Genomic DNA, 53,729 nt, shown 5'->3' with positions numbered 1-53,729 from the left:
ATGCGGTGGCGAACCTGATCAACGGCGTGCCGCTCTGGGCGATGATGGAAACCGCGATGGGCATGCTCAACGCCGCCGAGATTGCTGCCCATCCGCGGCTCGAAGGCATGGTGATGGGCACGAATGACCTCGCCAAAGAACTGCAAAGCCGCTTCCGCGCCGACCGGTTGCCGCTCGTCACCGGGCTCGGGCTCTGCCTGCTCGCCGCGAAAACCTATGGCCGGATCATCGTCGACGGCGTCTACAACGCCTTCAAGGACGAGGCGGGGCTGAAGGTCGAATGCGATCAGGGCCGTGACATGGGCTTTGACGGCAAGACCCTGATCCACCCCGCGCAGCTCGAGATTGCCAATGCGGCCTTTGCCCCCTCGGAGGCCGAAATCGACCTCGCCCGCCGCCAGATCGCCGCCTTTGAGGAGGCGCAGGCACAGGGCCTCGGCGTTGCGGTTGTGGATGGTAAGATCGTTGAAAACCTGCATATCGTGACCGCGCGGCAAGTCCTCGCGAAGGCGGAGGCGATTGTCGCGCTCGCCAACTGAGGGACACGGCCATGACGATTCTCATTTTGGGCATCCTGCTCTGGGTGCTGCCGCACATGTTCAAGCGCCTCGCGCCACGAAAGCATCTGATGCTGATGCCGCAAGTGAAGGGGATGGTTGCGGGTTTCGTGCTGGTGGGGGTCGTTTTGATGGTGATCGGCTACCGGCTGGCGCCGGTGGTGCCGGTTTATGACCCGCTCCCCGGCATGGGCCATGCCAACAACCTGATCATGCTGATTTCGCTTTATCTTTTTGGCGTGAGCGGATCGCGCTCGGTGCTGATCGGCAAGCTGCGCCATCCGATGCTCACCGGCATGGTGCTCTGGTCGGCGGCCCACCTGCTGGTGAACGGCGATCTCTCGTCGCTCGTGCTCTTCGGCAGTCTCGGGCTCTGGGCCGTGGCGGAAATGGTGCTGATCAACCGCGCTGGCCCCTGGAAACGCCCCAAACCCGGCAAATGGACAGGCGATCTGAAAAACCTTATCGGCACCGGGCTCGTTTACGGACTGATCGCCTGGGTGCATATCCTTCTGGGCCACAGCCCCTTCATGGGGAATTACTGATGCTGGCCTATCGTCTTTTGACCGAGGACGACACCTCGGCCTTCTGCCACAAGGTCTCGCTCGCGCTCGCGAAGGGCTGGGCGCTGCATGGCAGCCCGAGCTACGCCTTTGACGCCGCGCGCGGCGTGATGCGCTGCGCCCAGGCCGTGGTGAAGGAAGTGGAGGGCGACTATCACCCCGATCTGAAACTGGGAGAGCTTTAAAACATGGCGACGAAGACGAATCCGGGCCGGTTTTTCGAGGATTACGCGGTGGGGCAGGTGATCGAGCACGCCGTGCCGCGCACCATCGCCGAGGGGGAGCGCGCACTTTACCACGCGCTCTATCCGGCCCGGCATGCGCTCTATTCGAGCGATGTCTTCGCTGCCGAATGCGGGCTTGACGGCTCGCCGCTCGATGACCTTGCGGCCTTCCATGTCGTCTTTGGCAAGACCGTGCCCGATGTCTCGCTCAATGCCGTCGCCAACCTCGGCTATGCCGAGGGGCGCTGGCTCCTGCCCGTCTATCCGGGCGACACTTTGCGCTCCGTCTCCGAAGTGATCGGGGTGAAGGAGAACTCGAACGGCAAGTCGGGCAATGTCTATGTGCGCACGCAGGGCCTCAACCAGAACGGAGAGATCGTGCTCGACTATGTGCGCTGGGTGATGGTGCGCAAACGCGACGCCGCAAGCCCCGCGCCCGCGCCGGTGCTCCCCGAACTGCGCAAGGTGGTGCCGGTCGAGGATCTGGTGATCCCCGAGGGGCTGACGTTCGAGGATTACGATTTCACGCTGGCGGGCGAGCCGCATCGGCTCTCGGATTACGAGATTGGCGAGAAGATCGACCATGTCGATGGCGTGACGATCGAGGAGGCCGAGCACATGCTCGCCACCCGGCTGTGGCAGAACACCGCCAAGGTGCATTTCGACGCCACCTTCCGCGAGGATGGCAAGCGGCTGATCTATGGCGGCCATGTGATCTCGATGGCGCGGGCGCTTTCGTTCAACGGGCTGGCCAATGCGCAGATGATCGTCGCGCTCAATGGCGGTGCGCATGCCAACCCCTGTTTTGCGGGGGATACGGTCAAGGCCTGGTCCGAGGTGCTCGACAAGGCTGAAACGGACGCGCCGGGCGTGGGCGCGATCCGGCTGCGGCTCGTCGCGACCAAGCAGGGCGCGACGCCTTTCGCGCTCAAAGGCGACGATGGCAAATACCTCCCCGAGGTGCTGCTCGATCTCGATTACTGGGCGCTGATGCCGCTCTGAATCGCGGGCGACTCGGGCGCTTTGCGGGGCGGCGCACAGGCGCCGCCCTTTGCTTTGCGCGATGCGGACAGGGATTTGAATGTTTGCGCTCAACCTCCGCGCCCGCCGCGAGGCTTTGTGATCACAAAACCGCCTTTCACCGATTTTTTTGCATTTGCGAAAGGATTTTTTGATCTGGACAGGTGACTTGGGCGCCGGATCGGCCTAAGGAAAATACATAATTCCGGCCAACCCGCCCGCGCCTCCTTCACGGGTCCAGTCGCAGGCGGCCCAGCACAGAGGGTTCTCCAATGGCTGAAACGAAACGGGTCGAGCGACCCCTTTCCCCCTTCATGATCGGCCCCTATTACCGCGTTCAAATGACATCGATGAGCTCGATCATGACGCGCGCCACCGGCAACGCGCTGATTGCGGGTTTCCTGCTGGGCGCCTGGTGGCTCATCGCCGCGGTTTCGAGCCCCGGCCATTTCGCTTTCGTCAACTGGATCGTCACCTCCTGGATCGGCTGGCTGATTTTTGCCGGCATGGCCTGGTCGATGTGGTATCACTATCTGACCGGCCTGCGGCACCTGTGGTGGGACAGCGGGCGCGGCCTCGACATCGAGACCGCCGAGAAGCTCGGCTGGGGCGCGTTCTACGGCGCCACCGGGCTGACTCTGTTCACGCTCATCGTTCTCTGGATCGTCTGAGGAGGTTCCCATGCGCTATCTGACCGATCGCAAACGCGCCGTCGGCAAGGGGGCTTCGGGCTCCGGCACCGAGCATTTCTGGTGGATGACGATGTCTTCCGTCGCGCTGGCCTTTCTCGTGCCCGTCTTCGTCTTCGTCTTCGGCTCCGCCATCGGCGGCACGCAGGCAGAGGTGATCGCCCATTTCTCGCGCCCGTTCCCGGCGATCCTGACCGGGCTCGTCACGCTGGTGGGCATGCGTCACTTCGCCAAGGGGGCGCAGGTGATGCTGGAGGATTACACCGCCGGCACTGTGCGCAAGGCGCTGGTGATCACCGTTTATTCGCTGTCCTACCTGGTCACGGCGATGGTGCTTTATGCGCTGGGCAAGATGGTGTTCATGAGCACCGCCGCGCAGATGCTGAACCAATAAGAGGCAGGACAGATGGCTTCCTACACTTACGAGACGCATAACTACGACGTCGTGGTGGTCGGTGCCGGTGGCGCTGGCCTGCGGGCCACGCTGGGCATGGCCGAACAGGGGCTGCGCACCGCCTGCGTGACCAAGGTCTTCCCGACCCGCTCGCATACCGTTGCCGCGCAGGGCGGCATCGCCGCCTCGCTTGGCAACATGGGCCCGGACAGCTGGCAGTGGCACATGTATGACACGGTGAAAGGCTCGGATTGGCTGGGCGACACCGATGCGATGGAATATCTCGCCCGTTCCGCCCCGGCGGCGGTTTACGAGCTTGAGCATTACGGCGTGCCGTTCTCGCGCACCGAAGAGGGCAAGATCTACCAGCGCCCGTTCGGCGGCCATACCACCGAATTTGGCGAAGGCCCGCCGGTGCAACGCACCTGCGCCGCAGCGGACCGCACCGGTCACGCGATCCTGCACACGCTTTACGGCCAATCGCTCAAGAACAACGCGGAATTCTTCATCGAATATTTCGCGCTTGATCTGATCATGTCGGAAGATGGCGTCTGTCAAGGCGTGGTCTGCTGGAAGCTCGATGACGGCACGATGCATGTCTTCAACGCGAAAATGGTCGTGCTGGCGACGGGCGGCTATGGGCGCGCCTATTTCTCCGCCACTTCGGCACACACCTGCACCGGCGACGGGGGTGGCATGGTGGCGCGCGCGGGCCTGCCGCTGCAGGACATGGAATTCGTGCAGTTCCACCCGACCGGGATCTATGGCTCGGGTTGCCTGATCACCGAGGGCGCGCGCGGAGAGGGCGGCTACCTCACCAACGCCGAGGGCGAGCGCTTCATGGAACGCTATGCGCCCCATTACAAGGATCTCGCGCCGCGCGATTATGTTTCGCGCTGCATGACGCTCGAGATCCGCGAGGGCCGCGGCGTGGGCGAGCACAAGGATCACATCCACCTCAACCTCAGCCACCTGCCGAAGGAAGCTCTGGCCGAGCGGCTGCCGGGGATCTCGGAATCGGCAAAGATCTTTGCCGGCGTCGATGTCACCAAGGAGCCGATCCCGGTGCTGCCGACCGTGCACTACAACATGGGCGGCATCCCGACGAATTACTGGGGCGAGGCGCTCAACCCGACCGCAGAGAACCCGACGGGGATCGTACCGGGCCTGATGGCCGTGGGCGAGGCGGGGTGCGCCTCGGTGCACGGGGCGAACCGGCTCGGCTCCAACTCGCTGATCGATCTTGTCGTGTTCGGCCGCGCTGCCGCCATCCGTGCGGGCGAGGTGGTCGACCCGAAAGCCCGCCCGGCGGCCTACAATCAGGCCTCGGTCGACAAGTGCTTTGACCGGTTCGACGGCCTGCGCCATGCCAAGGGGCGCATCCCCACGGCCGAGTTGCGCCTTGAGATGCAGCGCACCATGCAGGCCGATGCGGCGGTGTTCCGCACCGACAAGACGCTGGCGGAAGGCAAGGCGAAGATGACCGAGATCGCCGCGAAAGTGGCCGACCTCAAGGTCACGGACCGCTCGCTGATCTGGAACAGCGACCTGATGGAAACGCTCGAACTCACCAACCTGATGCCGAATGCGCTGGCCACCATCGTCGGCGCCGAGGCGCGCAAGGAGAGCCGCGGCGCCCATGCCTCGGAAGATCACACCACGCGCGACGACGCCAGCTGGCGCAAGCATTCGGTGCTGCGTGTCGAGGGCAACACGGTCGATCTGAGCTATCGTCCGGTGATCACCGAACCGCTGACCACCGAAGCCGAAGGCGGCATCTCGCTTGGCCTGATCGCGCCCAAGGCGCGCACCTTCTGATGGCGCGGGCCGGTGCATATGCGCTTTGCGCGGCGGGGCCTCTCTCCGCTTGCGCGGGCCTGCCCGGCCGCCCTCTGTCCTGCCAATGCGGCCGCCTGCCGACGCGGCCGTGTCTCGCCCGAACCGACTGGAAGGGATAAACCATGGTTCAGTTCACGCTTCCCAAGAATTCGAAGATCCGCGTCGGCAAGACCTGGCCGCGGCCCGAGGGCGCGAAGAACGTCCGCAAGTTCATGATCTACCGCTGGGATCCGGACACCGGCGAAAACCCGCGGGTGGACACCTATTTCCTCGACATGGACCGCTGCGGCCCGATGGTTCTTGATGCGCTTTTGAAGATCAAGAACGAGATCGACCCGACGCTGACCTTCCGGCGCTCCTGCCGCGAGGGGATCTGCGGCTCCTGCGCGATGAACATCGACGGCATCAACACGCTCGCCTGCATCTACGGGCTCGATGAGGTGAGAGGCGATGTCCGCATCTACCCGCTGCCGCATATGCCGGTGGTGAAGGATCTGGTGCCCGATCTGACGCATTTCTACGCCCAGCACGCCTCGATCATGCCGTTCCTGCAAACCAAGACGAACCGGCCCGAGAAGGAATGGCGCCAGTCGATCGAGGATCGCAAGAAACTCGACGGGCTTTATGAATGCGTGATGTGCGCGTCTTGCTCCACCTCCTGCCCGAGCTACTGGTGGAACTCGGATCGCTACCTCGGCCCGGCGGCGCTGCTCCATGCCTATCGCTGGATCATCGACAGCCGCGATGAGGCGACGGGCGAACGGCTCGATGCGCTCGAAGACCCGTTCAAGCTCTATCGTTGCCACACGATCATGAACTGCACCAAGACCTGCCCGAAAGGGCTGAACCCGGCGAAAGCCATTGCCGAGATCAAGAAACTGATGGTCAGCCGTCACGTCTGAGCGCGCTTGCCGCGTGCAAAGGCCCCGGCAGTGCCGGGGCCTTTTGTCATGGCGCATAGGTTTGCAAAAAGCTTGTGTTACCGTTAATGCCGCAGCGCAGAAATTGCATACCGCATTTGCAGCATTAGCAGGGGTGATGCGACCGAATGTCGCTTATAAGGCTCTCCGGGAGGCTTGCGTAACTAGGAGAGTTTCATGTCGAAGATCGTTACCTTCCGGAAGAAATCCGAACAGGACAAAGCAGCCGAAGCGCTGGCGGCCCTCGAAGCGGCTTGGGCCTATTACACGCCCCTGCGCGGCCCGGCGGCTGCGGTCGAAGAAACCGAGATCGAACAAATGTTCGAATACTACGCCGCCTGAGCCGGTTTGGCGCTCGCGCCTGCTTTCGGGTCTCTAGCCGATCAGATGGCGTAGCCCCTGCGTAACATCGGTGCGTACCGCCAGCCTCAACCCCGGCTCGTCCCCCGCGCGCAACGCGGCGAGAATGAGCCGGTGATGACGGGGCGGCTCGACCCGCGGCACGCGCTCATACAGGTCGCGCATCGTCGGCCCCAGTTGCAGCCAGACCGTCTCCAGCACCGCCAGCATCGCAGGAGCTTGCGCGCGCAGGTAAAGCGTGCGGTGAAACTCCAGATTGGTGCGGATATAGGCCACCGAATCGCGTTTCGCCACCGCTTCGGCATTGGCGGTGTTGATGGCCGAGAGCCGGTCGATCAGCGCAAGATGGGCTCGTGGCAATGCGCGGGAAGCAAGCTCCGGCTCGATCAGCGCGCGCAGGGCCGCAAGCTCCTCAATGCGCTCGTTGGTGAGCTCAGGCGTCGCCACCCGGCCGGAAGAGGACAGCGTCAGCGCTCCCTCCGCCACAAGCCGCCGCAAGGCCTCGCGCACCGGGGTCATCGAAAGGCCGAACTGCTTGCCCAGGCCCCGCAGCGTCAGCGCCTGACCGGGGCCGAGCTCGCCGACCAGGATCTGCTGGCGCAGCGCGCGGTAAAGCCGGTCATGCGCGGCCGTGTCGGCCGGGCGCGGGGCGGGTCGGGGCCTGGTGTCGCTCATGCGCCTTTGTGATCACAAAGCATTCCGCCGTCAATGCGGCACAGCCGCGCCCTCGCGCAGGCGCAGCCGGATTGCCTGCAGCTCCGCCCCATGCCGCTTCAGCCAGGCCCGGTGCGGCGCATGATCGGGCATCAGCCGCGCCACCACCGCCCAGAACGCGGGGGAATGGTTCATCTCCGCCAGATGCGCCACCTCATGAGCGGCGACGTAATCGAGCACTTCGGGAGGGGCCATGATCAGCCGCCAGGAGAAGCTGAGCGAGCCATCCGCCGCGCAGGAGCCCCAGCGCGAGCGGGTGTCGCGCAGGGTGATGCGCCGAAACGGTTTTCCGAGCGCGCGGGCGTGCCGCTCGCAGGCCGCCTGCAGGCGCAGCCGTGCGCAATGCTTGAGGAAGGTCTCGAGCCGGGCGCCGAGCCGCTCCTCGCCCGGGGGCACCAACAGCCGGTCGCCCTCGACCCGCGGCGCGCGTGTTGCCGCCGCCTCGATGCGCAACAGGCGTCCCTCGAAGGGCAGGCTGTCGCCGAAGCCGGGGCAGTGGCGCTGCGGCAGTTTTTCAAGCGCGGCTTGAAGCCAGGCGCTTTGGGACCGGGCAAAGGCGAGCGCATCGGCGAGCCGCGCGCGCGCTGGCAACGTCAGCGTCACGCTGCCGTCGATACGGCTGACCCGGAGCGAGAATCGTCGCGCCCGGGCGGAGCGGCGCAGATGCAGCGCGACGCCGGAGAGTTCGGGCAGCAGGATCGGACTTTCGCTCATTCTCGTTACGCTTCGCTCGATGGGCGCGAAAAGGCTTTGACACCCTGCAATGGTTATGGCAATCGGCTGCGACTCTGTGCCTAAGAGCTTGCCAGGAGATTTCCATGCCGAAAGAGGAATGGGGCGTCAAGCGCCTCTGCCCGCATTGCGCGAGCCGGTTTTACGATCTGACGAAAGATCCGATGACCTGCCCGGTGTGCGGCAACAGCTTCACGCTCGAAAGCCTGAGCGCGGCGGGTCGCGGCCGTGTGATGGTGGCCGACAAGGTGGCGCCGCGCGAGGCCGAAATCGACGTTGATGATCTGGCCGACGACGATCTGGACGAAGACGGCGGCGACGTGGACCTTGACGACGATCTGCTCGAGGATGACGAAGACGACAATGTCTCGCTCGACGACATCGCAGATGTCGCGGGCAGCGAAGACGAGGGCTGATCCGCGACCTCGCGGAGAGACCGGGACATGGTCCGGGCGTGAACTGTGTTCGCGCCCGGTTAAGGTGTAGAGGAAGGGCGCCTCCACGCCCTTATGGCCGAGGTTCCGCCCGCCCTCTGGTTTGGGCTGCAGCCGCCGCGGGCCGTGCCGCCCGCGCCCGAAAGGGTCCGGCAGGGTGCCCCAAGCAGGTTCCGAACCTGCTGTTTTTAGGAAATTGTCAGAGGATCTCGCCGCCGTCGATGACGAGCGCAAGCCCCGTCACGAAGGAGGAGCGCTCCGAGGCGAGATAGACGATGCCTTCGGCGATCTCCGCGGTGCTGGCCCAGCGCCCCATCGGGATCGTTTCCGCCACATAGGCTTCGAGCGCTGCCCGCCCGCCCATCTGCCGCTCGAACCCGGCATTGAAAGGCGTATCGACAAAGCCGGGGCAGAGCGCGTTGAAGCGGATGTTCTCGCGCGCGTAATCGGCCGCCATCTGCCGCACCATCGCCACCGCAGCATGCTTGGTCGTCGCATAGGAGATCATGCCGCGGTCATACTGACAGCCCGAGTTCGAGGCGGTGACGATCACCGAGCCGCCGCCCTGCGCGCGCATCGGCACCACCACCGCCTGCGCCAGCACGAAATGCGCCCGCACGTTGAGCGCCCAGGCAAGGTCCATCTGCGCGGCGCTCACCTCTTCGAGCTTGCCGGGGATCTGGATCCCGGCATGGGAGTGAAGCACGTCGATCCGGCCATGCCGGGCCAACACATCCGTCACCGCTTCCGCGATCGCCACATCATCGCGCGCATCGAGCGCAACCCCCTCGGCTGCGCCCCCCGCCGCGGTGATCGCTTCTGCGGTCGCGGCGGCAAGCTCCGCGCTCAGATCGGTGACAATGACCGTCGCCCCCTCGCGCGCCATCGCCAGCGCGCCCGCGCGGCCGATCCCCGAGCCCGCCGCCGTCACCAGCGCAACGCGCCCCTGCAAGCACCCCGTCATAGTCTGTCTCCTATTGGTCTTTGGGCGTCCCGCCGCGGCGCAGGGTGAGCTGCGCGATCACCAGCATCAAAAGCGAAGCCGCCATCACCATCGTGCCGATGGCATTGATTTCAGGTGTCACTCCGCGCCGGATCGACGAGAAGATGTAGATCGGCAGCGTCGTCTCCGACCCTGCGACGAAAAAGGCGATGATGAAATCATCGAAACTGAAGGTGAAGCTGAGCAGGAACCCAGCAAGGATCGCCGGCGCCAGCAGTGGCAACGTCACCTGCCGGAAGGTGGCGAGCGGCCCCGCGCCGAGATCTGACGATGCCTCGATCAACGCCCGGTCCATCCCTTCGATCCGCGCGCGCACGAGGATGATCACAAGCGACATGGTGAAGAGCCCATGCGCGGCGACCAGCGAGCCCGCCCCCATCGAGAGTTGCCAGCCGGTTGCGGCCGCGAGCCAGGGATTGAGGGCATTGAAGACAGTGACGAGAGCGATCAGCGTGGCGATGCCGATCACGATGCCCGGGATCATCACGGCGATGTAGATCAGCGCATCGAAGAGCGCGCGCCACCGCCCCTTCATGCCCGAAAGCGCCAGCGCCGCGAGCGTGCCGAAGACGCTGGCGAGCACGGCGGAGGTGAGCGCGATCCCGGCCGATGTCTTTAGCGCGTCGATCACGAAGGGGTTGGAAAGCGCGCGGCCATACCATTGGGTCGAAAACCCCTGCATCTGGCTTGCGTTGCGCCCGGCCGAAAAGCTGAAAAGCGCGATGATGCCAATCGGCAGATAGAGGAAGGCATAGACGGCGAGGGCGTAAAGTCTCATCGCGCCCTCACATCAGGCCGACATCGTCGCGCGCGGCGCCGATGCGTTTGAGAAAGCGCATGTAAAGCGTGACGGTGACGAGCATGACGGCCACGAGCGTCACCGACATCGCCGAGCCGAAAGCCCAGTTGCGCGATTGCAGGAACAGATCGACGAGCGCATTGCCGACAAAGAACACCTTGCCGCCGCCGAGCATCTGCGGGATCAGATATTCCCCCATGAGCAGGATGAAGACGAGCATCGAGCCGGTGGCCACGCCCGGCAGCGAGAGCGGCAGGGTGATTTGCAGAAAGCTGCGCCAGGGCGGTGCGCCAAGGTCGCCCGCGGCCTCAAGAAGCCGTTTGTCGAGCTTTTCAAGGCTCACATAGATCGGAAAGACCATCAGCGGCAGATAACCGTAGACAATGCCCACAAGCACGGCAAAGGGTGTGTTGATGAGGCGGATGTCGCCCATTCCGAGTTCCGCCAGCAGATGCGGGATGCCGCGCCCCCCGAGCAAAAAGATCCACGCGTAGCTGCGAATGAGGATCGAGGTCCAGAACGGCACGATCACGAGCACGAGCAGAAGCGTACGCCAGCGCTCGCGCACCCGCACGGCGAGGAAATAGGCGAGCGGATAGGCGATCAGAAGCGCCGCCAGCGTGCCCGCGGGGGCGAGCAGGAGGGTGTTCTGAAACGCCGTCCAGCGCGCGCCGAGATTGGCATATTGCGCGAAGGTGAAGGCCGGGGCGTAACCGCCCGCAGCCCCCCTTTCGCCAAAGGAATAGACGAGGACGACAACGAGCGGCAAGACCAGAAGGCCCGCATACCAGAGCCCTGCCGGGCCGAGCAGAAGCGCGCGCGCCGCGCGTTGCGAGATCGCCATCGCCCCCTCCTTACGCCGATTTGAAGCGTGCCATCAGCTCGGCGCGGTTCGGATCGGTGAGCGTTGCCGCCGCGCCGAATTCGAGCGCGTCGAGCAAGTCGGCTGCCGGATGCAGGATCGGATCGTTCAGAAGCTCCTCGGGCAGAAGCGCATTGACGCGCGCATCTGCCACCGGGAAGCCATGCGCCAGCGCCTCGCGCGCATTCACCTGCGGGTCGATCAGGAAGTTGATCAGCGCATAGGCGGCCTCGCGATGCGGCGCATTCTTCGGCACGGCATAGTAATCCGACCAGATCTCGCCGCCCTCCTTGCCCAGCGCGAACTGGATCTCGGGCATGTCGCGGTTCATCTGTTTGCCCTCGCCGGTCCAGCACATGGTAAGCCAGGCATCGCCATTGCGCATCGGCGGTTGATAGTCGGACGTGATGGCGAAGAGATGCGGCTTCACCTCGATCAGCAGTTTCTCGGCATCGGCAAGCTCCTTCGGGTCGATCGAGTTGAAGGAATAACCGAAGTATTTCAGCGCATTACCGATGGTGGTGAGCTGATAATCATGCACGATGGTGCGACCAGAGAAATCGCCCATCGTGACATCGAAAAACTCTTTCCAGCTGGTGAAGGGGGCCTTCGCCTTGCTCGAGTCCCACGACATTCCCGTGGTGCCCCAGTTTTTCGGCACGGCATAGAGCTTGCCGCCCACTGTGCCCGCATCGGCAAAGCGCGCCTCGAAAGCAGAGGCGTCGTAATTGGGCAGTTTCGACAGGTCGAGCGGTTCGATCAGATCGGCCTCGACATAGGTAGTGATGGTGTAGTTCGTCGGCACGAACACATCCCAGCCCGATCCGCCCGCCTGCAGCTTGGCGAGCATTTCCTCGTTCGAGCCGAAAACATTGACCTGCACCGCAGCGCCCGTCTGCTCGCGGAAGATCTCGAAGTTTTCCGGGTCGTGGTAGTTCGGCCAGGTGGCGAGGATGACACGGTCGCCGATGTCACCGGCCAAAGCGCGGCCGGGGTGCAGCATCGGCATGGCCCCGCCCAGAACGGCCATTGCCGTGCCGAGCCCGGTCACACCCAGAAAGTGGCGGCGCGTGACCGAGCCTTTCTGGTAGCGGCGCAATTCTTCCATGAACTTCTGCCGGGTGATCGGCGTCTCGTCGTTTTTCATGTGTCGGATCCCTTGTTGGAGAGGTCAGTCCTGGCCCAGGACCAGGCCGGAACCCGGATCCCAGAGGATGTGGAGGCGCGCCCCCACACCTGCGCCCGGCAGTGCTCTTTCGGCCTGTCTGGGCAGCATCACCTGCACAGCTCCGAGAACCGGATGCGCGAGCAGGTATTCGATATGTTCACCAAAGAAGGTCATATGCGTGACTGTGGCCGCAAGCGCGGGCACGCCCGGCTCGGGCGCAAGCGCCAGCCGCAGCGCCTCCGGGCGGACTGCCACCTCGACCGCCGCACCCGGAGTGGGAACGAATGGCGCGGTGACCTCGACGGCGAGTCCGCCCGACAGCTCGACCTGCGCGCGCCCCTCGCTCGCCGTACGCACCCGCGCGGGGAGGATATTGGCGCGGCCAACGAAATCGGCGACGTAGCGATTTGCAGGCAGGTCATAGAGTTCGCGTGGCGTGCCGATCTGCATGATCCGGCCCTTGCCCATGATGCAGATCCGGTCCGACATCGAGAGCGCCTCCTGCTGGTCATGAGTGACCAGAATGAAGGTGATGCCAAGGCTGCGCTGCAGGGAGAGCAGCTCCATCTGCATCTCCGCGCGCAGTTTTGCATCGAGGGCGGCCATCGGCTCGTCCAGAAGCAGGATCTTCGGCTCGTTGACGATGGCGCGGGCGAGTGCCACGCGCTGCTGCTGGCCACCCGACATCTGCCAGATCCGCCGCGGCCCGAACTCTCCGAGCCGAACGGTGTCGAGCGCCTTGGCCACGCGCGTCGCGATCTCGGCCTTCGCCATCTTCGGGCGGCGCTGGCGCAACCCGTAGGCGACGTTTTCGGCCACGGTCATATGCGGAAAAAGCGCGTAATGCTGGAACACCATATTGACCGGGCGGCGATAGGCGGGCTCGGCGGCGAGTTCCCGCCCGTCGATCAGGATCGTGCCTTCCGTGGGCGTCTCGAAGCCCGCAAGCATCCGCAGCGCCGTGGTCTTGCCGCAGCCCGAGGGGCCGAGGAAGGAGAGAAACTCTCCCTTCTCGATCCGCAGGTTCAGCCTGTCGGCAGCCAGAACCTCGCCGTAGCGCTTGCTCGTGTTGACGAATTCGGCAATGGCCGCGCCAGCGCTGACGGTGTGATGACCCGTCGCATATGTCATTCGATCGTCTTTCCCTGTCGGTCAGCCCTTTGGCGGGCTATCCCTTGCTTTGGGAAAAATCGTAAGCAACACTGTCCTTCCTGTATATATCACAAAAAGCATACCGGCAGAGAGGGGAAGGGATGGAACGGGAATGGATCGCCTGCACCGCGCGCGTGGTCGAGGCGCTCGGCAGCGCCGATTTCGCGCCTGCGCTGGTGGCCGCGCTGCGCTGCGTCACGCCCTTCGAGCACAGCGTAACCTTTGCTTATTACAGGGATTTTCGTCCTATCGCGCTGCATGACGAGTTCCCTGACTGGAAGCGACAGGTGATGGTGGCGGATTATCAGGCCGGGCCCTATCTGCTCGATCCGTTCTATCTCAACTCGATGGCGCCCTTGACACCACGGCTGGTGCGGTTGCGCGATCTGGCGCCGGATCGCTTCTATCAGGGCGAATACTTCCGCAATTATTACATCCGGACCGAACTCGCCGAAGAGATCGGCTTTCTGGTCGATGTGGGGGGCGGGGTGAGCGTGGTGATTTCGGCCATGCGCGAGAGCCGGGTTTTTTCCGCGCGCGAATTCAAGGCGTTGCAGGAGGTTTTCCCGTTCGTCGCGGCGGCGGCGCGGCGCAACTGGGAGGGGCTCGCGACTCGCTTTGCCGCCGAGGCCGTGCCGTCGCAGGGGCCGCGTCTGGCCGAACTGATCGAACGCGCCTTCCAGAATGTCGGGCGCAACTTGCTCACGCCACGCGAGCGCGAGATCGTCGAATTCGCGCTCAAGGGCTACTCGGCCGAGGCGACCAGCCAGGCGCTCGACATCTCCCCCGGAACCGTCCGTATCCACAAGCGCAATATCTACAGCAAGTTGCGGATCAGCTCGCAGGGGGAGCTGTTTTCTCATTTCATCGAGGCGCTCGCCGATCTGGAGTGACGGCGATCCATGCCTTGCCTCAGCCCTCCGGGCGTTCCGGGCCGGGTTCAGCCGCGATGGACGTTGAGCGGGCCCCAGCTCTGGCTCACCGGCATGATCTCGACCGCGTTGATGTTGACATGCCCGGGCAGCGCCGCAACCCAAAAGACGGTTTCGGCAATATCCTCGGGCTGAAGCGGATCGGCGCCAGCATAAAGGCGATCATAGGCCGCCTGATCGCCACCGGTGCGTACCAGCGTGAATTCGCTTTCCGAAAGCCCCGGCTCGATCGAGGTTACCCGCACCCCCTTGCCCACGAGATCCGCGCGCAGCCCGAGCGAGAACTGCCGCACGAAGGCTTTGGTGCCGCCATAGACATTGCCGCCCGGATAGGGCCAGCTCGCCGCGATCGAGGCGAGGTTGACGATCAGCCCGCGGCGCGCGATCAGCCGGTCGAGCAGGATCCGGGTGATGGTGACAAGCCCGGTGATATTGGTGTCGATCATCACCTTCCAGTCGTCGAGATCGCAGTCCTGCGCGGGGGCCGTGCCGCGGGCAAGGCCGGCATTGTTGATCAGCGCGTCGATCCCGGCGAAGCCTTCGGGCAGGCTTTCAAGCGCCGCGCGCGTTGCGGCTTCATCGCGGATGTCGAAGCATAAAGGACAGGCCACTTCGGGGCCACCCAGCGCGCGCACCAGCGCCTCGAGCCGTTCCTGCCGGCGGCCGGTGACGATCACGCGCCAGCCCTCGGCCACGAAGCGGCGCGCGATGGCATCGCCAAAGCCCGCGGTGGCGCCGGTGATCAGGGCGATCTTGCTCATTCTCTCTCTCCGTTGTCTGGGCCGAGGCGCTTTGTATAGAACACCCGGTCATAACCGTCTTCGTGCCCGCGGCCGGTCTCGCTGAAACCGAGATGCGGGTAAAGGGTGAGGTTCGCGGTCATGCGCTGGTTGGTGCAGAGATCAAGCCGGGCCAGGCCAAGTTCCCGCGCCTGATCCTCGGCAAAGGCGACAAGCGCGCGGCCGATGCCGTGGCCCGCGGCCTCGGGCATCACCGCGAGCGCATCAAGATAAAGATGATCGGCACGGGGCAGGAGCACGACATAGCCCAGAAAGGCGCCGCTCTCGCTCACCGCCACATGGGCTTCCCGGGCCGCGACATGGGCGGCGAAATCGGCCTTCATCGGTGCCGGATCGCGGCCGATTGCGGCGCTGTACTGGCCAAAGGCAAGGCGCGCGCAATCGGCAATCGCCGCCACATCCTCGGGTTGCGCGCTCCGGATCCTCATTGCGTCCTGCGCCTCACATCCGGCCTTTCCAGGGCACGATTCGCCGCTCCAGTGCCCGCATCGCCAGATCGAAGATCCAGGCGATCGCGCCGATCAGGATGATCCCGACCAGCACCGTCGAGGTTTGCAGGAACTGGCTCGCCGAAAGCACCATATAGCCCAGCCCCTGGGTCGAGGCCACCATCTCGGCGGCGACAAGCGTGGTCCAGCCAAAGCCGACTCCGATCCGCAGCGAGGTCAGGATCTCGGGCGTGGCCGCGCGCAGCACCACCTCGCGCAGCACCTGCCCGCGCGTCGCGCCCAGCGAATAAGCGGCGTGGATCTGCTCGATGGCGACCGAGCGCACGCCGGCGCGCGCGCCGAGCGTGACCGGAGCGAGGACGGCAAGGAAGATCAGGAGCACTTTCGAAGTCTCGCCGATGCCGAACCAGATGATCATCAAGGGCAAGTAGGCGAGCGGCGGGATCGGGCGATAAAACTCGAGGAACGGGTCGAAGAGGCCGCGCATCACCGGGTTCATCCCCATCGCGAGGCCGAGCGGAATGCCGATCACGCAGGCGAGCGCGAAGGCGGCAAAGACCCGGCCCGCGGAAACGAGCACATGCAGCCACAAAGGCGCGCCGGTATAGCCGTTGCCGAGAATGGCGATGAATTTTTCCACCACCTGCACGGGCGAGGGCAGAAAGAGCGGCGCGACAAGCCCCGCCATCGTCACCACCTGCCACAGGATCAGCACGATCAGCACCGCGGCGACCGAAATGCCCACGGTGCGGCCTTCGCCCGGCACGCCATAGGTCTGCCCCGGCCGGGTCGGCGCGGCGCGCAGAAACCGTTTCAGGAAGGGAGTTTGCGGTGCGTTCCCGGGGCTTGCCGCGGTATCGGTCTCGGATTCGAAGCTCATGCCGCCTGCTCCTCGTCGGCAAAGATGATGCCCAGCACGGTCTCGCGCATGGCGATGAACTCGGGCGAGGCCTTCACCTCACGCGCGCTTTCTCCGGCGAGAAACCGGCGCGAGAAGGGCAGATCGAAGCGATGCGTGATCCGGCCCGGGCGGGGCGACATGACGATGAGCTTGGTGCCCATGAAGAGCGCCTCCTCGACCGAATGCGTGATCAGGAACACCGATTTGTTCTGCGATTGCCAGATCCGCAGGATCAGTTCCTGCGCGCGCTCGCGGGTGAGCGCATCAAGCGCACCGAGTGGTTCGTCCATCAAAAGGATGCGCGGATCGGCGGTGAGCGCGCGGCCGATGCCCACGCGTTGCTGCATGCCGCCCGAGAGCATGTAGACAGGTGAGGTCTCGAAATCCTCAAGCCCCAGCAGGCCAAGGAAGCGGCGCGCGACGGTGTAGCGCTCCGCCCGGCCCACGCCCTGCAGCTTCAGCCCGAAGGCGAGATTGTCGATCACATTGAGCCAGGGCATCAGCGCGTGTTTTTGAAACACCACCGCGCGGTCGCGCCCGGGCCCGGCAATCGGCGCACCATCAAGGCGGAGCTGGCCAAAGCTCGGCGCCAGAAATCCGGCGATCAGGTTCATCAGCGTGGATTTTCCGCAGCCCGAGGCGCCCAGAGCCACGACGAACTCGCCCTCGCCGATATCGAGATCGATATTGCGGAGCGCTTCGACGGCGTCGGTCCTGTCGCCGCCGGGATAGAAAACGGAGACGCGGCGGATTTCCAGCATGCTCGGCCTTTCGCGAGAGGGGGGCGGCGCGGAGGGCGCGCCGCCCGGGTCAGGTTACTCGGAGATCGCGGCTTCGACGGGCGCGAGCGTGATGAAGGGGCTGTAATCCTCGGCCACGCTGTCGATGCGACCCGCCGCCTTGAGGAATTCCGCCGTCGCCTTGACCGAGGCCGCGAGGCCGCCGCCAAGCCAGTCCGCCCCGGCCTGATCCTTGGCCGGCAGGAAAGTGTAGCCTGCGAGGATCGCCGGCACCTGCGCGGGATCGGCACCAGTTTCCTTGGCAATCGTCAGCACCGGCGCGCTTTCGGGCGTCCAGGCGGCCGGGTCGGCCAGATAGGCGGCATCGGCCGCGGTCGTCACCTTGACGAAGCCCGCCACCGCCTCGGGGTGTTCGGCGGCGAAATCCTTGTTCACCACCCAGCCGTCAAAGGTCGGATAGCCCCATTTTGCAGTCTCATCCGCGCCGACGATCCTTTTGCCGTTTTGCAAAAGTTGCGACTGCGCCGGATCCCAGATGAAGGCGGCGTCGATCGCATCCTGGCTCCAGGCCGCGGTGATCTGATCGGGCGGCATGTTGAGGATGGTGAGCTCGTTCTCGGCGATCCCGGCATGGGCCAGGGCGCCCACAAGCGAGAAATGCGCGGTCGAGCCCACCGGCACGGCCACCCGCTTGCCTTTGAGGTCCGCGAGCGTCTCGATCCCCGCACCGTCGCGGGCGATCAGGCTTTCGGCGGTGCCGATCACGCCCGAAAGCATGAAAAGCTGCGCCGGTACGCCCTGGCTCGCGCCAATGGCGAAAGGCGAGGAGCCGAGGGCCGCCAGCTTCACATCGCCCGAAGCCATCGCGGCAATCACTTCAGTGCCCGAGCCGAACTTGCGCCATTCGATCTCGTAGCCCATCGCCTTGTCATAGGCGCCGGTCGAGATCTCGGTCATCATCGGCAGCGGAATGCCGAAATGGCCGATGATCAGCTTTTCGGCATGGGCCAGGCCGGTGGCCGAAAGCAGGCCAAGAACCGAAACGCCGAGCCGCAGAGCGGTTTTCTTGATCATTGTGTCCTCTTGCTGTTGGGGGGCCTGTTGTCCGGCCTTGGGGAGGGGCGCCCGGCGATTGCCCGCCGGGCGCATTCGTTCAGTGAGTGGCCTTGGTCAGTGCAGCATCGAGCGTGTCGAGGATGCGCGTCATCTCCGAGGGGCCGACGATCAGCGCCGGGCTCAGGCAGAGCGTGTTGTTGAAGCCGTAAAACGACCGCGAGGTCTTGCCGATCAGCACGCCTTCGGCATCGCAAAGCCCGACGATCCGCTCGACGAGCGCCTCGGCGAGCGGCTCCTTGGTGGCGCGGTCTGCCACCAGTTCGAGCCCGCAGAAAAGCCCCTTGCCGCGCACATCGCCCACAATGGCGTGTTTCTCCATCAGGTCATGGAGCCCCTCCATCAGCACCACGCCCATCTTGCGGGTGTTCTCGAGCAGGCCCTCATCCTCGATGATGCGCATGTTCTCGAGCGCGGCGGCAGGCCCCGCGGTGCAGCCGCCGAAAGTGGAGATGTCGCGGAAATAGCTCATCGGATCGTCGGGATCGGTGCGGAACCTGTCGAACACCCCCTCGGTGGTGATCAGGCACGAAATCGCCGCATAGCCCGAGGCCACACCCTTTGCGCAGGTCACGAAATCGGGCTTGATGCCGTAGTTCTGATAGCCGAACCACGCGCCGGTACGCCCCATGCCGCAGACGACCTCGTCGATATGGAGAAGGATGTCGTATTTGCGGCAGATCTCCTGCACCCGCTCCCAGTAGCCCGCCGGCGGCGTGATCACGCCACCGCCCGCGGTGACGGGTTCAAGGCAGAGCGCGCCGACCGTATCGGGGCCCTCGCGCAGGATCACGTCTTCAATCGCATCGGCGGCGCGTTCGCCGTAGTTCTCCACATCCCATTGCTTGCGGTATTCAAGGCAATGCGGCACGGCAATGAAACCCGCCGGGAAGGGGCCGTATTGCTCCTGCCGCTGCTCCTGCCCGCAGGCGGCGAGCGCCCCCATCGAGGTGCCGTGATAGTCGCGCTCGCGGTAAAGGATCTTCCATTTGCGCCCGCCGTGATGCTTGTGCGCGATCTGGCGCACCATCTTGAAAGCCTTCTCATTCGCCTCCGAACCGGAGTTGGCATAGAAGACGCGGCTGAGCCCCGGCGTCTTCTCGGTGAGCCTTTGCGCGAATTGCGCCGCCGGAATCGTGCCCGCCGAGCCCGCGAAATAGTTGATCTTGACAAGCTGGTCGCGCACCGCATTGGCGATGCTCTCGCGCCCGTAGCCCACATTCACCGTCCAGACGCCGCCCGAGACCGCATCGAGATAGTCGCGCCCGGTCTGGTCCCAGACCGTCATGCCCTTGCCCTCGACAAGGATGCGCGGGTCGCGCTTGTCAAGCACGGCATGTTGAAAGAGGTGATGCCAGACATGCGCGCGGTCTGCCTCGACCGTGGCGGAAATGTCGTTGTAGCGGCCGTCCATCGTGATTGGTCCTTTCCCTTCGCGGCGCCCGTTGCACGGGATGGCCGAGGGAAGCATTGACGCCACCCTGACGCACAGGGCCAAAGTCGCGCAACCGATGGGGCCAGTTTGGCCTGTCCGTCCCGGTCTGGCACCATAATTGGGCCACCCCTTGGTGCGGGTGCCTGATCTTTGGGCGTGGCGCGGATAAGGCGTCGCTTCGGCTTGGGCGGGCTTGCGCCTTCTGGGGCCGGTTCCGACAAGGAAGCGGGAGAGCCCGATGCAAAACCTGCCTGTCACCATTGACCGCGAAAGCGCCGAACCGTTGCAGCGCCAGCTGCGCCGGGCGCTGATTGCCGCGATTCATGAGGGCAAGCTCCTGCCCGGACAGAAGATGGTCTCCTCGCGCCTCCTCGCGCAAAGGCTCGGCATCGCGCGCAACACCGCCACCGCGGTCTATGACGAACTGGTCGCGCGCGGCTATCTTGAGGCGCAGCCGCGCCGGGGGTGCTTTGTGGCCGCGCGCGGTGCCGGACGGATCCGCCCCGCCCTCAACCCGTCGGTGGTGGATTGGGAGAGCCGCATCGGGGCGCATCCCTCGCGCCTCAACCATATTCGCAAGCCGATGAACTGGCAGGAATTTCCCTATCCGTTCATCTTCGGGCAGGTGGATCCGCGGCTGTTTCCGCTCGCCGCCTGGCGGGCCTGTTCGCGCGATGCTCTGGGCCGGGCGTCCGCCGACTGGTGGGCGGCCGACCGCGCGGTGGAAGATGACCCGATGCTGATCGAGCAGATCCGCACCCGGATCCTGCCCGAGCGCGGCATCTTTGCCCGCCCCGAGGAGATCCTCGTCACGCTCGGCGCGCAGGAAGGGTTTTATCTGATGGCGCAGCTTTTGGCCGGGCCCGGACGGCGCGTGGGCTGCGAACTGCCGGGCTACCCGGATTCGCGCTTCATTCTGGAAATGTCCGGCGCTGCGATCACCCCCCTGCCGATCGACGCGCAGGGCGCGCGCATCGCGCCCGGCCTCGGCCTCGATCTCGCCGTGCTCACGCCCGGCGCGCATTGCCCCTCGATGCTGGTGATGCCCGATCCGCGCCGCGACGAGATCCTCGCCCGCGCCAGCCAGGACGATTTCCTGATCGTCGAGGATGATTACGAGGGCGAGGTTTCCTTCGCCCCCGATCTCTCGCTCAAGTCGCGCGATCGCGACGGGAGGGTGATCTATCTGGGGACCTTGTCGAAAGTACTCGCCCCCGGAGTGCGGCTCGGCTTTCTCGTCGCGCCCGAACCCTTGGTGACCGAGGCGCGCTGGCTGCGCCGGCTCGTGCATCGCTCGGCGCCCCTCAACAACCAGCGCACCGCGGCGATTTTCCTTGCCGAGGGGCATTACCGCACGCTTGTGCGCAAGCTCCGCGCCGCCCATGCCGAGCGCTGGTATCGCGCGATGGAGCATCTGCCCGCGCTGTTGCCGGGGTTTTCTCTGCCCGCGCCCTGCCATGGCGGCTCGAGCCTCTGGCTCGAATGCCCGGCCGGGGTGGACGGGCGCGCGCTGATCTCTGCCGCGCTTGCCGAAGGGGTGGTGATGGAAAGCGGGGATCCTTTCGTTGCCCCCGATCAGGCCGGGCGATATTTGCGGCTTGGCCTGTCGCTGATCGAGACGGGGGCCATCGTGCCGGGTCTGAAACGGCTGGGCGAGATTTCTGCCCGCTTGGCGGGGCAGGGCGGATCGGTGAAACTGGCCCCATAGAATGCGCCGCTCTGGCCCATCCGGCGCGCCGCCGCCCGGGATAGGGCCGGGGCAGGATCCGCGGAGTGCCGATGTTCGAGACCCAGACCCTGTTCGTGCTGCTCGCGGTGAGCTTTGCCGCGGTTTTGCGCGGCATTGCGGGCTTTGGCTTTGCCATTGCTGCGGTGCCAGTGCTCTCGCTCGTGATCCCGCCCGTCGAGGCGGTGACGCTTGCCGTGCTCTTGCAACTCGTGATCGGAGTGCAGGATCTGTGGCAGCTGCGCGGCCATGCCCATCGCCCCTCGCTCCTCCGGCTCTCGCTTGGCGCGCTGGCGGGCACGCCGCTCGGCATCTGGGCGCTCACCGCGCTCAGCCCAGATGCGGCGCGGGTGCTGATTGCGGCGCTCGTGCTCGCGGGATTGTTTCTGCTGCTGCGCTACAAGCCCCGGCACCCCCATCCGCATGGCGGGCTCGCGCTGCTCGCAGGGCTTGCCGCCGGGGCGTTTTCCGGCCTCGCGGCCATGCCCGGGCCGCCTGCGGTGGTCTATTACCTCGGCGCGGGGACGAGCCCGGCGCAGACACGGGCCTCGCTTTTGCTCTTCTTCTTCGTCACTGCGGTGATCGCCGCGCCGGGGCTGTGGCTCGCGGGCGCGATCGACGGCACCGCTCTCCGGCTCACTCTGATGGCCCTCGCCCCCATGCTGATTGGCACCTGGGCGGGAGGGCTAATCTTCAGGCGTCTCAACGATGCGCAATATCGCCGGATAGCGCTTTTCGTGATGGCGATCTCGGCGGGTCTCGCGGGCCTGCGCGGCATGGAAGGGTTTTTCTGAACGGGCGGGGCGCGCGTGTATTGCACGGCCCTGCGCCCCCGCCTTGCGCCGCAACAGGTTTTCTGCGGATCGGGGCAGGCCTCTTGGGCGACGCCCGGTCCGTCACCGGGCTGGCCGCCGCCGCAGACCGTCTCGCCTCCCAATGCGTCAGTTCCCCGCTCGCGATCTGTCTTGCCTTGGCGAAACCGGTCGTCGCCCGCCTGGCGTCATGAAACGGATATCTCTTAGTTGCATTTCGGTGATCCACACTGGCTAGGGTACGGAGATCTCGTCGGCACAGGTTCCATGCACGTTCCGGATATCCGCATTCTGCCCCTTCTCGGGCTCACGGCGCCGCGGCTGCGCCGGATCGTTGCCGTTCTGCTCCTGTTTGTCGGGCTCGCGGCCTTTCTGCCCGGCTTTGCCACCCTTCCCGTGACCGACCGGGACGAGGCGCGCTTCGTTCAGGCCAGCCGGCAGATGGTGGAAAGCGGCGATCCGATCGAGATCCGGTTTGGCGACACGCCGCGGCTGAAAAAACCCGCTGGGATCTACTGGCTGCAATCCGCGGCGGCGCTGGCAAGCGGGGCGGGGGCCGAAGCACCGCTCTGGGTCTATCGACTGCCCTCTCTGGCGGGCGCCGTGCTGGCGCTGTGGTTGACGGTGCTCGTGGGCACCCCGCTCGTCGGTCGGCGCGCGGCGCTGGGCGGCGCCGCCCTGCTGGCCGCAACGCTGTTGCTCGGCGCAGAGGCGCGGATCGCCAAAACCGACGCGGTGCTTTTGGCGACGATCCTTGCCGCGCAGGCGGTTCTCGCGCGGCTGCATATGCGCGTTCCGGGGGCGGTTCCGCCCGGCTCCGCGCTCGCCTTTGTCTTCTGGGGGGCGCTGGCGTTCGGTATTCTCGTCAAGGGTCCGATTGCCCCCGGGGTGGTGGGGGCGACTGCGCTCGCCGTCGCGCTGCTACGGCGCGAGGCGGGCTGGCTTGCACCGCTCCGCGCGCCTTTGCCCATCGCCCTCGGGGCCGCAATTGTCTTGCCCTGGTTCGTGGCGATCACGCTGCGTTCGGGCGCGGAGTTCTGGGCCGGGTCGGTCGGCACAGATCTTTTGCCCAAAATGGCCTCCGGGCAGGAGGGGAAGGGGGCGCCGCCGGGCAGCTATCTGGCGCTGCTCTGGGCGACCTTCTGGCCCGCTTCGGCGCTGCTGGTGCTGGCCTTGCCCGCGATCTGGCGCGCGAGGGCCACGAAGCCCGTGGTGTTTCTCGCCGCCTGGGTGCTGCCCTGGTGGGGTGTGCTTGAGGCGGTGCCGACAAAACTCCTGCATTATCCCCTGCCGCTCTATCCGGCGCTGGCGCTGGCCGCGGCGCATTTCGCCCCGGCCGGGATCGGGTCGGGGCGGGGCTGGCGGGGCGCTGCCATCGCAGCGCTTGTGCCGGGGCCGGCGCTGGGCGGGGCGGCGCTGGCGCTTGCTTGGCAGTCCGGCGCGCGCGCCACGGAGCTCTGGCCGCTCGCGCTGGGGCTCGCCGTTGCCACCGGGTGCGTTGCGGCCCTGGCCTTAGTGATCTGGCATGGTCTTTGGCGGCCTCTCGTTGCGCTGAGCGCTGCCGCGGGACTCGCACTCTGGAGCGGGCTTTTTGCGACGCTGCCGGCGCTGGACAGCCTCTGGCCGGGGCATCGCGCGGTCGAAACCGCCGTCCGGCTCGCCCATGCCGCGGGCTGTGACCGGCCCCGTCTCACCGGCTGGGGTTACAGCGAACCCTCGCTGCTCTGGCTCGGCGGGCGCGAGACGCGGCTGATCGCGGTGCATGCCCCGCTGCCCGCCGATCTCGTGGGCGGGGCCTGCCAGTTCGTGATCCGGTCCAGCACCGTGGATACCCCGATTCCCGCTGCTTGCGTGACAAAGGGTCGGTTTACGGGGTTTGCCCTCGGGGCGGGCAGATCCGTCACCCTTGACCTTCTTGATTGTGGAGTCCAGTGATGACCTCAGATCGTCCGATCCGGCACATGGCGCCGTTTGCGCTGCCGCGCCCGTCCCTGCCCCGCCAAAGCGCCCTCTCCCGGGGCAGTGCGATCGTGATCGGGATCTTTCTGGTGATGGTGTTGCTGGATCCTCCGGTGCGCGCGCTCTCCCAACAGCTTGATCCGGCACTGCGGGATCTGCTGCGCGGGCTGACCCGGCTTGGCAATGCGGGCTGGCCACTCGGAAGCGGGCTGGCCGCCCTTGCGGTCGTGCAACTGTTGTTGATACGCGAAACCGGGCGCCGGCAGGTGGCGCTGCGCCGGATGCGCGCCGCAGTGCTGTTCGTGCTTGGCGCTGTGGCGGGCAGCGGGGTGCTTTCGAGCCTCGCCAAGAACATCATCGGGCGCGCGCGCCCGACGCTGGAGGCGGCCGGGGAGTTCGATTTTGTCAGTTTCGCCTTTCAGGCCGGGCATGCGAGCTTTCCCTCCGGGCATGCGACCACGGCGATGGCGATGATGGTGGCGCTGGCACTGATCTTGCCGCGTCATGCGCTGGGCTTGCTGACAGCGGGGGGGCTGATTGCGTTGACGCGCGCCCTGATCGGGATGCACTGGATGTCGGACGTGCTGGTTGGCGCAGGTCTTGGCACCCTGTTCACGCTTGCCTTGAGCCATCAACTCTACGGTGCGCGCAATCGCGATCTTGTTTCGAGGCGGGTTGCGACGCTGTGCTTTGCCGCTTTGCGCGACCGGGTCCGGGAGACCTGGTTCAGGCTGTCTCTCCCCGAACGGCTCGGCATGCGCGCGGTACCGGTCTCGCGTCGGACCTGACACGCGCGCCGGGGGCCGGGAGTTGGGCCTCCGGGCTCGGGCTAAGCATCGGAGCGGGGCGTGAGCGCGAAGGCAAGCCCCGCGGCCAGCGCCACCGTGGCAAGCGGGTGATCGGCGATGAGCTTGGGAAGAGTGGTCAGCGCCGCTTCGCTGAGCGCGGAATGGAGAGCCGCGGCGCGCGCCGCTTCGGCACGTGCTCTGGCGCGGGCATCGAGGAGCGCGAGCAGACCCCAGGTGATCAACGCAGACAGAAGCGCGAGCCCGGCAAGCGTCAGGGCCGCGAATGCGGGGCCGATCAGCGGCACGAGCGCGAACCAGAGCGCGAACGCCGCCGCGGCATAAGCCGTGGCGGTGAAGGCGCCGATCAGCGCGAGGGCGACGATCTTGCCGCGTGCGGGCGCGACCGGGGGCGCAAGACCCCCGACCAGACCGAGCGCGATCTGCACCAGATCGCCCATCGGATCAGCGCTTGACCATGAGCGCGGCGAGAAAGCCCACGCCCGCAGCAATGCCGAGCGCCGCCATCGGATTGGCGCGCACGCGGTCCTCGACCGCACCTTCCGCCGTCGCGAGGCGCTCGCGCGCGATTTCCGCCGCGGCCGAGGAGCGTGCCGCGATCTCGGCGCGCAGATCCTGCGCCTGCTCGGCAAGCTGCGCCATCCGGCTTGCACCGTAATCGCCTGCGTTGCGGGTCAGCTCCGCCAGCTCGGCGCTCAACTTCTCGATCTGCTGTTCCAGCTTCGCCACCTCGGGGGACAGCTTGCCGTTGCTTTGCGGGATCGGATGGGCACTGGCCATGAGAACCTCCTGTTGCCTGGTTGCGTTTCGCGAGGAGAACGCGCCCGGGCCGGGAGGGTTCCGCCTCAATCCTGCCAGACATCCATATGGATGATCACATCCGCCTGAGGATGCGCCTCGATGATCGCGCGCTTGAGGCTTCGCGCGATCGCATGGGCGGCCTCGAGCGATTGCGCGCCGTCAAGCTCGATATGAAGTTGCACGAAGATCTTGGCGCCCGCGGTGCGGGTCCTGAGGTCGTGAAAACCGCGCACCCCGGGCCAGATCTCGGCAATCTCGGCGATGCTGCGGATCACCTCGGGAGCGGCGGCGCGGTCCATCAGCGCGTGCCAACTCGCCACAAAGATCTTCGCGGCGCCGCGCAGCATGATCAGCGCCGCGAGGATGGCGATCACGCTGTCGGCGCGGGCGAGATCGAACCGGGCCGACAGCCAAAGGGCCAGAATCGCGCCGCAGGTCGGGATCAGATCGCCCACGTAATGCAGCATGTCCGCGGAGACGACCTTGTTGCCGGTGCGCGCCGCAACCCGCTTTTGCCAGAACACCAGCGCCGCCGTCAGCAGCACCGAGACGATCATCACCGCGATCCCGGCGCCCTCATCGGCCAGATCGGGAGGGGTGGCGGCGATCAGCCGTTCGATGCCGGTCCAGAGGATCGCCGCGCCGGAGGCTGCCACGAACAGCGCCTGACCGAGCGAGACCAGATCCTCGACCGAGGTATGGCCGAAAGCGTGATCCTCGTCGGCGGGACGCGCGGCGTAAAGAATCGCGGCGAGCCCGGCACAGGAGATCAGCAGATCCATCGCCGAATCGGCGAGCGAGGCCGCGATCGACAGCGCGCCGGTCGCCCAGAGAGCCCAGAGCTTGAGCACAACGAGCGTGCCAGCCACGGAAACGGAGGCGAGCCCAGCAGAAAAGTTGAGCTTTTGGGTTTGCGGATCTTGGGGCATGGGCGACTCGCCTGAGACAACGGGGTCTTCCCTAACCGATCCATGCCGCTGCGTCACGGGCGTTTGCGCCGCGAGGCAAGCTGCGCTCAGTCGCGGATCTCGTCGGCATCGACGCCCCAGATCTGTGTTTTCGGCACCCAGCCATCGGCGCTGTCGGCAGAGATCTCGCACCAGTCGCGGGTGCAGTCGCCCAGCTTTGCAATCGCCCCCATTTCGGCCAGTGCCACAACGGGCGAAGCGGCATCGCCCCGGGCGTGAAGCTCGGTCATATCTTCCTCGACGATCACTGTGCGCACCCCCGACAGCAGGGAGTAATGCACCCAGCCGCCCGCACCATCGCGGTCTTCCACGCGCCGCCAGTGGCCGAATTCGGCGGTGATGCGCAACGGCATGCCCGCATGTTTGAACACCCAGTCGATCCGGTGGGACAGCGAGGGGCCGCGGCGGGCATTCCCCTCGGAGCCCTTGAGCGAGACGAACCGCGGCAGCGGCAGGTTGGTCACCGGCCCGCGCCCGCTCTGCGTGCTCAGCGCGGCTTCGCGCTCGGTCTCGCTCAGCGGCGGGTCGTCTTCGAGCTCCTGCGCCCGAAGCGGCCCCACGCCCGTCAGCGCAAGGATCAGCACCATGCCCAGCACTGCTGAAAAGCCGGGCAGCGGTGCGGCACGCCGGCGCAGCCACGCCACAGGCGCGCAAGAAAATTGCGCCAACATCTCGAAAAGCGTCATTTCTGCTCTCTCCGGGCCTTGTAACTTGCCTCTTTGGCAGTCAATTTGCACCCAAGCCAGATGCATTGGAAGAGAGGAGAGCCAAGCATGCCCGCACCGCGGCTAAGTGTTGTCGTGACGCGACGGTTGCCCGAACGGGTGGAGACCCGGATGACGGAACTGTTCGATGTCACCCTGCGCGAGAGCGACGCGCCGATGAGCCGGGAGGAGCTGGTGGCGGCGATGCGCGACGCCGATGTTCTGGTGCCGACGCTCTGCGATCATATCGACGCCAACATGCTGGCGCAGGCGGGCGAAAGGCTGCGGCTGATCGCCAATTTCGGCGCGGGCATCGACCATATCGACGTGGCCTCCGCCCGCTCGCGCAATGTGCTCGTCTCGAACACGCCGGGCGTGGTGACCGAAGATACCGCCGATATGGTGATGTCGCTCATTCTCGGCGTGACGCGGCGCATCCCCGAAGGGCTCGCGCTGATGAGCCGGGGCGAGTGGAAGGGGTTTTCCCCCACGGCCCTGCTGGGCGGGCGCATTGGCGGGCGCCGGCTCGGCATCATCGGCATGGGCCGGATCGGTCAGGCGGTGGCGCGGCGCGCGGCGGCCTTCGGCATGCAGATCCATTACCACAACCGCCGTCGGCTGCGCCCGGAGACCGAGGCGGAGTTGCAGGCGACTTATTGGGACAGCCTCGATCAGATGGTGGCGCGGATGGATGTGATTTCCGTGAACTGCCCGCATACGCCCGCCACCTTCCATCTGCTCAACGCGCGCCGGCTCAAGCTGATGAAGCCCTCGGCCGTGATCGTGAACACGTCCCGCGGCGAAGTGATCGACGAGAATGCGCTCACCCGGGCGTTGAAGGCGGGTGAGCTGGCGGGGGCCGGGCTCGACGTGTTCGAACATGGCGCGGCCTTCAATCCGGACCTGCGCCAACTCCCCAATGTCGTGCTCTTGCCGCATATGGGCTCGGCCACGGTCGAGGGGCGGCTCGAGATGGGCGAGAAAGTGATTCTCAACATCAAGACCTTTGCCGACGGCCACCGTCCGCCGGATCTCGTGGTGCCGGGCGTGCTCTGAGCCGCCCAGCCTACCGTGCAGAAAGCAAAACGGCGGCCCCTCGGGCCGCCGTTTTCAGAGAAAGCGCCGGGCGCTTTACATGCGCAGCTGCATGGCGATTCCCGTCTGCCCGGCCGGGCTCACCGCGGCGAGCGAAAGCGTGGAATAGGCGCCTTGCTTGGCATTGACCTCGGCGAGGCGTTGCTCCATTCGCTGCGCCAGATCAGTGCCGCTCGTGTTGCGGCGCTGGCGCGACAGGGCGGCCGAAATGCTCTGATCGGTCATCGAGCGCTGCTGCGCGATCTGTTCGGGCACATCCGGGCGGCTTTGCGCCAGATCGACATCGCCGGTCTCGGTGCGGCCCTCGATCATGTCCGTCAGTTCGCTGACGCGCCCGCCGGAGGCACCGCCCCCCTGTTGGGTTTTGAGAATTTCGATCGGCGTCGGATCGCGTTGACGCATCTCGGCGAGGTTTTCCGCGCCGATCCGTTGCGAGGTCGCAGCAACGCCGGTCTGCTGGTTACGGGTGCTGGCCTTCGCCTCGGCAAGCGTGTCAGAGGCGCTGTTCACCGGCTCCGCGCGCATCGCCCGGAAGATCTCGGCCGGGCTGGGCTTGGCGCGCGCGGTGTTCTGACGTGTCGCGACCGCCTCGGAAGTGGCCGAGACAGCGGTGCGCGCGGCATGGCCGCGGCTGGCGATCCGGTTCACTGGGGCGATGGCAGTCATGGCAACACTGTCCTTCGATCATCAAAGCGGGATTCTGGCAGAAAGGCACGTCACAGGTTTCAGAAAGAATTTACCGCAAGACGTGCTGATTTTCACGCCAAAGCTGATGGATTGGTAAACCGTGCCGCACCGGGGATCACGGCTGCGCGCAATGTCGCTTTTCGCCCACAAAGGTCGGGCGTGCTTGCCCGAACCGCGGTCAACCTGCCACAACGGAGAAAACCCCTTCAGGAGAGTCCGATGAAGACCCATGTCAAAGCCCTTGTCGTCGGTGGCGGTGCCGTCGGCTGTTCGGTGGCCTATCACCTTGCCAAGGCCGGCTGGGAGGTGATGCAGGTGGAGCGCGACGAGCTGACTTCGGGCTCGACATGGCATGCCGCTGGCCTGCTGCCGCTCTTCAACATGGGCTATGCCACCACGCATATCCACAAATACTCGGTTGATTTCTACAAGACGCTCGAGGCCGAAACCGGGCTCAACGCCGGCTTCTCGATCTGCGGCAACCTGCGCATGGCGCAGACCGATGAGCGGATGGACGAATACAAGCTCTATTCGAGCGTGGCCGAGACCGCGGGCGTCTATCACGAGTTCCTCACGCCCGCGCAGATGAAAGAGCGCTGGCCGCTGATGTATTCGGACGATCTGAAGGGGGCGCTCTTCCACCCGCAGGACGGCTACATCAACCCCGCCGACGTGACGCAGGCGATGGCGAAGGGCGCGCGTCAGCGCGGCGTCGAGATCGTGCGCAAGCTGCAGGTGAACGCCTATCGCTGGACCGGCTCGGAATGGGTCGTCACGCTTGAAAAGATGATCGAGAAGGGCGGCAACCTTGTCGGCTCGGGCGAGCTGGTCGACGTGCATGCCGAACATGTGGTGACGGCGACGGGCAACCACGCGCAACGCACCGCCCGGCTTCTGGGCATCAAGATCCCGGCAATCCCGGTCGAGCACCAGTTCATCGTCACCGAGCCCGATCCGGCGCTCGTCAAATGGCGCGCCGAAGGCAACCCCGAGCACCCGGTGCTGCGCGATTCCGACGCCAAATGGTATGTGCGCGAAGAGCGTGGCGGCTGGATCCTCGGCCCCTATGAGCGCAACGCTCCCGCGCGCTTTCTCTATGACGTGCCGGAGACCTTCCGTGCCGACCTCTTCCCGCTCGATCTCGAACGCATCGAGACCGAATACATGTCGATGATCCACCGTCTGCCGACCTCGGAAACCGTGGGTCTGAAAGACGATTTCAACGGCCCGATCTGCTACACCCCCGATGGCAACCCGCTCGTCGGCCCCGCGCCGGGGCTGCGCAACATGTGGCTGGCCGAGGGCTTCTCGTTTGGCATCACCGCCGCGGGCGGCACCGGCTATTATCTCGCGCAGATGATGGTCGAGGGCGAAGCCGAGATCGACATGGCCTCGCTCGACCCGAAACGCTACGGCGCGTGGATGACCACCGAATATGCCGCGCGCAAGAACGAGGAATGCTACGAGCATGTCTTCATCCTGCACCACCCGGACGAGGAGCGCGAAGCCTGCCGGCCCCTGCGCACCGCGCCCGCTTATGACCGCCAGATCGCGCTGGGCGCGCAAATGGGGCAGGTGAACGGCTGGGAACGCCCGAACTATTACGGCCCCGTCGATGCGCCCGCCGATTTCGACCACACTTCCCGCAGCTTCCGCCGCGGGGCGTGGTGGCAATATGCCAAGGCCGAGGCCGAGGCTGTGCGCCAAACCTGTGGCATCATCGACGCCTCCGCCTTCACCAAGCACCTCGTGCGCGGCCCCGGCGCCACCGCCTTCCTCGACCATTTCACCTGCAACAAGCTGCCCAAGGTGGGGCGCATCAACCTCACCTATGCGCTCACCGATGCGGGCACGACCCGCACCGAATACACGATCGTGCGGCTTGCCGAGAACGAATACTACCTGATCTCGGCCGGTGCATGGACCGCCTATGACGCTGATTTCCTGATTAAATCGGCGGAAGACTTCATGGCGGACGGTGGCGGGTATATCGACATCCACGATGTCACCACGCAATGGGGCGTCTATGCGTTGGCGGGCCCCACCGCGCGCGCGCTGCTCAATGAACTCGTCAAGGACGCCGCGCCCGAAACCGTGCTTTCGAACAAGCGCTTCCCTTGGCTGAGCTACCGCGACATCGAGCTGGGCATGTGCCCGGTGCGGGCGGTGCGCGTGGCCTATACGGGCGAACTTGGTTGGGAACTCCATTTCCCGGTCGAATTCGGCCGTTACCTCTGGGATCTGATCTGGTCGGTGGGCGAGAAGCACGGGCTCAAACCCGTTGGCGCCCGCGCCCAGAACTGGCTGCGTCAGGAAAAGAGCTACCGCGCCTTCGGCAACGAGCTTGGCCGGGATGCCACGCCGATGGAAGCCGGTCTCGACCGCTTCATCGATCTGGGCAAGGAGTTCCGCGGCAAGCAGGCGATGCTCGACACCGGCATCCGCGCGAAATGCGTGACGCTGCTGATCGACGGGCCGGAAGACTCGGATCCGTGGGGCAAGGAAGCGATCATCGCCGATGGCGAAAAGGTTGGCCGCCTCACCTCGGGCGGCTGGTCGGTCGCCTTCGGCAAGCAGATCGGCATGGGCTATGTGCGCCCCGACCTCGCCGAGGTGGGCACCAAGCTCAAGGTGAAGATGCAGCTTCAGGAATGGGATGCGGTGGTGGCGGAAGACAGCCCGCATGACCCGACGAACGCGCGCATCCGCATCGACGGCTGACGAAACGACCACTCACGCGCAAGAAGCGGGGCGGGGGGCAACCTCCGCCCCGTGTCCTGTCAAACCGGGAGCTGGCCCCCCGGCGCCCTCATTGCGCCCGTGCGGCGAGCCAGGCGTCCCAGGCCGCGCGCGAGCCCGCAAAAGCGTTCAGATCGACCGTGCCGCCGACGCCGGGCACGACCCCGGTGCCGGTATATTGCCAGAAGCTCCAGCGCTCGCCGGGATAGCGTTCGGAAGGATGCGCGGTGACAGTCCGGAGCCAGAATTCGACCCCTGCCATCTGCCCCAGATCATTGTCGGCATAGAAGGCCGGGTCGGTATAAACCACGGGGCGCGTGCCATAATGACGTTCCAGCAGGTCAAGGAAGGTGCGCATCTCGGCCCGTACCTTGGACCCGTCCGGACGCAACTGGCAGGTGGGCGAGGTGTGGTTCCATTCGATGTCGAGCACCGGCGGCAGGTCGCCCGCATGTTTCGGCACGCGTTCGATGAACCATTTCGCCTGATCGGCGGCGGAGCGGCAGAAATAATAGAAGTGATAGGCGCCCACGCGCACGCCCGCGGCCCGCGCCGCGGGGGCATTGCGTTCAAACCCGGGGTCGACGTGATCGCCGCCTTCGGTCGCTTTCAGCCAAGCGAAAGCGATCCCTGCGGCCCGCGCCTGCGGCCAGTCGATCGCGCCCTGATAGCGCGCCGCATCAAGCCCGTGCACCGGATAGCGTGCCGGCGTGATGCCCTCCCAGGGGGTCGGGTTGGTGTCGCCGAACCGCGCGGGCAGGCCGGGGGCAAGGTGATCGGAGGCCACAAGAGCTTCGGGCGCCATCAGCTGTGTATGCACCGGGCCGGGTTTGTGCTCGCCGCCGCAGCCCGCCAGCCCCGCGCAGACCGCTACCGTAGTGAGAATCGCCGCGCCCCGCATGCCTGCCCCCTGCCTGTTTGCCGCAAGGTGGCGCAAATTTGCGGATCTGTCACGGGCACGCTCAGCGGCGCGGGCCGAAATCGGCCACCGTCAGCACGCCGTCGCCATTGCGGTCACGCATCGCAAACCAGGCATCGGTGCCCGCGACGAACTCGCTTTGCGAGATCCGGTTGTCCCGGTTGCTGTCGAGCCGCGCGATTTGCCTTTGTGTCATCCCTCCCTGCCCGCCAAGGCCCTGCAAGGCCGGGATGCGCTGAGTGGCGGGACCGGCGCCGTTGGCCTCCTGCTGCGCGGTGCGGAAGTCGCCGATCCCGGCGATTTCTTCGGCGGAGAAGCTGCCATCTCCGTCGCTGTCGAACATCGCAAACACATCGCCGCGGTGCTCGCGCGCCTCGGCGGGGGTGACCTTGCCGTCTCCGTCAAGATCCCACATTGCCAAAAAATTTTGCGCCATCTGTGCGCGTTGCCCGGCGCCCTGCGCGGTGCCAAACCCGGTTTGCGCCGGGGCGGCCGCGGTGCCCGCAATCAGGAGACAGGCGGCGGAGAGGATCGTTAGGCGTTTCATCGGACGCTCCATCGTTGCTGGATGCCAGATGAACGCTGCGGCGCGCCACTTCCGTCGCGCGCCGCGAACAGGCTCAGCCCTGCGGCGCCTCGGCCGCGATCTCGTCCCAGCAGGCAAGCGCATGGGCGGCATACATCATCGCCGGCCCGCCCCCCATCTGGATCGCCACGGCGCAGATGTCGGAAAGCTCCTCGCGGGTGCCGCCTGCGCGCATCAGTGCCGAGACATGAAAATTCACGCAGGGCTCGCAGCGGATCACGATGCCCATGGCGACGGCCAGCCATTCCTTCTGCTTCTTGTCGAGCACGCCGTTTTCGGTGATCGCCTTTTCCATCGCGCCAAAGCCGCGCATCGCATCCGGGATCGCCTTGCTCATCACGCGCAGCTCGGCGCGCTGGTCTTCCATCTTCTGTTTGTAGCTCATGGGAGGTCTCCTTCTGACACCCCTGATATATTCAGAAGGTGGAATGTCAACCGAAACGCGCCGGATCGAGGGCGGACAGAATGGCGCGCTCGGGCACAGGCGCACGCCCGGCGATCAGATCGGCCACAAGATCTGCCGCGGCGGGCGCGCTCTGGAAGCCGTAACCGCCCTGTCCGGCCAGCCAGAAAAAGCCGGGGTCGCGCGGATCAAAGCCGATCACCGGGGCGCGGTCGGGCGAGAAGGTGCGCAAGCCAGCCCAGCTTGCCAGAAGCCGGGTGACAGGTTCGGTCACTGCCGCCTCGTAACGCGCGAGCCCCTCGGCCAGCACCATGTCATCGGCAAAGGCGTCATGGGGCGGCATCGGGTCTTCCTCGGCGGGGGAGACGATCAGCGCGCCCGCATCGGGCTTCATGTACCAGTCCTCGGCGCCGCCGATCACCATTGGCCAGGCGCGCACATCTTGGCCCGCAGGCGCGGGGATGCGCGCCATCGAGCGGCGCAGCGGCGTGAAGCCGAGCGGTGCGACACCGGCCAATTTCGCCACCTCATCCACCCAGGCGCCCGCGGCATTGATCAGGAGCTTCGTTGTGAACACCTCGCCGCCCGCTTCGACCTCCCAGCCTGTCGCCGTGCGGCTGATGCGCGTGGCGCGCGCCTTCGTGCGGATCACCGCGCCCGCCGCGCGGGCCGCGCGCGCCGCGCGCTGCACCAGCGCATCGGTGTCGATATCCCAGGCATGGGCGGCATGGCCCGCAAACGCCACGGTCTCGGGGTTCAGGATCGGACACAGCGCGCGCGCCTCCCCGATCGTGAGTTCATCGAGAGCGAAGCCCTTGAGCTGGGCGCGGAAGCGCGCGCCATGCTCGGGCCCGTCGACGATCATGAAGCCACGCGGCGTGAGCAGGCCCGAGCCGTGGTAAAAATCGCCCGAGGCTTCGGAGAGCGCGACCACGGCAGGGTTGCCGTAGCGCGGCTCGTAAAGCGCAGCCGAGCGGGCGGAGGCGTGATAGGCCAGATGGTCTTCGGCTTCCAGAAGCGTGAGAGAGCCGACGTGCGCGAGCTTCGCCGCAGCCGAAAGCCCCGCGATGCCGCCGCCGAGAATGAGAAAATCGCTTTGCATGGCGGCAAGCTAGTCGCGCCCGGACAGGAAGGGAAGGGCGATTGCTGCAACTGCGCGGCGGGCGTAGACTTCTGACAACACAGGAGGCTGCGATGAAACTCGTGCTGGTTCTCGGTCTGGTGCTGCTGGTGAGCGCTTGTGGTGACAGCGTGCCGCTTGTTCCGTTCATCTGAATGAAAACGGCGCGCCCGGGGGGCGCGCCGCCGTTTGTCATTTTTCCTTTCGGACACCTTTGAACGGGGTCTTCGAAGAAGTTTTGACATCCAGGAAACGGCCAGTTTTGGCATCGCGTTTGACCCAGTTTCCCGAAGGAGTTTGGGTTTGCGAACGTCCCTTAACCGCGCCATTGCGATGTCCGTCACCTTTGGGAGGATTGGTTGCCATGTGTTTTACCTGTTAGCTCGTATGGCAGTTAGGGCAGCAATACTTGCAGCCGTTGATGCGGTACCAGCTTGGATGACGGGACTTGGCTTCAGCTACTGCATCGCGGCAGTTAGAGAATTGCCCCAAATATTCACGATTTCCTTCGGCTGGCAACCATGTGCAACTGCCAGTGTGCACTTCATAGTCGCCATTGGCCTGTTGGTTTGTATTCAGATAATAAAGTGTCATTTTCCTCGCTCCATTGCATGAGGAATTGATTGCATCGGAGCGGGCGGAGACTTAGAATCGAAGTGTCAACAGAGACTCAGAGCGGTCCGCCCGCTTTGTATTTCGAGAAGGCCGGCCCTCTGGGTCGGTCTTTTTGATTGGTGATCTTAGCCGGTCGGGAGCCTCCTTCGTAGTTAAGAAGAGAATCAGGCTGGAAGCCCAATAAGACTGACGATAGGGGCGGGATGAGGCTGAGTCTATATAAAACAACATCTGGCGCGGACCGCGCCCAGATGGCCATAGCTATCTTCTAACTCAAGATATTGTGGATATCAAATGTTATCCCGCATGATTTAAGGAAATAATGATGGCGCATAATGTGGATAACTCACCTGCTCGGAACAAAAGACGATCAAAAGCAAGAGGCGCCCCATAGGGCGCCTTTTCGAATCCAGTCTTCGCTCAGCGGTCAGGCCTGCAGCGGGCGCACGTCGATTTCCCCCTCGGCGCGGCTCTTCATCGCGGCGACGGCAGCGATGGAGGCGGCGGCGGTGGTGAAATAGGGGATCTTGTCGTAAAGCGCGACGGCGCGGATCTCGCGGCTGTCGGAGATCGCCTGATTGCCCTCGGTGGTGTTCATCACCAGCCCGATATCGCCGTTTTTCAGCCGGTCGACGATGTTCGGGCGGCCCTCATAGACCTTGTTGACGATCTCGGCGTCGATGCCCTTCTCCTTCAGCCAGGCGGCGGTGCCGCGGGTGGCGACAAGGGAAAAGCCCATGGCAATGAGATCGCGCGCGGCGCCTGCCAGCTCATCCGACTTGTCGGAATCCTTGATCGAGAGGAACACCCGGCCACTTTCGGGCAGATGCGTGCCCGCACCAAGCTGCGCTTTCAGGAAGGCGCGCGGGAAGTTGCGGTCCCAGCCCATCACCTCGCCTGTGGAGCGCATTTCCGGCCCGAGCAGCGTGTCAACGCCGGGGAAGCGGGCAAAGGGCAGCACCGCCTCCTTGACCGAGAACCATGGCGTGTTCGGATCGGCGAGCGTGAGCGGATCGGCGAAGGGCAGGGGCGTTTCCGGGCCCACGCCCTCGGGGTAGGGCGCGCGCTGCGGGAAGGCGGACATCGGCTCGCCCGCCATCAGCCGCGCCGCAATCGAGGCAATTGCCGAATCGGTGGCCTTGGCAACGAAGGGCACGGTGCGCGAGGCGCGCGGGTTCACCTCCAGCACATAGATCACGCCGTCCTTGATCGCATATTGCACGTTCATCAGGCCAACAACGCCGAGCGCCAGCGCCATTTTCACGGTCTGCGCCTTCAGCTCGGCCACAGTCTCGGCGGAGAGCGTATAGGGCGGCAGCGAGCAGGCACTGTCGCCCGAATGGACGCCCGCCTCTTCGATATGCTGCATGATGCCCGCCACATGCACGGTCTTGCCATCGGAGAGCGCATCGACATCCACCTCGATCGCGCCGGAGAGATAGCTGTCGAGCAGCACCGGGCTGTCGCCCGAAACGCTCACCGCGGTGGTGATGTAGCGCTTGAGCTGGTCGAGATCGCGCACGATCTCCATCGCGCGTCCGCCGAGCACATAGGAGGGGCGGATCACCAGCGGGTAGCCGACGCGGCCCGCGATCTCGAAGGCTTCGGCATCGGAGCTTGCGATGCCGTTCACCGGTTGTTTCAGTTCCAGATCGTTGAGCAGTTTCTGGAACCGCTCGCGGTCCTCGGCAAGGTCGATCGCATCGGGGGTGGTGCCGAGGATCGGAATCCCTTCCGCTTCGAGCGCATTCGCCAGTTTGAGCGGCGTCTGGCCGCCGAACTGCACGATCACGCCATGGAGCGTGCCGTTTTCCTGCTCGACGCGCAGGATCTCGAGCACGCTTTCGAGCGTCAGCGGTTCAAAATAAAGCCGGTCAGAGGTGTCATAGTCGGTCGAGACGGTCTCGGGGTTGCAGTTGATCATGATCGTCTCGTAGCCCGCCTTGGTGAGCGCGAAACAGGCATGACAGCAGCAATAGTCAAACTCGATCCCTTGGCCGATCCGGTTCGGACCGCCGCCGAGGATCACCACTTTCTTGCGCTCGGAGGGCCGCGCCTCGCATTCGACATCGCCCATCGCCGGGGCCTCGTAGGTCGAATACATGTAAGGCGTTTGCGCCTCGAATTCGGCGGCGCAGGTATCGATGCGCTTGAACACCGCCTTCACGCCGAGGTTGCGGCGCGCGCGGCGCACCTGCGCCTCGTCGCGGCCGGTGAGCTTGGCGAGGCGGGCATCGGTGAAGCCCATCATCTTGAGGTTGCGCAGCCCGGCCTCGTCAAGCGGCAGGCCGTTTTTGCGGATCGCGGCCTCGGCCTCGATGATCTCGCGGATGCGGGCGAGGAACCACGGATCAAAGGCGGTGGCGGCGATGATCTCGTCATCGTTCAGCCCGTGCCGCATCGCCTGCGCAATGAGCCGCAGCCGGTCCGGCGTCTGGCGCGAGATCGCCTTGATCACCGCCGATTTCTCGGGCGCACCCTCGATGGCGATCTCGTCAAAGCCCGAAAGCCCGGTTTCGAGCGAGGCGAGCGCCTTTTGCACCGATTCGTGGAAGGTCCGGCCAATCGCCATCGCCTCGCCCACCGATTTCATCGCGGTGGTGAGTTCGGGTTTGGAGCCGGGGAATTTTTCAAAGGCAAAGCGCGGGATCTTCGTCACCACATAGTCGATGGTGGGTTCGAAACTCGCGGGCGTCACCTTGGTGATGTCGTTATCAAGCTCATCAAGCGTGTAGCCCACCGCAAGCTTCGCGGCGATCTTCGCAATCGGGAAGCCCGTGGCCTTGGAGGCCAGCGCGGAGGAGCGCGACACCCGCGGGTTCATCTCGATCACCACCATGCGCCCGTCGTCCGGGTTGATCGCCCATTGCACGTTCGAGCCGCCGGTTTCCACGCCGATCTCGCGCAGAACGGCAATCGAGCCGTTGCGCATGATCTGATATTCCTTGTCGGTGAGCGTCAGCGCCGGGGCGACGGTGATCGAATCGCCCGTGTGCACGCCCATCGGATCGACGTTTTCAATCGAGCAGACGATGATCGCATTGTCCGCCTTGTCGCGGACGACCTCCATCTCGAATTCTTTCCAGCCCAAGAGGCTCTCGTCGACGAGGATCTGCGCCACCGGCGAGGCATCGAGGCCCGAGCGGCAGATCGCCTCGTAATCGTCGCGGTTGTAGGCGACGCCGCCACCGGTGCCGCCCAGCGTGAAGGCGGGGCGGATGATCGCGGGAAGCCCGATATGCTCCAGCTCGATCAGCGCCTGCCGCACCCCGGCGCTCACGTCATATTTGCCGTTTTCAAGCTTCGGCGCGGTGATGATCGTGGCTTTCGGGTTTTCGAGCCCGATCCGGTCCATCGCCTCGCGGAACAGCTTGCGGTCTTCGGCCATCTCGATGGCGGCGCGGTTCGCCCCGATCAGCTCGACGCCGAATTTTTCGAGCACGCCCATATCGGCGAGCGCAAGCGAGGTGTTGAGCCCGGTCTGCCCGCCCATCGTCGGCAAAAGCGCGTCGGGGCGCTCTTTCTCGATAATCTTGGCCACCACTTCGGGGGTGATCGGCTCGATATAGGTTGCGTCGGCCATCTCCGGGTCGGTCATGATCGTCGCCGGGTTGGAGTTCACCAGAATGACCCGGTAGCCCTCCTCACGCAGCGCTTTGCAGGCTTGCGCGCCCGAATAGTCGAATTCGCAGGCTTGCCCGATGATGATGGGTCCGGCGCCGATGATGAGGATGGACTTGATGTCGGTTCTCTTCGGCATGGGGACCTCTTTTATCATGGCGCGGCAAGGCGCACCGGCCGGGGGGGCGGTGCGCAAATTGATGGGGGTTATAGTCAGGACGCGGCGCGGCGCAAGCGCGATTGCGTGCGCCGGGCGCCTTGCGCTTGACTTTGCCCCGCCTTCGCTGTTGATCGGGCGCCAAACCAGCCCGCCGAAAGGGGAGAATGATGCACGCCTATCGCAGCCATACCTGTGCCGCCCTCAGCGCCGCCCAAGCGGGGGAAGATGTCCGCCTTTCGGGCTGGGTGCATCGGGTGCGCGATCATGGGGGCGTGCTCTTCATCGACCTGCGCGACCATTACGGCATCACCCAGCTTCTGTGCGACGGCGACAGCCCCGCCTTCGCCGCGCTTGAAAAGGTGCGCGCCGAATGGGTGATCCGCATCGATGGCACGGTGAAGCGGCGCGACGACAGCCTGATCAACCCGAAGATCCCGACCGGCGAGATCGAGGTCTATGTCCGCGATGTCGAGGTGCTCGGCGCGGTCGAAGGCGATCTGCCGGTGCAGGTTTTCGGCGAGCCCGAATACCCCGAGGAAACCCGCCTCACCTACCGCTTCCTCGATCTGCGCCGCGAGAGCCTGCACAACAACATGTTGCTGCGCTCGAACGTGGTGCGCAGCCTGCGCAACCGGATGTGGGACCGAGGCTTCACCGAATACCAGACCCCGATCATCACGGCGTCGAGCCCGGAGGGGGCGCGCGACTTTCTTGTGCCCTCGCGCCTCCATCCGGGCAAGTTCTACGCCCTGCCGCAGGCGCCGCAGCAGTTCAAGCAGCTGATCATGGTGGCGGGCTTCGATCGTTACTTCCAGATCGCGCCCTGTTTCCGCGACGAAGACCCGCGCGCCGACCGCTCGCCCACCGACTTCTACCAGCTCGACATCGAGATGAGCTTCGTCAAGCAGGAAGACGTGTTCGCCGCGGTGCAGCCCGTCATTCAGGGCCTTTTTGAGGAATTCGGCGGCGGCAAACGCGTGGATGCGGACTGGCCGCTCATCGCCTACCGTGACGCGCTGATGTGGTATGGCTCCGACAAGCCCGACCTGCGCAACCCGATCAAGATGGCCGATGTGAGCGAACATTTCCGCGACTCGGGTTTTGCGATCTTTGCGAAACTCTTGGAAAACGACGGCACCGAGGTGCGCGCGATCCCGGCGCCCACGGGCGGAAGCCGCAAGTTCTGCGACCGGATGAATGCCTTTGCCCAAGCCAACGGCCTGCCGGGGATGGGCTATATTTTCTGGCGCGGAGAGTACCGCACAGCTGGGAATAATCAACCGCTTCAAGGAGGCTCCACTGGTTCAACCATTGCGCGTGCGATTCAGATGATCCGAGAAGGATCAGCAGTAGACGGCAAGTTTACTATGAGTGAAGCGGATGCTCAAAAGTACTACTTTGACCGAAAGGTTGAAGACGGCGAGTTTGTACTTCATCTGGAAGCCGCAGGTCCAATCGCAAAGGCTTTGGGACCCGAAAAGACGGAAGCGATTAGAACGCAGCTGGGTTTGGGAATAGGCGATGCCGTCTTCTTCCTTGGCGGCAAGGCCGAGCAGTTCGAAGCGGTCGCCGGCAAGGCGCGCAACGAGATCGGCCGCGAGCTGGGGCTCACTGAGACCGACAGCTTCCGGTTCTGCTGGATCGTCGATTTCCCGATGTATGAGAAAACCGACGACGGCAAGATCGACTTTTCGCACAACCCGTTCTCGATGCCGCAAGGCGGGCTCGAGGCGCTGATGGGCGATCCGCTCAGCGTCTATGCCTATCAATATGACCTTGCCTGCAACGGTTATGAACTGGTCTCGGGCGGCATCCGCAACCACCGCCCCGACATCATGTTCAAGGCCTTCGAGTTGGCGGGCTACCCGAAGGAAGAAGTGGAAAAACGCTTCGGCGGCATGGTCAAGGCGTTCCGCTATGGCGCGCCGCCCCACGGTGGCTGTGCGGCGGGGATCGACCGGATCGTGATGCTTTTGGCCGACACCGCCAACATCCGCGAGGTGATCATGTTCCCGATGAACCAGCGCGCGGAAGACCTGATGATGGGCGCGCCTTCGGAGCCGACGAACGAGCAATTGCGCGAGCTGCGCCTGCGGGTGCTGCCAAAAGAGGCCTGAGCCTTCGTTCGCGACGGAGCCTTCACGCAAAGATGACAGCCCGGGGCGCCGATGCCGTTCGGCGCCCCGGTCTTTTGTCCTATCCTCGAGCAGGCTCATTCGGGGAGGCGGTCATGCAATTTGCAGATCTGGCGCCGGTGCGTTTCGGCTTTGGCCCGTCGCCCGACCAGCAGGGCCCGGCGAAGGCCTCGGAGATTCTGGCCGCGCTGCGCGGCCCCGACCGGCTGGCCGCGCGCTGGCCCGGCGCCTCGACCGCAGCGGCACTCGCTTACGCGCAGCGGTTTCACCAGTTGAAGAAAGCGGCGAGCCCGCGCGGGTCTGCGCCGGACCGGAATGCGGCGGAGGCGGCATTTGCAGCGCATCGGCGGCTTGGCGATCAGGTGCTGATCGAGAGCCTTCAGGGGGCGCTCGCCCGGGCGGTCGAGGATCAGACGGGCTTTCGCGAACGGCTCTGGGCGTTCTGGCGCGATCATTTCACCGTGCGGAGCAAGCGCCGGCGGGATCAACCGCTCGCCTGCGCCCATGCCGAAGCGTTGCGGCCCCATCTGTGCGGCAATTTCCGCACGCTGCTGCGCACCGCCGTCACGCATCCGATGATGCTGATCTATCTTGATCAAGTCACGAGTTTCGGCCCGAATTCGATCCGCGCCCGCAGGCATCCCGAGCAGGGGCTGGGGCTGAACGAGAATCTCGCCCGCGAAGTGATGGAGCTGCATACGCTCGGTGTGCGTGGCGCGTATCGGCAGGAAGATGTGCGGCAACTGGCCGAGCTGTTCACCGGGATGCAGGTGGATGGCACTGGCCTCGTTTTCGCGCCCAGGCTGGCGGAGCCGGGCGCGGAGACAGTGCTCGGCCGGAACTTCGGCGGCGATCCGGCAAAGCTTGCCGATATTCACGCCGCGCTCGATGCGCTGGCCCTCCACCCCGACACGGCGCAGCATCTGGCGCGGAAGCTCGCCGTCCATTTCGTCGGGCCCGCGCCCGATCCGGTGCTGGTCGCGGCGCTGGCTGAGGCCTACACGCAGGCCGATGCCGAGCTGATGCCCGTTTACGCAGTGCTGCTCACCCATCCCTCGGCCCGCGCGCCGCGATTTGAAAAGATCCGCCAGCCCTTCGAGTACATCGCCACCGGGCTGCGCGCCCTCGGCCTCGATGGAGCGCGGGTGATGGCGCTCCCTCCCCGTGTGATGCGCGAGGGGGCATATGGGCCGATGCGGGCGATGGGGCAGCGCTGGTTCGGCGCGCCGGGCCCGAACGGCATTCCCGAAGCGGCGCAGGACTGGATCTCGCCGCAGCAGCTTTCGGCGCGGATCGGCTGGGCGCTCGCGGCGCCGCAGCTTTTCGGAGCGCCGGTGGCCGATCCGATCGCTTTTGCGCAGAGCGCGCTCGGCCCGCGGCTCGGCGCCGATCTCGCCACCGCCGTGCCGCGGGCGGAATCGCGCCCCGAGGCGGCGGCGCTGGTGCTGGCTTCGGCCGAATTCATGCGGAGGTAGCCATGATCGCGCGTCGGTTATTCTTGCAGGGGGCGGCGCTCGCGGGCTGTTCGGCCGCGGCGCATCCGTTCCTCAGCACAGTCACTTTCGCGGCCGCCCCGGGCGAGCGGCGGCTTGTCGTCATCATCCTGCGCGGCGCGATGGACGGGCTCGACATCGTCCAGCCCTGGGGTGACCCGCGCCTGAAGCAGATGCGCCCGGATTTCCCGATTGGCCCGGAGGCGGGGGCAGCGGATCTCGACGGCTTCTTCGCGCTCCACCCGGCGCTTGCGCCGCTTCTGCCGCTCTGGGCCGGGGGCGAACTCGGCTTTGCCCATGCCGTCTCCACCCCCTATCGCGACAGGCGCAGCCATTTCGACGGGCAGGACATGCTGGAGGCGGGTACCGGTGCGGATGTGCCGCTCACGATGGTGCGCGATGGCTGGTTGAACCGGCTGTTGCAGGAGATGCCCGGCGCCCGCGCCGAAACCGCCTATTCGATCGGGGTCGAGGAGATGAAGGTGCTCTCGGGCACGGCGCCGACGCTGGCCTGGGCGCCGGAGGCCCGGCTCGGGCTCTCCGCGCAGGGGCGACGGTTGCTCGAAGAGATTTACAGGGGCGACGCGTTGTTTCATGCCGCGGCGGAGGCGGCGCTCGAAATCACCGCCGCCCCGCCGGGGACGATGAGTGCATCCGCCGCGACGGGGGCGGCGCGGGTGCGCGAGGCGACAGGCCTTGCCGGTTTTGCCGCGGAGCGGTTGCGAGGCGAGGCCCGGATTGCCGCTTTCTCGCTCAACGGATGGGATACGCACCGCGGCCAGATCGCTGCGATCCGCGCCCCGGCCGAACGGCTGGCGGCGATGATCACCGGCCTGAAGGCGGGCCTCGGCCCGGTCTGGCGCGAAACGCTTGTGCTTGCGATGACGGAATTTGGCCGCACCGCGCGGCAGAACGGTTCGCGCGGCACCGATCACGGCACCGGCGGTGCGCTGATAATGGCGGGCGGGGTGCTGAAAGGCGGCAAGGTCTATGGCCGCTGGCCCGGGCTGGGCGAGGCCGATCTCTACGCCGGGCGCGATTTGATGCCCACAGCCGATATCCGCTCCTATGCGGCCTGGGCGCTCGCAGGGCTTTTTGGCACGGCGCGGAACACGCTGGAAGGGGCGGTCTTTCCCGGCCTCACGATGGGGGAGAACCCGGGGTTTCTGGCCTGAAGCGGCCCTCGTTCAGGCGAAAAAGGCCGTCCAGGCAGTGCCGCCGACGGCAACGGCCAGGCTCAGGGCGCCGAGGCTGAACATCGTCCAATGCGTCGCCTCGATCAGGCGCTGGTTCGTGATGAGGCGGAGGGCATGGGCTTTCATCGGCAATCCTCGTTAGCGATCCCGCGGGAGACAGACCGAGACTTGCCCGCGATTGCGGCAGGAAAACGGAAGCATCGGTTCCTTTGCAGGGCAATTGCGTGCTTGGCCCGGCCGCGCTACCCTTCCGGAAACAGAAGGGGAAATCATGGCGTTGAAGCGGTTTGGCGCGGCAGTAACAGGGTGGCAGGCGCCTCGGTTTCCCGATGCCGAGGAGATGGCGGGGCAATGGTGCCGACTGGAGCGGCTTCAAGAGCGCCATGCCGATGCGCTTTATCGCGCCTATGCGGAGGATGATGCGGTCTGGGATTATCTGCCCTATGGCCCCTTTCCCTCAGAAGCGGGTTATATCCGCTGGGTCGCCGAGATGGCGGCGAGTCGCGATCCGCGGTTTTATGCCGTGATCGAAGCGGAGACGGGGCTTGCGGCGGGGGTGATGTCCTATCTGCGGATTACCCCGGAGGTGGGGGCGATCGAGCTCGGCCATATCAACCTCGCGCCGCGTCTGTCGCGTTCGACCGCTGCGACCGAGGCGATGATCCTGATGATTTCATGGGCTTTCCGGGCAGGCTACCGGCGCTTTGAATGGAAATGCGATGCGCTCAACATCCCCTCGCGGCGCGCCGCCGAGCGGCTCGGGCTGAGCTATGAGGGCATGTTCCGGCAAGCGACCATCGTCAAGGGGCGCAACCGCGACACCGCCTGGTTTGCCGCCACCGATGGCGACTGGCCGAGCCTGGAAGTGGCCTATGCGGATTGGCTCAAACCCTCGAATTTCGATTCCGAGGGGCGTCAGAAAGAGCGGCTCTCGGACCTCACGCGGCTTGTACGCGTGGCCTCCGACCCGGTGCTGGCGCGGCTCTGACCGGGCTCAGAACCCGGAGGCCGCCGCGAGCCGGTCCTGCAACAGGCCGGAGAGCCGCGTCAGATCGGCGGAACTGGGCGGGTTGGCGCCATTGAGCCGTTTGGCGGCCGATTCGAGATCGTCGTCATGCGAGGAGCGCGCTATCCCGGTGAGGAAATGCGCCACATAGCCAAGTGCATCGGAATCCTGCGCCCCGGCCAGCACCTCGGCCACATGGCTCAGATCGTCGCGCAAAGCGAGCGGATCGGGAGAGACCATCTCGTCATTGACAACCCGCAGCCCCGCCGGGCGATCCGCTTCGGGCAGAACGGCGAGCACTGCCTGCTGGAACATGGCAAGCGACTCGAGCGGCTTGGGCATGAAGGCATCGGCGCCTGCGGCGAGCGCTTCGCCCTCCATCCCGGGATCGCCCGAAAGCCCGAGCACTGCGGGCGCACCGGGCCCTGCCTGCTTGATCCGGCGAATGAGATCGGCGCCTGAGCCATCGGGCAGGCCCATGTCGATGATCACCACGCCGGGGCGATAGGTGGCCAGATGACGATGCGCCGAGCGCAGGCAATCGGCGCGGCGGATCCGCGCGCCCGATCGCAGGCACAGAAGGCGCACCGCTTCGGAGGCGAAGCGGCTGTCTTCCACCAGAAGCACGGTCAGGCCCAACAGCGGGCGTTCCGCCGAAACAGGGCGGGAGGCGAGGAATTGGCTGAGATCATCGGTCATTGCGTCACCTTGGCGCAGGAATCGCTACACTCTTCATTAAGGGCAAGTTTGACTAACGAAGGGTTAACGCAAACAGGGAAAGGCAGGCTTGCAAGGCGATTTCCGGCCCCCTATGCCGGAAAGAGCAAATGGAGGCTCCCCATGATCGGACGTTTGAACCACGTTGCCATCGCCGTGCCAGACCTCGCGGCGGCCGCGGCGCAATATGAAAACACGCTCGGCGCGCAGGTGAACCCGCCGCAAGATGAACCGGATCACGGCGTGACCGTGGTTTTCATCGAACTGCCGAACACCAAGATCGAACTGCTCTATCCGCTGGGGGAAAACTCTCCGATTCAGGGCTTTCTCGACAAGAACCCCTCGGGCGGCATCCACCACATGTGCTTCGAGGTCGAGGATATTCTTGCCGCGCGCGACAAGCTCAAGGCCGAGGGCGCGCGGGTGCTCGGCACCGGCGAGCCGAAGATCGGCGCGCATGGCAAGCCCGTGCTGTTCCTGCACCCGAAGGATTTCAACGGCTGCCTGATCGAGCTCGAGCAGGTGTAAGCCCTTGGCGGCGTGGGGCTTCAGCCCCGCGCCAGCCGATGAAAGAGATGGGTGAAGGCGGCCGCGCCCACCACCGGCACGGCAAGGTTGAGCACCGGCACAGTGAGCGGCAGCGCCATCAGCGCGCCGGCAAGCCAGACAGTGACCCGGTTTTGCGCGTAAAGCGTGGCCACCTCGGCCCGGCCCATTCGCCGCACCGCCGCCATCTGAAAATATTCGCGCCCAAGCAGGTAGCCGTTGAGCGCAAAGAACAGAAGCGGCGCAAGCGGGCCGACGAAGACATAGGCGATGAGTGCGACAAGGTTCGCGCCGAGCACCACGCCAAAGAATCGCAGCGTGTCCCCAAGGCTTTCGGCAAGCGTGAGCGCACGCACCGGCGGCAGGCCCGGATAATGCGCGCTTTCCACCACCTCGGCCACCTCGTCGAGGAAAAAGCCGGTGAAGATCGAGGCTACCGGTACCATCAGGAACACGGAGGCGATCAGCATCACGCCCACCGAGGCGATCGAAAGCGCCGGGTCGATCCAGCCGATTTCGCCAATCCAGGGCAGGGTGATCGTGTCGGGGACAAACCAGCCGATCATCTCGAAGAGGCCAAACCAGATCGCAAACAGGAGCAGGATCGCAAGGCCGATCCCCTTCAGCAGCACTTTCAGCGCGCCGGGGCGCGCGAGGTCGGCCCAACCGCGCAGAAAAATCTCGAAAATCATGCCTCTACCCAGGTGACGATGGTGTTGAGATCGGGGCGCGGGCGTTCGGGGGGCGCTTTCGCCTCGGTGCCGATGTGGATGAGCCCGGCCACCCATTCGTGTTCGGCGAGCCCAAAGGCGGGGGCGGCAAAGCGGCGGTCATGCGCGAGCCAGCCGGTGAGCCACGCCGCCCCCCAGCCCGCCGCGAGCGCGGCATTGAGAAGCTGCATGCCTGCGGCCCCGACCGAAAGCGTCTGCTCGATCCCGGGCACCTTGGCATCGACGAGGGGCGCGGCGATCAGCGCCACGCAAAGCGGACTCTGCGCGAATTGTCCGATCCCCTTGGCAGCGGCCTCGTCCTCCATCCCATGCGTGGCGGCAAAAACCGCCGCCTCGTCGGCGAGGCGCTCGAGCGCGGGCTTTTCCAGCACTACGAAGCGCCAGGGCGTGAGCTTGCCATGATCGGGCACGCGCGCTGCAATCTTCAGCATCTCCGACAGAGCGGCGCGGTCGGGGGCCGGGGTTCCAAGCATCTTTGGGGGCCGGGAGCGGCGGGTGGCCAGAAAGCGCAGCGTTTCATCATGGCGCCGGGCCGGGTTGATCGTGCCTTCGGGAAAATCCATCGCGAGCCTCCTGATTATTCTCGATATCGGGCGGGAAAGGGGCAATTGCAAGCGCGGCGCCGGTTCCGTTTGTGCCTGCGAGGGGGTAAGGAGGAATATGACCGATCTGAGCCACCTCGCCAGTCCGGGTGCGGAAATCGCGCTGCGCGTGACACCCAAAGCCTCGCGCAACGAGATTGTCGCGACAGAGGAGGGGCTGCGCGCCTATGTGACCGTGGTGCCCGAAGGCGGCAAAGCGAATGCCGCTGTGGTCAAACTGCTCGCCAAAAGCCTCGGCGTGGCAAAAAGCCGGCTCACGCTCCTGCGCGGCGAGACGGCGCGCGACAAGGTCTTCCGCCTCGATTGAGGCGGCCCGGGCTGAGCCCCCTTCGCGCCGACCCGGGGCTTTATCGGCGATGATCGTCGCGCTGCGTCGAGGCTCGCGGATCTTTTCGAAAGGGAGTATCAGATCGGCAGGCTTGGCTCGGGAGGCGGATACGAGGAGGGAGGAATGATCGGATTTGCAAGGCTTTTGCTGATCGAGGGGGGGCTCGCCCTTCTCAGCTACTGGGCGCTGCGCTTCTATGTCACCTCGCGCAAGCGCGAGAGCCTCGAGAATGCTTGGGACCGGGGCGAAGCCGGTGGGGCCATGGAACGCGAAGCCTTCATCGACGTTGAGATGCAGGACTTCAAGAAAAGTTGGCTGCGGCGCGCGCTCTGGCTCGTCGTGCTTGTGCCCTATCTGATCGTGGGCGCACTGATCTATTTCGTGAACTGAGAGGCTGCAATGACATATGTGAAATGGACTTTCTGGGCGCTTTTGACAGTGTTTGTCGGCGCCTTCCTGCACTACACGTTGCCGCAGCATGATGTGGTGCGGGTGGTGAACACCTATCAGGAACGGCAGGATCTGGGCGACTGGACGCGGATCTTCTGGTCGAGCCCCGAGGACCAGTCGGGCAATCTGTCGAACCGCGACGTGCAGTTCATCTCGGCGGTGACGGCCGATGGCAAGCCCGTCGTCTACCGCAACGAGGATACCGGCTGGGGCTGGCCGCCCTATTTCAAATTCGACACGGCGAACCTCTTGACCGAGGCCGAGGATCTGAAATCGACCGCCGAGGCGCCGAAATGGGCGGTGATCACCCATTACGGCTGGCGCAGCGAGATCCTGTCGATCTTCCCGAATGCGGTGGCAATCCACGCGGTCGATGACAAGGATGTCACGGTGATCCCGTGGTTCAACATCGTCTTCCTGACGCTCTTCGTCATGCTGGTGCTGACGGTGCGCGCGCTCTGGATCCAGTTCCGCCGCCGCTCGATCGACCCGGTGCTTGAAGACGTGGCCGATGTGATCGAGGATGTGACCGACAAGGCGGAAGAATATGGCGACCGGGCCCGCAACAAGCTCGACGACCTGACCGGGAAACGCTGAGCGAAGAGGTCGGGGGCACCGCCCCCGGCTCGTCGAATCAAGTGGCCGGAACAGCCGCGCCCGTCCGGGGCGCGGCTTTTTCTCAGGCGCCGTAAGGGATCCAGACTGTCTTGATCTGCGCCGCCGCCTCCAGCGTGTCGGCGAGCGACTGCGCCGACCAGTCGCGCTCTGTCGGGCACCAGAGCGCCTTGAGGTTGCCGCTGCTCTCCCGCGTCACTTCGGCGGCGCCCGTCACATTGCCCGCATACCAGAGCGCGGCGACATCGTCGTGGCGTGCGAGCGCCTGCGCCAGATCCGCGCGCGGGCCGGGCAGCAGGGTCACCACGCCCGCAGGCAGCCCCGCGTCATGGAAGAGGGCCGTCAGATCGGCCAGCGGCAGGGCGGTGGCGGGAAGCGCCACCACCCGGTTGCCGAGAGCGATGGCGGGAAGCACCAGGGCGACAAGGCCAAGAAGTGGCTGTGCCGCGGGGCAGGCAATGCCGATCACCCCCCAGGGCGCGTTCAGGGTAAGGGTGAGCATCTGCGCCCGCGCCGCACTCCCTGTGCCTGCCTCACGATCCGTCAGCGCGGCCACGCGGAAGGCGAGTGCGACCGACTGCGCCGCTTCCGCGCGATCATGACCGCTGGCCGCCAGACGGTCGGCAAGCGCCCCGGCCCGTGCGGCAAGGGTCTCGGCAACGGCGTAGAGCGCCTCGGTGCGCGCGGCGGTGCTTTTTTCTGCCCAGCCCGCGGCCTTCCGGGCCGCGGTGACGGCCTTGTCGAGCGCCTTTGGACTCGTTTCGCCCGCGCTGGCCGGGGCGTTTGCGGGTTCGGGGCACGCAGGCACCGGGGCCGGGCGGAGGAAGCTCGACAGTCCCGCGCGCCCGCCCAGCCGGGCCGCGCCGCTTTCCCGCATGCCGCCCGACGGCACTGCGGCATCGGCAAGCGGCGCCGTGTTGAGCGCGATCACGCCCGCCACAAGCTGAGCCGCGATGTCATGGGCGAGGGTGATATTCTCCGACCAGATCGTCGCAGAAAGGCCGCTGCGGGCGCTGTTGGCGAGCTCCACCGCCTCGGCGGGCGTGCGGAAGCTCGTGAGCGTCGCCACCGGACCCGGGATCTCGGCACCGTAGCAGGGATTGGCGGGTTCGGTGCCCAGAAGCAGCGCCGGGGCGCAAAAGGCCCCCGCCGCGGGCAATGCCATCTCGGGCCGGACGCAAGTTGCCCCGGCCACGACCGCCGCGGCCAGAAACGCCTCCACCCGGTCGCGCCGTCCCGGATGCAGGAGCGCGCCCAGATCGGAGCCATGATCGAGCGGGTCGCCCGCACGAAGCCGTCCGAGCCGCGCGACGAGTTTTTCGGTGAAGCAACCGAGAGCGGCCTCGGCCACCAGAAGCCGCGCGCCTGCGGGCGGGAACGGCCCGGTGCGACGCCAGACCCCCTCGACCACGCCCTCGACCGCGGCATCGAGATCGGCATCGGCAAAGACGATATGCAGGCCGGGGCTGCGCAGCGAAAGGCTCAGCGCCCGGTCCGAACCGGCGAGGGCGGCACGCAGGCTGCGCCCGGCCTCGGCGCTGCCGGCGAAAGCAATGGCGTCGAGATCTGCGGCCGCGAGCGCCACTCCTGTTGTGTCGTCGCCGGTGATCACGTTCACCACGCCCGGGGGCAGCTTCACCTCGGCGCAAAGCTCGGCGAAGGCGAGGGCGGAAAGCGGGCTGTGTTCGGAGGGTTTGACAACCACCGTCGCGCCCGCCGCAAGCGCGGGGGCGAGATGGCTCACCAGCATTGGCAGCGGCAGATCGCCCGGCAACACCAGCCCCACGACGCCCAGAGGCACCCGGCCGGGGAAATCGCTCTCGCGCGTCTCGGCGCGCCCGGCGTGGTAGGTGAGCTGCCGGATCGCGCCTGGAAGATCGTTTTCGAAAGCGTCACGGATCGGTGTGCCGGTGTCGAGCGCGGTGAGGAGCGCAAAGAAACGCTGGCGTTTGCGCAAGGCCCGCGCCAGCGCCATCAGCGCCATGGCCCGGGCATGATCGGACACTGCAGCCCAGCCGGGAGCGGCGGCGCGGGCGGCGGCCGTGACGGCGGCCACCTCGGCCGTCCCCGCTTGCGAGACTTCGGCGAGCACGGAACCGGTGGCGGGGTTGACGCATGCGACGCATGGCCCCGCCGTGGTGAAGGCGCCATTGCAGAAATGGCCGAAACGCCCGTGCGCGGCGAGCCAGGCAAGCGCTTCGTCCGGCACTTCGGGAGCGGGGCCATATGCCATGGTGTCAAGAATGTCGGTCACGGAAGGCATCTTTCCCTCAGGCGAGTGCATGGCGGTGGCTGGCGGCGTAACGCCCGGTGACATGGCTCTCGAGCGCGCACTCAATATCGCCGAGCATCGAAGAGGCGCCGAGGCGGAAGAGACAGGGGGCAAGCCAGTCGCGTCCCAACTCCTCTTTCATCAGGATCTGCCAGGCCAGCGCATCCTCGGCCGTTTTCATCCCGCCCGCGGGCTTGAAGCCGATCCGCACCCCGGTGCGCGCGCCATAATCGCGCAGCGCCCGCACCATGATCAGCGAAACGGGGAGGGTGGCGTTTACCGCCTCCTTTCCGGTCGAGGTCTTGATGAAATCGGCACCCGCCTGCATCGCCACCATCGACGCCTTGTAGACATTGGAAAGCGTCTGCAGATCACCGGTGGCGAGAATTGCTTTCATATGCGCCGCTCCGCAGGCCTCGCGCATCGCTGCGATCTCGTCGTAAAGCGCGGTCCAGTCGCCCCGCAGCACGTGGGCGCGGGTAATCACGATGTCGATTTCGGCCGCGCCTTCGCCCACCGCATGGCGGATCTCTTCCAATCTCAGGGACAGGGGCATCAATCCGGACGGAAATCCCGTGGCGACCGATGCGACCGGAATCCCGGATCCATCGAGCGCATGCACCGCAGAACGAACCATGGTTGGATAAACGCAGACGGCGGCAGTGGTCAGGCGGTCGAGCCCGAGGGCGGCGCGCACCGGATCGGACAGCGGACGGCGGGCCTTCGCGCAGAGCCTGGCGACCCGGGCCGGGGTGTCGTCTCCCGCGAGCGTAGTCAGATCCATGCAGCGGATCGCATTGACGAGCCAGGCCGCCCGCCATTCTCCCCGCAAGGGGCGGGTGGCAACAAGGCGCGCCGCCCGCGCTTCGGTGGCGGGCGTGTTGACGGCGATATCCTCGAACCAAGGGAGGGTAAGGGCGGTGCCGGGGTTGCGAGGCTGGGGGGAGGTCATGTCGGGCCTGTGCTGAGCTCCGTTCAGGCTAGCCGTTGCGACGCCGGCCTTCAACGGGGTCGCGGTTGGTGAATGTGCCCGATGCGGTGCATTGCGGTATCGAAACCGGGGAAAACTGCATCAAGCCCATTGCGGCGGAGCCGGATTTGCGGTTGGTGGAGGGAGCCGAGGGTGCCGATGACCGTGATGTCTTTGCGAATCGAGGAGAGGGTGGCCTATGCCATCGAGCGTCTGATGCGCAGCGATGACGCATGGCGCAGCCTTGTGCGCGAGATGGTCGACCGCTGGCCGGATGAGGCGCCGCTTGAGCTTGGCTTTGCGCTGGTCTCCGCCGCTTCCGCGATCGAGAGCTCCTTCACCAAAACGAGCCCGGTGCGAGATGCGGCGATGCAGGGCTACCGGCTCGCGGCGCTGATCTCGATGGATGTATATGCGATGCAGCTTCTCGAGATGAAATGCGAGAAGGCGAGCGATCTGATTGCCTATTGGGATGTGGACCCGTTCTTCGCCCGGCTCTGAACGGTTGCCGGGGGGCCTGTCTCGGCATTCTGTTCAAGTTTGAAGCGAAGAGCCGGGCGCGACCCGCTTTGGAAAACTGCAATTTAATATCCCTGCCGTTCTCTGGCCCCGGATGACGGGATGCCTGTGGACGCGTTGCCACGCCCCGACGTGGAAAAGAAGGGAGAACGCCATGCACGAACGGGTCAGGAGCGGGTCGGGTCAGTTGCGCGGCATAGCGGGCGTTGTGACGCGCGGTCTCGCCCTGATCGCCGTCGCAATCATCGGGCTTGCAAGTGTGATGAGCGGGGCGGGGCAGGCGCAGGGCCGCAGCCTTGGCGCCGCGCGACCGGCGCTGGTGATCCATTCCGACATCGGCGGCTATCTTTCCGCGCGGCGTCAGGAAATCGAACGGCTGCGGGCTACTGGCCGACGAGTGGAATTGCGCGGCACCTGCATTTCCGCCTGCACGATGTATCTGGGCCTGCCGCATGTCTGCGTTTCGCCGCAGGCGGTCTTCGGGTTTCACGGGCCGAGCCGGAGCGGCACACCGGTCGCGCCGGAGAAATTCGAATACTGGTCACGGGAAATGGCCCGCAGTTACCGCGAGCCATTGAAAAGCTGGTACATGACGACCGGACGCTACATGATCCGGGGCTATTTCGAG

58 protein-coding genes (2 of these 58 only partly in view) are annotated in these 53,729 nt (G+C 65.7%); 28 read left to right on the top strand and 30 right to left on the bottom strand.

The genetic code is table 11. The annotated features are described in order from the left end of the window. The 9 genes from CRO22_RS01820 to CRO22_RS18770 all read left to right on the top strand — a co-directional run. Window positions 1-539: the 3' portion of an HpcH/HpaI aldolase/citrate lyase family protein gene (locus tag CRO22_RS01820; RefSeq protein ID WP_097068395.1), read on the top strand. The gene continues 331 nt to the left of window position 1, outside the view; 539 of the gene's 870 nt are visible here — the last part of the coding sequence; its start codon lies off the left edge, out of view; its stop codon occupies window positions 537-539. A gap of 11 nt (window positions 540-550) precedes the next feature. Beyond that, on the top strand, window positions 551-1,102 hold the full coding sequence (locus CRO22_RS01815) for an NnrU family protein (RefSeq protein WP_097068394.1): 552 nt from the start codon (window positions 551-553) through the stop codon (window positions 1,100-1,102). Further along, a complete protein-coding gene (locus CRO22_RS01810) occupies window positions 1,102-1,305 on the top strand; it encodes a DUF1737 domain-containing protein (protein WP_176518517.1) in 204 nt (67 codons plus the stop codon). The genes CRO22_RS01815 and CRO22_RS01810 overlap by 1 nt, the downstream gene beginning before the upstream one ends. 3 nt (window positions 1,306-1,308) lie before the next feature. Further along, entirely contained in the window at window positions 1,309-2,346 is a 1,038-nt protein-coding gene (locus CRO22_RS01805) for a MaoC family dehydratase (RefSeq protein ID WP_097068393.1), read from the top strand. Window positions 2,347-2,636: 290 nt separating this feature from the next. Next, window positions 2,637-3,035: a succinate dehydrogenase, cytochrome b556 subunit gene (sdhC, locus tag CRO22_RS01800; RefSeq protein WP_097068392.1), complete on the top strand. Its 399-nt coding sequence runs from the start codon at window positions 2,637-2,639 to the stop codon at window positions 3,033-3,035. A 10-nt stretch (window positions 3,036-3,045) separates the two neighbouring features. Continuing rightward, entirely contained in the window at window positions 3,046-3,447 is a 402-nt protein-coding gene (gene sdhD / locus CRO22_RS01795) for a succinate dehydrogenase, hydrophobic membrane anchor protein (RefSeq protein ID WP_097068391.1), read from the top strand. A gap of 12 nt (window positions 3,448-3,459) precedes the next feature. Beyond that, complete coding sequence (gene sdhA, locus CRO22_RS01790; RefSeq protein WP_097068390.1) at window positions 3,460-5,265, top strand: succinate dehydrogenase flavoprotein subunit; 1,806 nt, start codon at window positions 3,460-3,462, stop codon at window positions 5,263-5,265. A gap of 143 nt (window positions 5,266-5,408) precedes the next feature. Continuing rightward, window positions 5,409-6,188, top strand: coding sequence for a succinate dehydrogenase iron-sulfur subunit (locus CRO22_RS01785; protein WP_097068389.1), 780 nt, complete (start codon window positions 5,409-5,411; stop codon window positions 6,186-6,188). Window positions 6,189-6,383: 195 nt separating this feature from the next. After that, the gene (locus tag CRO22_RS18770) at window positions 6,384-6,548 is read left to right on the top strand and encodes a hypothetical protein (RefSeq protein WP_176518516.1); all 165 of its coding nucleotides are present in this window, start codon (window positions 6,384-6,386) and stop codon (window positions 6,546-6,548) included. A 33-nt stretch (window positions 6,549-6,581) separates the two neighbouring features. Here the strand turns inward: CRO22_RS18770 and CRO22_RS01780 are convergent, their stop codons facing one another. Both CRO22_RS01780 and CRO22_RS01775 read right to left on the bottom strand, forming a co-directional pair. Further along, window positions 6,582-7,241, bottom strand: a complete 660-nt coding sequence (locus CRO22_RS01780) for a GntR family transcriptional regulator (protein ID WP_097068388.1) — start codon at window positions 7,239-7,241, stop codon at window positions 6,582-6,584. A gap of 30 nt (window positions 7,242-7,271) precedes the next feature. Then, on the bottom strand, window positions 7,272-7,994 hold the full coding sequence (locus CRO22_RS01775) for a M48 family metallopeptidase (protein ID WP_097068387.1): 723 nt from the start codon (window positions 7,992-7,994) through the stop codon (window positions 7,272-7,274). Between the two features lie 104 nt (window positions 7,995-8,098). Between CRO22_RS01775 and CRO22_RS01770 the strand changes: the two genes are divergently transcribed. Further along, window positions 8,099-8,428, top strand: coding sequence for a TIGR02300 family protein (locus tag CRO22_RS01770; RefSeq protein ID WP_097068386.1), 330 nt, complete (start codon window positions 8,099-8,101; stop codon window positions 8,426-8,428). A 217-nt stretch (window positions 8,429-8,645) separates the two neighbouring features. On the opposite strand, the gene CRO22_RS01765 is transcribed toward CRO22_RS01770, so the two are convergent. From CRO22_RS01765 to CRO22_RS01745, 5 genes are read right to left on the bottom strand one after another with little or no spacing between them, the layout of a single operon-like run. Further along, window positions 8,646-9,410, bottom strand: coding sequence for an SDR family NAD(P)-dependent oxidoreductase (locus CRO22_RS01765; RefSeq protein WP_097068385.1), 765 nt, complete (start codon window positions 9,408-9,410; stop codon window positions 8,646-8,648). Between the two features lie 10 nt (window positions 9,411-9,420). Beyond that, entirely contained in the window at window positions 9,421-10,227 is an 807-nt protein-coding gene (locus tag CRO22_RS01760) for an ABC transporter permease (RefSeq protein ID WP_097068384.1), read from the bottom strand. Window positions 10,228-10,234: 7 nt separating this feature from the next. Continuing rightward, the gene (locus tag CRO22_RS01755) at window positions 10,235-11,086 is read right to left on the bottom strand and encodes an ABC transporter permease (protein ID WP_097068846.1); all 852 of its coding nucleotides are present in this window, start codon (window positions 11,084-11,086) and stop codon (window positions 10,235-10,237) included. Window positions 11,087-11,102: 16 nt separating this feature from the next. Further along, window positions 11,103-12,257 carry an ABC transporter substrate-binding protein gene (locus CRO22_RS01750; protein ID WP_097068383.1) on the bottom strand — a complete coding sequence of 385 codons (1,155 nt, stop codon included), beginning with the start codon at window positions 12,255-12,257 and terminating at the stop codon, window positions 11,103-11,105. A 24-nt stretch (window positions 12,258-12,281) separates the two neighbouring features. Continuing rightward, window positions 12,282-13,409 carry an ABC transporter ATP-binding protein gene (locus CRO22_RS01745; RefSeq protein WP_097068382.1) on the bottom strand — a complete coding sequence of 376 codons (1,128 nt, stop codon included), beginning with the start codon at window positions 13,407-13,409 and terminating at the stop codon, window positions 12,282-12,284. Between the two features lie 122 nt (window positions 13,410-13,531). On the opposite strand from CRO22_RS01745, the gene CRO22_RS01740 reads away from it, so the two are divergent. After that, window positions 13,532-14,323 (top strand): helix-turn-helix transcriptional regulator, encoded by a 792-nt coding sequence (locus tag CRO22_RS01740; RefSeq protein ID WP_097068381.1) that lies wholly within the window; start codon window positions 13,532-13,534, stop codon window positions 14,321-14,323. 47 nt (window positions 14,324-14,370) lie between these two features. On the opposite strand, the gene CRO22_RS01735 is transcribed toward CRO22_RS01740, so the two are convergent. The 6 genes from CRO22_RS01735 to CRO22_RS01710 all read right to left on the bottom strand — a co-directional run bounded on the left by CRO22_RS01735 (window position 14,371) and on the right by CRO22_RS01710 (window position 19,779). Further along, window positions 14,371-15,123: an SDR family NAD(P)-dependent oxidoreductase gene (locus CRO22_RS01735; protein ID WP_097068380.1), complete on the bottom strand. Its 753-nt coding sequence runs from the start codon at window positions 15,121-15,123 to the stop codon at window positions 14,371-14,373. Next, window positions 15,120-15,590, bottom strand: coding sequence for a GNAT family N-acetyltransferase (locus CRO22_RS01730; RefSeq protein WP_097068379.1), 471 nt, complete (start codon window positions 15,588-15,590; stop codon window positions 15,120-15,122). The genes CRO22_RS01735 and CRO22_RS01730 overlap by 4 nt, the downstream gene beginning before the upstream one ends. A 13-nt stretch (window positions 15,591-15,603) precedes the next feature. After that, window positions 15,604-16,491: an ABC transporter permease subunit gene (locus CRO22_RS01725; RefSeq protein ID WP_097068378.1), complete on the bottom strand. Its 888-nt coding sequence runs from the start codon at window positions 16,489-16,491 to the stop codon at window positions 15,604-15,606. Next, the gene (locus tag CRO22_RS01720; RefSeq protein WP_097068377.1) at window positions 16,488-17,273 is read right to left on the bottom strand and encodes a taurine ABC transporter ATP-binding protein; all 786 of its coding nucleotides are present in this window, start codon (window positions 17,271-17,273) and stop codon (window positions 16,488-16,490) included. The genes CRO22_RS01725 and CRO22_RS01720 overlap by 4 nt, the downstream gene beginning before the upstream one ends. 54 nt (window positions 17,274-17,327) lie before the next feature. Continuing rightward, window positions 17,328-18,326, bottom strand: coding sequence for a taurine ABC transporter substrate-binding protein (gene tauA, locus CRO22_RS01715; RefSeq protein ID WP_097068376.1), 999 nt, complete (start codon window positions 18,324-18,326; stop codon window positions 17,328-17,330). A 79-nt stretch (window positions 18,327-18,405) separates the two neighbouring features. Beyond that, the gene (locus CRO22_RS01710; RefSeq protein ID WP_097068375.1) at window positions 18,406-19,779 is read right to left on the bottom strand and encodes an aminotransferase family protein; all 1,374 of its coding nucleotides are present in this window, start codon (window positions 19,777-19,779) and stop codon (window positions 18,406-18,408) included. Between the two features lie 259 nt (window positions 19,780-20,038). On the opposite strand from CRO22_RS01710, the gene CRO22_RS01705 reads away from it, so the two are divergent. The 4 genes from CRO22_RS01705 (at window position 20,039) to CRO22_RS01690 (ending at window position 25,085) form a co-directional block, all read left to right on the top strand. After that, window positions 20,039-21,508 carry an aminotransferase-like domain-containing protein gene (locus CRO22_RS01705; RefSeq protein WP_097068374.1) on the top strand — a complete coding sequence of 490 codons (1,470 nt, stop codon included), beginning with the start codon at window positions 20,039-20,041 and terminating at the stop codon, window positions 21,506-21,508. A gap of 71 nt (window positions 21,509-21,579) precedes the next feature. After that, window positions 21,580-22,320 (top strand): sulfite exporter TauE/SafE family protein, encoded by a 741-nt coding sequence (locus CRO22_RS01700; protein ID WP_097068373.1) that lies wholly within the window; start codon window positions 21,580-21,582, stop codon window positions 22,318-22,320. A 285-nt stretch (window positions 22,321-22,605) separates the two neighbouring features. Next, window positions 22,606-24,273: an ArnT family glycosyltransferase gene (locus tag CRO22_RS01695; protein WP_097068372.1), complete on the top strand. Its 1,668-nt coding sequence runs from the start codon at window positions 22,606-22,608 to the stop codon at window positions 24,271-24,273. Then, window positions 24,273-25,085, top strand: a complete 813-nt coding sequence (locus CRO22_RS01690; RefSeq protein ID WP_097068371.1) for a phosphatase PAP2 family protein — start codon at window positions 24,273-24,275, stop codon at window positions 25,083-25,085. Before CRO22_RS01695 ends, CRO22_RS01690 begins: the two co-directional genes overlap by 1 nt. Window positions 25,086-25,126: 41 nt before the next feature. Here CRO22_RS01690 and CRO22_RS01685 read toward each other — a convergent pair whose 3' ends face one another. The 4 genes from CRO22_RS01685 to CRO22_RS01670 form a co-directional block, all read right to left on the bottom strand. Continuing rightward, window positions 25,127-25,543 carry a hypothetical protein gene (locus CRO22_RS01685; RefSeq protein WP_097068370.1) on the bottom strand — a complete coding sequence of 139 codons (417 nt, stop codon included), beginning with the start codon at window positions 25,541-25,543 and terminating at the stop codon, window positions 25,127-25,129. Window positions 25,544-25,547: 4 nt separating this feature from the next. Further along, on the bottom strand, window positions 25,548-25,883 hold the full coding sequence (locus CRO22_RS01680) for a DUF883 family protein (RefSeq protein ID WP_097068369.1): 336 nt from the start codon (window positions 25,881-25,883) through the stop codon (window positions 25,548-25,550). Window positions 25,884-25,948: 65 nt separating this feature from the next. After that, a complete protein-coding gene (locus tag CRO22_RS01675) occupies window positions 25,949-26,833 on the bottom strand; it encodes a cation diffusion facilitator family transporter (protein WP_097068368.1) in 885 nt (294 codons plus the stop codon). 86 nt (window positions 26,834-26,919) lie between these two features. Next, a complete protein-coding gene (locus CRO22_RS01670; protein ID WP_394341477.1) occupies window positions 26,920-27,459 on the bottom strand; it encodes an SH3 domain-containing protein in 540 nt (179 codons plus the stop codon). A 186-nt stretch (window positions 27,460-27,645) separates the two neighbouring features. Between CRO22_RS01670 and CRO22_RS01665 the strand changes: the two genes are divergently transcribed. Next, entirely contained in the window at window positions 27,646-28,632 is a 987-nt protein-coding gene (locus CRO22_RS01665; RefSeq protein WP_097068366.1) for a 2-hydroxyacid dehydrogenase, read from the top strand. Between the two features lie 75 nt (window positions 28,633-28,707). On the opposite strand, the gene CRO22_RS01660 is transcribed toward CRO22_RS01665, so the two are convergent. After that, on the bottom strand, window positions 28,708-29,337 hold the full coding sequence (locus CRO22_RS01660; protein WP_097068365.1) for a hypothetical protein: 630 nt from the start codon (window positions 29,335-29,337) through the stop codon (window positions 28,708-28,710). A 240-nt stretch (window positions 29,338-29,577) separates the two neighbouring features. On the opposite strand from CRO22_RS01660, the gene CRO22_RS01655 reads away from it, so the two are divergent. Further along, window positions 29,578-32,079 carry a GcvT family protein gene (locus CRO22_RS01655; RefSeq protein WP_097068364.1) on the top strand — a complete coding sequence of 834 codons (2,502 nt, stop codon included), beginning with the start codon at window positions 29,578-29,580 and terminating at the stop codon, window positions 32,077-32,079. Between the two features lie 88 nt (window positions 32,080-32,167). On the opposite strand, the gene CRO22_RS01650 is transcribed toward CRO22_RS01655, so the two are convergent. The 4 genes from CRO22_RS01650 to CRO22_RS01635 all read right to left on the bottom strand — a co-directional run bounded on the left by CRO22_RS01650 (window position 32,168) and on the right by CRO22_RS01635 (window position 35,107). After that, on the bottom strand, window positions 32,168-32,998 hold the full coding sequence (locus tag CRO22_RS01650) for a GH25 family lysozyme (protein WP_097068363.1): 831 nt from the start codon (window positions 32,996-32,998) through the stop codon (window positions 32,168-32,170). Between the two features lie 61 nt (window positions 32,999-33,059). Next, window positions 33,060-33,563, bottom strand: coding sequence for an EF-hand domain-containing protein (locus CRO22_RS01645; RefSeq protein WP_097068362.1), 504 nt, complete (start codon window positions 33,561-33,563; stop codon window positions 33,060-33,062). Between the two features lie 73 nt (window positions 33,564-33,636). After that, entirely contained in the window at window positions 33,637-33,987 is a 351-nt protein-coding gene (locus CRO22_RS01640; protein WP_097068361.1) for a carboxymuconolactone decarboxylase family protein, read from the bottom strand. Window positions 33,988-34,033: 46 nt separating this feature from the next. Then, entirely contained in the window at window positions 34,034-35,107 is a 1,074-nt protein-coding gene (locus CRO22_RS01635) for an NAD(P)/FAD-dependent oxidoreductase (protein ID WP_097068360.1), read from the bottom strand. 41 nt (window positions 35,108-35,148) lie between these two features. On the opposite strand from CRO22_RS01635, the gene CRO22_RS19305 reads away from it, so the two are divergent. Further along, on the top strand, window positions 35,149-35,280 hold the full coding sequence (locus CRO22_RS19305) for a hypothetical protein (RefSeq protein ID WP_281254738.1): 132 nt from the start codon (window positions 35,149-35,151) through the stop codon (window positions 35,278-35,280). A gap of 223 nt (window positions 35,281-35,503) precedes the next feature. Here the strand turns inward: CRO22_RS19305 and CRO22_RS01630 are convergent, their stop codons facing one another. Together CRO22_RS01630 and carB are read right to left on the bottom strand one after the other, a co-directional pair. After that, on the bottom strand, window positions 35,504-35,719 hold the full coding sequence (locus tag CRO22_RS01630; protein WP_097068359.1) for a hypothetical protein: 216 nt from the start codon (window positions 35,717-35,719) through the stop codon (window positions 35,504-35,506). 448 nt (window positions 35,720-36,167) lie between these two features. After that, a complete protein-coding gene (carB, locus tag CRO22_RS01625; protein WP_097068358.1) occupies window positions 36,168-39,500 on the bottom strand; it encodes a carbamoyl-phosphate synthase large subunit in 3,333 nt (1,110 codons plus the stop codon). 188 nt (window positions 39,501-39,688) lie between these two features. Here carB and aspS point away from each other — a divergent pair, with 188 nt between their 5' ends. The 3 genes from aspS to CRO22_RS01610 all read left to right on the top strand — a co-directional run bounded on the left by aspS (window position 39,689) and on the right by CRO22_RS01610 (window position 44,324). Further along, window positions 39,689-41,638 (top strand): aspartate--tRNA ligase, encoded by a 1,950-nt coding sequence (gene aspS, locus CRO22_RS01620; RefSeq protein WP_097068845.1) that lies wholly within the window; start codon window positions 39,689-39,691, stop codon window positions 41,636-41,638. A gap of 113 nt (window positions 41,639-41,751) precedes the next feature. Then, window positions 41,752-43,131, top strand: a complete 1,380-nt coding sequence (locus tag CRO22_RS01615; RefSeq protein WP_176518514.1) for a DUF1800 domain-containing protein — start codon at window positions 41,752-41,754, stop codon at window positions 43,129-43,131. A gap of 2 nt (window positions 43,132-43,133) precedes the next feature. Then, on the top strand, window positions 43,134-44,324 hold the full coding sequence (locus tag CRO22_RS01610) for a DUF1501 domain-containing protein (RefSeq protein ID WP_097068356.1): 1,191 nt from the start codon (window positions 43,134-43,136) through the stop codon (window positions 44,322-44,324). Between the two features lie 12 nt (window positions 44,325-44,336). Here the strand turns inward: CRO22_RS01610 and CRO22_RS19300 are convergent, their stop codons facing one another. Further along, window positions 44,337-44,471, bottom strand: a complete 135-nt coding sequence (locus tag CRO22_RS19300; protein WP_281254737.1) for a hypothetical protein — start codon at window positions 44,469-44,471, stop codon at window positions 44,337-44,339. A gap of 151 nt (window positions 44,472-44,622) precedes the next feature. On the opposite strand from CRO22_RS19300, the gene CRO22_RS01605 reads away from it, so the two are divergent. Further along, window positions 44,623-45,333, top strand: a complete 711-nt coding sequence (locus CRO22_RS01605; RefSeq protein ID WP_097068844.1) for a GNAT family N-acetyltransferase — start codon at window positions 44,623-44,625, stop codon at window positions 45,331-45,333. A gap of 6 nt (window positions 45,334-45,339) precedes the next feature. Here CRO22_RS01605 and CRO22_RS01600 read toward each other — a convergent pair whose 3' ends face one another. Beyond that, the gene (locus CRO22_RS01600; protein ID WP_097068355.1) at window positions 45,340-46,050 is read right to left on the bottom strand and encodes a response regulator; all 711 of its coding nucleotides are present in this window, start codon (window positions 46,048-46,050) and stop codon (window positions 45,340-45,342) included. Between the two features lie 141 nt (window positions 46,051-46,191). Here CRO22_RS01600 and mce point away from each other — a divergent pair, with 141 nt between their 5' ends. After that, complete coding sequence (mce, locus tag CRO22_RS01595) at window positions 46,192-46,596, top strand: methylmalonyl-CoA epimerase (RefSeq protein WP_097068354.1); 405 nt, start codon at window positions 46,192-46,194, stop codon at window positions 46,594-46,596. Window positions 46,597-46,616: 20 nt separating this feature from the next. On the opposite strand, the gene CRO22_RS01590 is transcribed toward mce, so the two are convergent. Beyond that, on the bottom strand, window positions 46,617-47,306 hold the full coding sequence (locus CRO22_RS01590) for an EI24 domain-containing protein (protein ID WP_097068353.1): 690 nt from the start codon (window positions 47,304-47,306) through the stop codon (window positions 46,617-46,619). Continuing rightward, window positions 47,303-47,908, bottom strand: coding sequence for a nitroreductase family protein (locus tag CRO22_RS01585; RefSeq protein ID WP_097068352.1), 606 nt, complete (start codon window positions 47,906-47,908; stop codon window positions 47,303-47,305). Before CRO22_RS01585 ends, CRO22_RS01590 begins: the two co-directional genes overlap by 4 nt. A gap of 97 nt (window positions 47,909-48,005) precedes the next feature. Between CRO22_RS01585 and CRO22_RS01580 the strand changes: the two genes are divergently transcribed. From CRO22_RS01580 to CRO22_RS01570, 3 genes are all read left to right on the top strand, one after another. Further along, complete coding sequence (locus CRO22_RS01580; protein ID WP_097068351.1) at window positions 48,006-48,254, top strand: DUF167 domain-containing protein; 249 nt, start codon at window positions 48,006-48,008, stop codon at window positions 48,252-48,254. A gap of 144 nt (window positions 48,255-48,398) precedes the next feature. Then, window positions 48,399-48,665 (top strand): hypothetical protein, encoded by a 267-nt coding sequence (locus CRO22_RS01575; protein ID WP_097068350.1) that lies wholly within the window; start codon window positions 48,399-48,401, stop codon window positions 48,663-48,665. 9 nt (window positions 48,666-48,674) lie between these two features. Beyond that, window positions 48,675-49,322: a DUF1523 family protein gene (locus CRO22_RS01570; protein ID WP_097068349.1), complete on the top strand. Its 648-nt coding sequence runs from the start codon at window positions 48,675-48,677 to the stop codon at window positions 49,320-49,322. An 82-nt stretch (window positions 49,323-49,404) separates the two neighbouring features. Here the strand turns inward: CRO22_RS01570 and CRO22_RS01565 are convergent, their stop codons facing one another. Together CRO22_RS01565 and deoC are read right to left on the bottom strand one after the other, a co-directional pair. Further along, complete coding sequence (locus CRO22_RS01565; protein ID WP_449314193.1) at window positions 49,405-51,594, bottom strand: aldehyde dehydrogenase family protein; 2,190 nt, start codon at window positions 51,592-51,594, stop codon at window positions 49,405-49,407. A 16-nt stretch (window positions 51,595-51,610) separates the two neighbouring features. After that, window positions 51,611-52,564, bottom strand: a complete 954-nt coding sequence (deoC, locus tag CRO22_RS01560) for a deoxyribose-phosphate aldolase (protein ID WP_097068347.1) — start codon at window positions 52,562-52,564, stop codon at window positions 51,611-51,613. Window positions 52,565-52,741: 177 nt separating this feature from the next. Between deoC and CRO22_RS01555 the strand changes: the two genes are divergently transcribed. Both CRO22_RS01555 and CRO22_RS01550 read left to right on the top strand, forming a co-directional pair. Further along, window positions 52,742-53,083 (top strand): hypothetical protein, encoded by a 342-nt coding sequence (locus CRO22_RS01555; protein WP_097068346.1) that lies wholly within the window; start codon window positions 52,742-52,744, stop codon window positions 53,081-53,083. Window positions 53,084-53,255: 172 nt separating this feature from the next. Next, window positions 53,256-53,729, top strand: the 5' portion of a protein-coding gene (locus CRO22_RS01550) for a hypothetical protein (protein WP_097068345.1). The gene runs 45 nt beyond the window's last position; 474 of the gene's 519 nt are visible here — the first part of the coding sequence; it begins with the start codon at window positions 53,256-53,258; its stop codon lies off the right edge, out of view.

Source organism: Rhodobacter maris, from assembly GCF_900217815.1.
Taxonomy (GTDB): Bacteria; Pseudomonadota; Alphaproteobacteria; order Rhodobacterales; family Rhodobacteraceae; genus Rhodobacter; species Rhodobacter maris.
The sequence above is the reverse complement of the archived record's forward strand: the minus strand, read 5'-3'. Positions and strand labels throughout refer to the sequence as shown.

What these genes read in the sequence shown, in the direction of transcription:
- CRO22_RS01770 (WP_097068386.1), top strand. Translation starts at nt 8,099, where the DNA reads ATGCCGAAAGAGGAATGGGGCGTCAAGCGCCTCTGCCCGCATTGCGCG.
- CRO22_RS01650 (WP_097068363.1), bottom strand. Translation starts at nt 32,998, where the DNA reads ATGCGGGGCGCGGCGATTCTCACTACGGTAGCGGTCTGCGCGGGGCTG.
- CRO22_RS01815 (WP_097068394.1), top strand. Translation starts at nt 551, where the DNA reads ATGACGATTCTCATTTTGGGCATCCTGCTCTGGGTGCTGCCGCACATG.
- CRO22_RS01750 (WP_097068383.1), bottom strand. Translation starts at nt 12,257, where the DNA reads ATGAAAAACGACGAGACGCCGATCACCCGGCAGAAGTTCATGGAAGAA.
- CRO22_RS01675 (WP_097068368.1), bottom strand. Translation starts at nt 26,833, where the DNA reads ATGCCCCAAGATCCGCAAACCCAAAAGCTCAACTTTTCTGCTGGGCTC.
- CRO22_RS01705 (WP_097068374.1), top strand. Translation starts at nt 20,039, where the DNA reads ATGCAAAACCTGCCTGTCACCATTGACCGCGAAAGCGCCGAACCGTTG.
- CRO22_RS01775 (WP_097068387.1), bottom strand. Translation starts at nt 7,994, where the DNA reads ATGAGCGAAAGTCCGATCCTGCTGCCCGAACTCTCCGGCGTCGCGCTG.
- CRO22_RS01810 (WP_176518517.1), top strand. Translation starts at nt 1,102, where the DNA reads ATGCTGGCCTATCGTCTTTTGACCGAGGACGACACCTCGGCCTTCTGC.
- CRO22_RS01670 (WP_394341477.1), bottom strand. Translation starts at nt 27,459, where the DNA reads ATGGTGCTGATCCTTGCGCTGACGGGCGTGGGGCCGCTTCGGGCGCAG.
- CRO22_RS01780 (WP_097068388.1), bottom strand. Translation starts at nt 7,241, where the DNA reads ATGAGCGACACCAGGCCCCGACCCGCCCCGCGCCCGGCCGACACGGCC.
- carB (WP_097068358.1), bottom strand. Translation starts at nt 39,500, where the DNA reads ATGCCGAAGAGAACCGACATCAAGTCCATCCTCATCATCGGCGCCGGA.
- CRO22_RS01725 (WP_097068378.1), bottom strand. Translation starts at nt 16,491, where the DNA reads ATGAGCTTCGAATCCGAGACCGATACCGCGGCAAGCCCCGGGAACGCA.
- CRO22_RS01615 (WP_176518514.1), top strand. Translation starts at nt 41,752, where the DNA reads ATGCAATTTGCAGATCTGGCGCCGGTGCGTTTCGGCTTTGGCCCGTCG.
- tauA (WP_097068376.1), bottom strand. Translation starts at nt 18,326, where the DNA reads ATGATCAAGAAAACCGCTCTGCGGCTCGGCGTTTCGGTTCTTGGCCTG.
- CRO22_RS01630 (WP_097068359.1), bottom strand. Translation starts at nt 35,719, where the DNA reads ATGACACTTTATTATCTGAATACAAACCAACAGGCCAATGGCGACTAT.
- CRO22_RS01645 (WP_097068362.1), bottom strand. Translation starts at nt 33,563, where the DNA reads ATGAAACGCCTAACGATCCTCTCCGCCGCCTGTCTCCTGATTGCGGGC.
- CRO22_RS01585 (WP_097068352.1), bottom strand. Translation starts at nt 47,908, where the DNA reads ATGGATTTTCCCGAAGGCACGATCAACCCGGCCCGGCGCCATGATGAA.
- CRO22_RS01740 (WP_097068381.1), top strand. Translation starts at nt 13,532, where the DNA reads ATGGAACGGGAATGGATCGCCTGCACCGCGCGCGTGGTCGAGGCGCTC.
- CRO22_RS01685 (WP_097068370.1), bottom strand. Translation starts at nt 25,543, where the DNA reads ATGGGCGATCTGGTGCAGATCGCGCTCGGTCTGGTCGGGGGTCTTGCG.
- CRO22_RS01735 (WP_097068380.1), bottom strand. Translation starts at nt 15,123, where the DNA reads ATGAGCAAGATCGCCCTGATCACCGGCGCCACCGCGGGCTTTGGCGAT.
- CRO22_RS01710 (WP_097068375.1), bottom strand. Translation starts at nt 19,779, where the DNA reads ATGGACGGCCGCTACAACGACATTTCCGCCACGGTCGAGGCAGACCGC.
- CRO22_RS01575 (WP_097068350.1), top strand. Translation starts at nt 48,399, where the DNA reads ATGATCGGATTTGCAAGGCTTTTGCTGATCGAGGGGGGGCTCGCCCTT.
- CRO22_RS01760 (WP_097068384.1), bottom strand. Translation starts at nt 10,227, where the DNA reads ATGAGACTTTACGCCCTCGCCGTCTATGCCTTCCTCTATCTGCCGATT.
- CRO22_RS01590 (WP_097068353.1), bottom strand. Translation starts at nt 47,306, where the DNA reads ATGATTTTCGAGATTTTTCTGCGCGGTTGGGCCGACCTCGCGCGCCCC.
- CRO22_RS01665 (WP_097068366.1), top strand. Translation starts at nt 27,646, where the DNA reads ATGCCCGCACCGCGGCTAAGTGTTGTCGTGACGCGACGGTTGCCCGAA.
- CRO22_RS01690 (WP_097068371.1), top strand. Translation starts at nt 24,273, where the DNA reads ATGACCTCAGATCGTCCGATCCGGCACATGGCGCCGTTTGCGCTGCCG.
- CRO22_RS01610 (WP_097068356.1), top strand. Translation starts at nt 43,134, where the DNA reads ATGATCGCGCGTCGGTTATTCTTGCAGGGGGCGGCGCTCGCGGGCTGT.
- CRO22_RS01600 (WP_097068355.1), bottom strand. Translation starts at nt 46,050, where the DNA reads ATGACCGATGATCTCAGCCAATTCCTCGCCTCCCGCCCTGTTTCGGCG.
- CRO22_RS01745 (WP_097068382.1), bottom strand. Translation starts at nt 13,409, where the DNA reads ATGACATATGCGACGGGTCATCACACCGTCAGCGCTGGCGCGGCCATT.
- CRO22_RS01720 (WP_097068377.1), bottom strand. Translation starts at nt 17,273, where the DNA reads ATGCTGGAAATCCGCCGCGTCTCCGTTTTCTATCCCGGCGGCGACAGG.
- aspS (WP_097068845.1), top strand. Translation starts at nt 39,689, where the DNA reads ATGCACGCCTATCGCAGCCATACCTGTGCCGCCCTCAGCGCCGCCCAA.
- CRO22_RS01680 (WP_097068369.1), bottom strand. Translation starts at nt 25,883, where the DNA reads ATGGCCAGTGCCCATCCGATCCCGCAAAGCAACGGCAAGCTGTCCCCC.
- CRO22_RS01580 (WP_097068351.1), top strand. Translation starts at nt 48,006, where the DNA reads ATGACCGATCTGAGCCACCTCGCCAGTCCGGGTGCGGAAATCGCGCTG.
- CRO22_RS01805 (WP_097068393.1), top strand. Translation starts at nt 1,309, where the DNA reads ATGGCGACGAAGACGAATCCGGGCCGGTTTTTCGAGGATTACGCGGTG.
- CRO22_RS19300 (WP_281254737.1), bottom strand. Translation starts at nt 44,471, where the DNA reads ATGAAAGCCCATGCCCTCCGCCTCATCACGAACCAGCGCCTGATCGAG.
- deoC (WP_097068347.1), bottom strand. Translation starts at nt 52,564, where the DNA reads ATGACCTCCCCCCAGCCTCGCAACCCCGGCACCGCCCTTACCCTCCCT.
- mce (WP_097068354.1), top strand. Translation starts at nt 46,192, where the DNA reads ATGATCGGACGTTTGAACCACGTTGCCATCGCCGTGCCAGACCTCGCG.
- CRO22_RS01660 (WP_097068365.1), bottom strand. Translation starts at nt 29,337, where the DNA reads ATGACTGCCATCGCCCCAGTGAACCGGATCGCCAGCCGCGGCCATGCC.
- sdhC (WP_097068392.1), top strand. Translation starts at nt 2,637, where the DNA reads ATGGCTGAAACGAAACGGGTCGAGCGACCCCTTTCCCCCTTCATGATC.
- CRO22_RS01765 (WP_097068385.1), bottom strand. Translation starts at nt 9,410, where the DNA reads ATGACGGGGTGCTTGCAGGGGCGCGTTGCGCTGGTGACGGCGGCGGGC.
- CRO22_RS01640 (WP_097068361.1), bottom strand. Translation starts at nt 33,987, where the DNA reads ATGAGCTACAAACAGAAGATGGAAGACCAGCGCGCCGAGCTGCGCGTG.
- CRO22_RS01695 (WP_097068372.1), top strand. Translation starts at nt 22,606, where the DNA reads ATGCACGTTCCGGATATCCGCATTCTGCCCCTTCTCGGGCTCACGGCG.
- CRO22_RS01555 (WP_097068346.1), top strand. Translation starts at nt 52,742, where the DNA reads ATGACCGTGATGTCTTTGCGAATCGAGGAGAGGGTGGCCTATGCCATC.
- CRO22_RS18770 (WP_176518516.1), top strand. Translation starts at nt 6,384, where the DNA reads ATGTCGAAGATCGTTACCTTCCGGAAGAAATCCGAACAGGACAAAGCA.
- CRO22_RS01730 (WP_097068379.1), bottom strand. Translation starts at nt 15,590, where the DNA reads ATGAGGATCCGGAGCGCGCAACCCGAGGATGTGGCGGCGATTGCCGAT.
- CRO22_RS01635 (WP_097068360.1), bottom strand. Translation starts at nt 35,107, where the DNA reads ATGCAAAGCGATTTTCTCATTCTCGGCGGCGGCATCGCGGGGCTTTCG.
- CRO22_RS01570 (WP_097068349.1), top strand. Translation starts at nt 48,675, where the DNA reads ATGACATATGTGAAATGGACTTTCTGGGCGCTTTTGACAGTGTTTGTC.
- sdhA (WP_097068390.1), top strand. Translation starts at nt 3,460, where the DNA reads ATGGCTTCCTACACTTACGAGACGCATAACTACGACGTCGTGGTGGTC.
- CRO22_RS01655 (WP_097068364.1), top strand. Translation starts at nt 29,578, where the DNA reads ATGAAGACCCATGTCAAAGCCCTTGTCGTCGGTGGCGGTGCCGTCGGC.
- CRO22_RS01785 (WP_097068389.1), top strand. Translation starts at nt 5,409, where the DNA reads ATGGTTCAGTTCACGCTTCCCAAGAATTCGAAGATCCGCGTCGGCAAG.
- CRO22_RS01700 (WP_097068373.1), top strand. Translation starts at nt 21,580, where the DNA reads ATGTTCGAGACCCAGACCCTGTTCGTGCTGCTCGCGGTGAGCTTTGCC.
- sdhD (WP_097068391.1), top strand. Translation starts at nt 3,046, where the DNA reads ATGCGCTATCTGACCGATCGCAAACGCGCCGTCGGCAAGGGGGCTTCG.